Raw genomic sequence first — 55758 nt, forward strand, 5'->3', positions numbered from 1 at the left:
GGCGCGTGGCGGCGCCGCCACGCGCCTCCCGGCCGGTCCGGGGCGCGTCGGTCAGCCGGCCGCGTCGATGATGCGCGTCACCGTGTCGGCGTCGTGGTGGAACGCGAGCGGGTCGGCGTCGGGTCGCGGCACGCGTACGGGCGTGGACCACACGGAGCCGTCCGCCGCGAGGTCGACCACGAGGTAGCCCGCGTCGATGTGCGCCGACTCCTCGTCGTACGCCCCGACGACGTCGGTGTCGTTCGCGACGCCCGGCGCGACGAGCACCGGCACCCCGGCCCAGGTGCCGGCGGCGTGGTGGTGGTAGTGGCCGCCCAGGACCAGTCGGACGTCAGTCCCGCGCACGACCTCGGCGAGGGTGTCGGCGTTCCGGAGCTGCAGTGCGGCGTGGAGCGCGGTCGGTGCGGGCAGGGGGGTGTGGTGCAGGACGACCACCGTGCCGCGGTCCGACGGCTCGGACAGCATGGTGCGGAGGCGGTCGAGTGCCTCGTCCGCGACCAGCCCGTACCCCGCGCCGGGGACGCTCGTGTCCACGGTCACGATCCGACGCCCTTCGACGACCGACTGCCCGGCCACCGGCACCGTCGGCGGCAGGTACTCGAGGGTGTGCATCAGCGGCTGACCGCCCGCACCGAGCACGTGTCCGTTCGCGAGCACCTGCCGGAACCCCGCGCGCTGGTCGTGGTTGCCGGGGACAGTGACGAGTGCCGCGCCGTGGCGCTCGGCCCATCCGCCGACGCGCTCGCGGAGGACCGCGTAGGACTGGGGCGACCCGTCCTCGGACACGTCGCCGGACACGACGACGAGCCCCACGTCGGGGATCCGCTCCGCCGAGGCGAGCACGGCGTCGAGTGCGGTCGCCGTGTCGGTCGATCCCTGGTGCAGGGCGCCGTCGCCGGTGAGGTGGGTGTCGGACAGGTGCAGGATGCGGAGCGATCCGGGAGCGAGCGGCTGCATGGTCGTCACGCTAGTCGCGGCGCCGATCACGCTCCTGCACGGGAGCAACGACGGCATCCGTGTTCGTCAAGCGCCGTCACGGAGGGCGCGTTCCCGCGTCGCACGACGTCATCACCGGTCACGGCACGACACGTTCCTTCCCGCGCGGCCCGCGGAGTGCCACGGTCGTCGCCATGGCGTTCATCTGCTTGATCCTCTCCGGAGCGGCACTGCTCATCAACGGACTCACGATGCTCGGCCGTGTACCGGCTCGGGACAGCGGCGTGTTCAACGTCCTGATCGGTGCCGTGCAGCTCGTGCTCTGCGTCGCCGTCGCGGTGTCGGCGGACGGATCGTTGCCGGCCCTCCTCTCGATCTCGGGCACCTTCCTCTTCGGACTGACCTACCTCTCGGTGGGTCTCGACGCACTCCTGGGACTGGGGTCCGCGAGCCTCGGCTGGTTCTGCGGACTCGTCGCCGCGATCGCCGTCGTGTTCGCGGTGTCCAACGTGATCGTGGACCCGTTCCTCGCGGTGCTCTGGGCGACGTGGGCCGGGCTCTGGACGTTGTTCTTCCTCCTGCTCGCACTCGGACGTCGCATCGGTGCGTACACCGCATGGGCCCTCGTCATCTCGAGCCAGACCACGACCACCATCCCCGCGCTGTTCGGTCTGTCCGGGCACTGGCCGTCCGGGCCCGGTGCGACGGCGGCCGCGCTCGTCGTCCTGGTCGCCGTGTTCGTCGGCCCGCTGTGGCTGATCGCGGCCGGCGGCCGTCGGCGCTCGTCGTCCCCGTTCCTCACCGAACCGCGCAGCCCCACGGCCGCTTGACCGTGCGCACGTCCCCCACCCTTCCGCCCCGTCCGTCCGTCCGTCCGCACACGACCTCCGAGGAGTCCACATGACCATCACCGAGCACCCCAGCACCGTCGACTACGAGACCCTGGCCGCACGGTTCCGGCCGATCTTCGACCGCATCGCCGCCGGCGCGAGCGCTCGCGAACAGGAACACCACCTGCCGTACGAGGAGATCCGCGAACTCGCAGCCGCCGGGTTCGGCGCGGTCCGGGTGCCCGTGGAGTTCGGCGGCGCGGGCGCGTCGCTGCCGCAGCTGTTCCGACTGTTGACCGAGCTCGCTGCCGCGGACAGCAACATCCCGCAGGCGCTGCGGGGACACTTCGCCCTGGTCGAGGACCGTCTCGTCGGCCGCTCCGGCGAACGCGACGCCTGGCTCGAGCGCTTCGGTCGTGGCGAGATCGCGGGCAACTCCTGGACCGAGGTCGGGGCCGTCCAGATCGGCGACGTCATCACCAAGGTCACGCCGCAGGACGACGGCACCTTCCGCATCACCGGACAGAAGTACTACTCCACGGGCAGCATCTTCGCGGACTGGATCGACACGTACGCCGAGCGGACCGACACGGGCGAGCGGGTCATCGCGATCGTCGACGCACACCAGCCCGGGGTCACGCACGGGGACGACTGGGACGCCTTCGGACAGCGCACGACCGGCTCCGGGACGAGCACCTTCACCGACGCGGTCGTCGCCGCCGATGCGGTCATCCCCTTCGACGACCGGTTCAAGTACCAGACCGCGTACTACCAGGCGGTGCTCCTGACGGTGCTCGCTGGGTCGGTCCTCGCCGCCGAGCGCGAGATCGCACTGCAGGTCCGGAACCGCAACCGGGTGTTCTCGCACGGCAACGCCGACACCTTCGCCGCGGACCCGCAGATCCTGCAGGTCGTCGGCGAGGTCTCCGCAGCCGGGTTCGCAGCGGCGGCGATCGTGGACCGGGCAGCCGAGGCGCTGCAGTCCGCGTACGAGGGGGCGGCCCTCGACGAGGCCGAGGACGAGCGCCGGAACGACCGCGCTGAACTCGCGACCGCGCAGGCGCAGGTCGCACTCACGTCGCTCGCGACGTCGGCGACCTCGCACCTCTTCGACGCACTCGCCGCATCCGGGGTGAGCACGGCGAAGAACCTCGACCGGCACTGGCGGAACGCCCGCACCGCGGCCAGCCACAACCCGTGGGTGTTCAAGGCGCGGATCGTCGGCGACCACGCGGTGAACGGCGCCGAGCCGCCTCGGGTCTGGGCGATCGGCGCCACCAGGGCTCGGTGATCCCGGACGGCGGCGATCCCAGGGTTCCGGTCAGACATCGGACATCTGGCCCATGATGGTGTCGTGATCATCGACGCTCATCACCACCTGTGGGACCCCGCCGACCGTCCCTACCCCTGGATGGACGACTCCGTGGCCGCGATCGACCGGCGGTTCGACGTCGACGACCTCCGCGCGGCGACCGGCGGCACGGACGTGACGGCGACGATCGCCGTGCAGGCCGTCCACGACGAGGGTGAGACCGCCTTCCTCCTGGAGCAGCCGGCACCGGTGGTCGGCGTCGTCGGCTGGGTCGACCTGACGGCGCCCGACGTCGCCGACCGGCTGGCGATGCTGCTGGCGGGCCCGCCGACCCAGCCGGCAGCGGGTCCGGGGCCGGTGACGCGACCACCGACGCCGACCGCGCCGACCTTGGTCGGCATCCGGCACCAGGCGCAGGACGAACCCGACCCGGACTGGCTCGCTCGTCCCGACGTCTCGCGCGGTGTCCGAGCGGTGGCAGCTGCTGGTCTCGCGTACGACCTGCTGGTCCGGGCTCGGGAGCACACCGCGGCGCTCGCCCTCGTCGACGCCGTCCCCGAGGCACGCTTCGTCCTCGACCACGCCGGCAAGCCCGACATCGCGGCCGGGGACCCCGCGTGGCGACAGCGGGTGCGGGACTTCGCCGCGCGGCCGAACGTCGTCTGCAAGGTCTCCGGCCTGCTCACCGAGGCTGGGCCGGACTGGCGGTCGCGTCCGGTCGCGCGGTACGCCCGCGAGGTGGTCGAGGCCTTCGGTCCCGACCGGACGGCGTTCGGATCGGACTGGCCGGTGTCGACGCTCGCCGCCGGGTACCCGGCGGTGCTCGGGACGACTCGGGACGCGCTCGCGGACCTGACCGACGACGAGCGCGACGCCGTGTTCCGTGGCACGGCCGAGGCGACGTACCTGGCACCCCGAGGCGTTCAGACATAGGATGTCTGCGGGCGCAGCGCAGCGCCGTTCGACGAGAGCGAGGAACGATGCAGTTCGCACGACTTGGCCCAGCCGGTTCGGAGATCCCGGTCGTCATCGACCCCGACGGCACCGCGGTCGATCTCCGCCCCCTCACCTCGGACATCACGGGGGCGTTCCTCGCGTCGGAGCCCGGCCCGGGCGAGCTCGTCGAGCGGGCGCGCGCAGCCGGGGACCTCCCGACGATCCCGGCCGACGAGGTCGCCGCCCTCCGGCGTGGCGCTCCGGTCGCCCGCCCGGGGAAGGTCGTCTGCATCGGCCTGAACTACCGTGACCACGCGGCCGAGACGGGCGCCGAGATCCCGACCGAGCCGATCGTCTTCATGAAGGACCCGTCGACCGTCATCGGGCCGGACGACGAGGTGCTCATCCCCCGCGGCAGCACGAAGACGGACTGGGAGATCGAACTCGCCGTCGTGATCGGCCGGACCGCGCGCTACTGCGCCTCCGAGGACGAGGCTGCAGCGTGCATCGCCGGCTACACGATCGCCCACGACGTCTCGGAGCGCGAGTTCCAGCTCGAACGCGGCGGGCAGTGGGACAAGGGCAAGTCGTGCGAGACCTTCAACCCGCTCGGTCCCTGGCTCGTCACGCCGGCCGGTCTGGCCGACGTCGGCCTCGACGCGGAGCGCCTGGGGCTGCGCCTGTCCGTCAACGGCGAGGTCCGCCAGGACGGGACGACCGCGGACATGATCTTCCGTCCGGCCGAGGTCGTCCGGTACCTGTCGCAGTTCATGGTGCTGCACCCCGGCGACGTCATCAACACCGGTACCCCGGCCGGGGTCGCCCTCGGCAGCGGTGCGCCCTACCTCAGGGCCGGCGACGTCGTCGAGCTGAGCGCGGACGGACTCGGCAGCCAGCGCCAGACGGTCGGTGCGGCATGAGCGCCCCGGCCAGCCACGACGGTGTCCGGGCGATCGTGACCGGCGGAGCGTCCGGCATCGGTGCCGCGATCGCCGAGGCCCTGCGCGAGCGCGGTGCGACCGTCGCAGTGCTCGACCTCCGGCCCGACGACGCCGAGCTGTCGTTCGTCTGCGACGTGTCATCGGACGAGAGCGTGCGGGCGGCGGTCGGCGCCGCGGTCGAGCGGCTCGGCGGGCTCGAGGTCGTCGTGAACAACGCGGGCATCGGCGCGCAGGGCACCGTCGAGGACAACACCGACGACGAGTGGCGACGCGTGTACGAGGTGAACGTCCTCGGCGCGGTCCGGGTGTCCCGCGCCGCGCTCCCCCACCTCCGGGCCTCCGGCAACGCGAGCATCGTCAACACCTGCTCCATCGCCGCGACGGCCGGGCTGCCGCAACGCGCCCTGTACTCCGCGACCAAGGGCGCGATCGCCGCGCTCACCCGCGCGATGGCGGCGGACCACCTGCGCGAGGGCGTCCGGGTCAACGCCGTCAACCCCGGCACCGCGGACACCCCGTGGGTCGGCCGCCTGCTGTCGTCGGCGCCGGACCCCGCCGCCGAGCGTGCGGCGCTCGAGGCGCGCCAGCCGCACGGCAGACTCGTCGCGGCCGAGGAGGTCGCCGAGGCCGTCTGCTACCTCACGAGTCCGGCGGCTCGGTCGACGACGGGTGTCGACCTCGCGGTCGACGGCGGGATGCAGGCGCTCCGGCTCCGGCCGACGTGAGGAACCCGGGAGGCGCGGCTATCGTCGTGCTGTCCGGTCGCGTCCGCGAGCGGGTCGAGCAGGAGGTGGTGACGTGGCGTCGCTGACCGACGATGCGATCGCACGCATCCAGCAGATGATCGTGAGCGGCGAGCTCCAACCGGGCCAGCGCCTCCCTCCCGAGAAGGAGCTCAGCGAGTCGCTCGGTCTCTCGCGGAACAGCCTGCGCGAGGCGGTGAAGGCCCTCGAGCTCATCCGTGTGCTCGACGTCCGGCGCGGAGACGGCACCTACGTCACGTCCCTCGAACCGACGGTCCTGCTGGAGGCGGTGTCGTTCGTCGTCGACATGCACCACGACCGGTCCCTCGTCGACCTGCTCGAGGTGCGACGGATCCTGGAACCCGCGTCCGCGGTGCTCGCCACTGCCCGGGCGTCGGAGCAGCAGATCGACGAGCTCGCCACGCTCATGGTCGCCGTGGACGACAGCACCGGTGTCGAGGACCTCGTCGCCCACGACCTGCAGTTCCACTCCACGATCGCGGCGATCGGCGGCAACCAGTACCTGTCCGGGCTGCTCGACGCGCTCTCGAGCAAGACCGTCCGGGTGCGGGTCTGGCGTGGTCTCACCCAGAACGGCTCCGTGCAGCGCACCCTCGACGAGCACGCCGCGATCGTGGACGCGATCCGCCGCCGTGACCCGCAACTCGTGCAGTCGCTCGTCGTCGCCCACGTCGAGGGCGTCGAGCGCTGGCTCCGCCGGTCGCTCGACTGAGCGGGGCGGGGCCCCGCGAGGAGGCCGGCGCGCGGGGAGGCCGGCGCGCGAGGGCACAAACACGTCTCAGGCGCTGAGCAGCCCCGCCGCGCGCAGGTCGTCCCAGAGCTCCTCCGGCACGGTCACCGATGCTCGTTCGGCGTTCTGCCGTACCTGCGACGCCGACTGCGCCCCGAGCGCGATCGCCCGGACGGCGGGAGCCCGGAGCGGGAAGGCGACCGCGGCCTCGGGGAGCGTGACTCCGTGCCGTTCGCAGACGTCCGCGATCGCGTCCGCGCGCTCGACGAGGCGCACCGGTGCCGTGGCGTAGTCGTACGTCGCGCCGGGCTGCGGTCGCGGCGAGCTGAGCAGGCCGGAGTTGTAGACACCGACCGCGACCACGTCGACGCCGAGCTCGGCACACCGGTCGACCAGTGTGGCGGCGGGTTGCTCGAGCAGCGTGTACCGCCCGGCGAGCATCACCACGTCGCAGGACCCGGTCTCGACGGCGGCCGCCAGGGCATCGACCGAGTTGGACCCCACACCGACCGCCCGCACGACGCCCTCACCGCGGAGGTCGGCGAGCGTCGGCAGCGCCTGGGTCAGCCCGTCCGCGAGCGAGTACACGTCCGGGTCGTGCAGGTACGCGACGTCGACGTGGTCGAGGCCGAGTCTGCCGAGCGACTCGTCGAGGGACCGCCGCACGCCGGACGGCGACGGGTCCCACTGCCGCACCGTGTCGTCCGGCACCGCGAACCCACCGGAGGCCAGGTCGTCCCCGGCCCCACGACCAGGGACGAGGAGCCGCCCCACCTTGGTCGACACGAGGTACTCGTCGCGGGGACGACCGGCGAGCGCGGCGCCGAGCCGGCGTTCGGACAGCCCGAGCCCGTAGTGCGGCGCGGTGTCGAACCCGCGGACACCGACGTCCCACGCGGCATCGACGGCAGCACGGGCATCGGCGTCGGACACCTCGCGCAGCAGGTTGCCGATGCCGGCACCGCCGAACCAGAAGGGCCCACGGTCCAGCTCCACGTCGCTCATCGATCCACCTCGGCGACCCCGTCCACCTGCGCGGCGAGGGACCACACCCGAGGGACCCCGTCGTCGCTGCCGGAGTAGTCGTCGGCAGCCTCGAGGAGCGGGTTGACGACCGCCTGCCACTCGGCGTTCACCGGGTCGTCCGCGAGCGATCGGCGCATCGCCCGGTAGTCCTCCACCTCGATGAGGTGCACGAGGTCGAGGCCGTCGCGCCAGATCGTCCAGTCGTGCACGCCCGCCTCGCGGAGCCGGGCGGCCAGCGCGGGCGGGACCGTGGCGTGCACGCTGTCGTACGCCGCCTCGTTCCCCGCCCGCAGCCGCGTGCGCGAGAGGATCCGCTGCACTAGTCCTCCTGCAGGAACAGCTCGACGACGGGCACCGCGACGTCCGGACGCACGATCGGGAGCGTGAGCGTCAGGGTGCCGGCGGGCTGTCCGCCGAGACCGGTGTTCTGCGCACGCGTGCCCGGCGGGATCTCGCGGTAGCGCACCTCGGACGCGTCGTTCAGGAGCTGCGCGTAGACGACCTTGCCGGCGAGGTCGGGCAGGTGCACGTGTTCGAACGGCCAGGTGAAGAGGTGCAGGTAGAGCCGGTCGCCGCGCTGCGTGTAGACCGTGCCCGCCGGTGCCCGGAAGGACGACGGCCCGGCGCCGTACACTGACCGTGCGTGCTGGTGCATCCACTCCCCGATGCCGGCGAGCGACCGCCGCGCGACCGGGTCGAACTCACCACGACCGGTCGGTCCGACGTTGAGCAGCATGTTCCCGTTGTTCGAGACCCCGTCGACGAGCATCCGGACGAGCAGGTCGACGCTCTTGACGTCCTGGTTGTCGCGGTCGTAGCCCCACGATCCGTTGAACGTCTGGCACGCCTCCCACGGCACCGGGACGCCGTCGACCTCCATGGGCTTGTCCGGCTGGTACTGCTCCGGCGTGACGATGTCACCGGGGATGTCGAGGCGGTCGTTGACGATGATGCCCGGCTGCAGCCGCTTCGTCAGGGCCATGAGCTCCTCGGACCCCCAGTCGTCGCGCCCCTTGCCACCCCAGCGGTCCTCGTGGTCGTTGTCCCGGTACGAGAAGTCGTAGAAGAGGTAGTCGATCCGTCCGTACCCGGTCAGGAGTTCCTCGACCTGTCCGTGGAGGTACTCCCGGTACCGGGCCATGTCGCGCCCGTCCTGGAGTCGAGCGATCTCCTCGGGGCTGTCGTCCCGGCGCGGGTGCACGCCGTCGATCGTGAAGTCCGGGTGGTGCCAGTCGATGAGCGAGTGGTAGAACCCGATCCGGATGCCCTCGGCACGGAACGCGTCGACGAACTCGCGGACGATGTCCCGGCCGAAGCGGGTGTTCGTCGCCTTGTAGTCCGTGAGCTGCGAGTCCCAGAGCGCGAACCCCTCGTGGTGCTTCGTGGTGAGGACGGCGTACTTCATGCCGGCCTCGCGTGCCCGGCGCGCCCAGTCGGTGGGGTCGAAGAGGTCCGGGTCGAAGTGGTCGAAGTACTTCCGGTAGTCCTCGTCGGTGATGCGCTCGTGGTTCTTCACCCACTCGTGCCGGGCCGGGAGCGCGTAGAGCCCCCAGTGGATGAACATGCCGAACCGGTCGTGGGTGAACCACGCGGGCAGACCGCTCGCGTCGGTCTCGGTCTGCGGTGCAGCGGGTGCGGTGATGGTCATGTGGGCCGGTTTCCTTCCGGGGAGACGAACGAGGGACGAACGGGAGGCGCGGTGCGCCTGGACTTGATCGGCTACCGGCCACCGAGACCGGAGGTCACGATCCCCTTGACCAGGTGCTTCTGCAACAGGATCAGCAGGATCACGGTGGGCAGCATCGAGATCACCGAAGCGGCCATCACGAGGTTCCACTCGGACCCCTGCTGGCCGAAGAACTGCTGCAGACCGAGCGGGATGGTGCCGTGTGCCTCGACGTCGTTGACGACGACGAGCGGCCAGAGGAACGAGTTCCAGTAGGAGATGAACGAGAACACCGCGAGGACCGCCATCGTGGGTCGAGCGAGCGGCAGCATCACGGAGAAGAACGTCCGGATCGCACCGGCGCCGTCGACACGGGCCGCGTCGTCGAGCTCCTGCGGCACCGTCAGGAAGAACTGCCGGATGAGGAACGCGCCGAGCGCGGTGAACGCCCACGGGATGATGAGCGCCTGGAACGTGTCGACCCAGCCGAAGCCCTGCATCATCACGTACATCGGGATGACGAGCACGTCCTGGGGGATCATCAGGGTGACGAGGAAGAGCATGAAGACGGTGTTGCGTCCCCGCCAGCGGAGCCGGGAGAACGCGTACCCGGACAGCACGGCGACGGCGACGTTGATCGCCGTTCCGGCCGCCGCGACGAGCACGCCGTTGAGGATGAACCGGGCGAACGGCAGGTACGTGAACGCCTGGACGTAGTTGTCCCACTCGAGCGAGCGGCCCCAGAGCGTCGGCGGGGTGGTGAACACCTGGTCGGCCGGCTTGAGGCTCGTCGCCACCATGTACACGAGCGGCGAGACGAACAGCAGGGCGACGAGGCAGAGCAGCGCGTAGCCGATCGCGTGGCGGACCCGACCGGGTCGGGGTGCGGACGCCGTCCTGGGCACCGCTCGCGGGTTGACGGTCCGGTTCGACGTGGTGAAGCCGCGTGTGCGTGCCCGGGTCAGTTCACTCATAGTGCACCCACCGCTTCTGTCCGAGGAACTGGACGGCCGTGATCCCGAGGATGATGACGAACAGCACCCAGGCCCCGGCGGACGCCAGGCCGAGTTGCTGGTTCTGGAAGCCCGTGTTGTAGATGTACTGCACGAGGGTCTCGGTGGCCGTCCCGGGTCCGCCCTTGGTGAGGACGAACGGCTGGACGAACACCTGGAACGAGGTGATGAGCGTCATCATCGTGGCGAAGAACACGGACGGTGAGATGAGCGGGAACTTGATGGCCCAGAAGGTCTGCCACGCGTTCGCACCGTCGAGTTGCGACGCCTCGATCTGGTTCTCCGGCACGGCGTCGAGCGCGGCCGAGAAGATCAGCATGTTGTAGCCGAAGCCCTGCCAGACGCTCATCGCGACGATCGCGAGCATCGCCCAGTGTTCGTCGGCGAGGAAGTTCGGCGCGTGCACGCCCACCGTGGACTGCAGCGACGCATCGATCGCACCCCCGGGCTGGTAGAGCATCCGCCAGACGACCACGTTCGCGACGATGGGCGTGATCGTCGGGATGAAGAACAGCACGCGGAACACGTGCCGTCCGGCGATCCGCGGCGTCAGCCACGCCGCGAGCCCGAGGGACACGACGAGGTTCAGCGGGACGTACAGCACCACGAAGAGCGCGGTGTTGAGCGTCACGGTGCGGAACACCGGGTCGGCGAACAGCCGAGCGTAGTTCTCGATGCCGGTCCAGCTGCGTTCGCCGAGCATCGGCCAGTTCATGAAGCTCACGACGAGCGAGGCGACGATCGGGAACGCCGTGAACACGACGAGTCCGATCGAGTGCGGTGCGGCGAACGCGGCGCCCCACCACGAGCGCCGCCCGACGGCGCCGGCCGCGTCGCCCCCGCGGCGGGGCGTCGCCGCACCGGTCGCGACGGCGGTCGCGACGGCCGGGACGGCCGCCTCGGCCGGTGGGTCCTGGATGGTGGTCATGCGACGACCTCCTCGTCGTTGAGTCGGGTGGTGTGGACGGCCGGGAGGCGCGTGGCGGGGTCGCGCCGCGCCTCCCGTCCGTCAGGCGGGAACACCGGTCACTGCGTTCCGAGCTGGCCCGCGATGGACGACATCGTCTCCTTGCCCGACGTCTGGCCGTTCACGGCCTGGAGGGCGTACTGCGTGAAGAGCTGCGAGAGCTGGTCGCTCTGCTTGTTCCCGAGGAGCGGCGAGGACTTCGCGAGAGCGGCCTTCAGCGCGGGCTCCGCTCCGTCGATGTCGGCACTCGAGTACCAGGCACCCTGCGCGGCGGTCCGCCCCGGGAACGCGCGTCCTTCCTCCGCGAGCTCGGTGAGGACCTTCTCGCTCGTCATCGTCTGGACGGCCTTGAACGCCTGCTCCGGGTACTTGCACTGCTTCGAGACACCGAAGCCGGAACCGGCCGCGAAGGTCGACGGGCCGGACGTCCCGGACGGGAGCGTCGTCACACCGAGGTCGAACTTGACCTTCGCCTTCTGGCTGATGAGCGACCACGGACCGTCGGTGTACATCGCGACCTTGCCCGCGGCGAAGTCGTTGCTCGACTGCGATCCGTCGGACGACGCCTGCGACGCGTATCCCTTCTCCACCAGGCTCGCGAGCCAGTCGAGGCCGTCCGCGAACTTGCTGTCGGTGGCGTCGATCTTCCCGGAGTTCGTGATCACGCGGCCTCCGTTGTAGCCGTAGATCATCGACTCGAGGTTGAGGTCGGTGACGGTCGAGCCGAACATGGTGACGCCCTTGGCCTTGAGCGCGGCACCGGCCCGCTCGAACTCGTCGACCGTCCAGCCCGGCTCCGGCTCGGCGACCCCGGCCTTCTTGAACACGTCCTTGTTGTAGAACATCATGATGGGCCCGGTGTCGTACGGCAGACCGTAGAGCTTGCCGTCGACCTTCATGCCGTCGAGTGCCGTCTGGTCGAAGGCGGAGAGGTCGAGTCCGTCCTGCTTGGCCAGGTCGTCGAGCGGCAGGAGCGACGAGGTGTAGTTCGCGGTGCGGAGCGACTGCATGCTCACGACGCACTGGGCGCTCCCCGCGCTGAGCTGCGTGCTGAGCTTCGTGAAGTAGTTCTCGAAGGGCGCGCCCTGGATCGTGAGGGTGATGCCGTCCTCGGACTTCACGGTGTCGGCGACCTTCTGCCAGGCGGCCTTGTCCTCCTTGCCGGCGATCCACATGGACCAGGTCATGGCGTCCTTCGACTGGCTGCCGCCGGCACTGCTGCCGGCGGAACACCCGGTCAGGACGAGGGCTGCCGCGGCCGCGGCCGCCACCCCCGCGATGAGTCGTCGTCGTTGCATCGGTCTCTCCACTCCGTCGTGGTGATCGTGTTCGGTGGTGTGGTGTCGGTCAGGCGACCCGGGCGGCGTCGCGGACCGGCGGTGCCGGCGCTTCCGTCGCCCAGACCGGGCCGTCGGGGTAGGTGTACGTGTCCAGGGACCCGGCGAGCATCTCGGTGCCCGCGCCCGGGGCGGACGGCGGCCAGTACCGTCCGTCGTGGACGTCGACCGGGGTCACGAAGTGCTCGTGCAGGTGGTCGACGAACTCGATGCAGCGTGTGTCCAGGTCACCGGTGAGGGCGACCGCGTCGAACATCGACAGGTGCTGGACGGCTTCGCAGAGCCCGACCCCGCCGGCGTGGGGGCACACCCGGACGCCGTACTTCGCCGCGAGGAGGAGGATCGCGATGTTCTCGTTGACGCCGGCGACCCGCGTCGCGTCGATCTGGAGGACCGACATCGCGCCGGCCTGGATGAGCTGCTTCGCGATGACCCGGTTCGCCATGTGCTCTCCCGTCGCGACCGGGATCGGGGCGATCCGACGGGCGATGGCAGCGTGCGCCAGGACGTCGTCGGGGCTCGTCGGCTCCTCGACCCAGGCGACGTCGAACGGTCGGAGCCGTTCGATCCACGCGACCGCCTCGTCGACGTCCCACCGCTGGTTCGCGTCGATCGCGATGCGGATGTCCGGACCGACGACCTCGCGGGCGATCCGCATGCGTCGGACGTCCTCGTCGACGTCTGCGCCGACCTTGAGCTTCACCTGCGTGAACCCCTCGTCGACGGCTTCGCGGCAGAGGCGAGCGAGCTTGTCGTCGTCGTAGCCGAGCCAGCCCGGCGTGGTCGTGTAGGCCGGGTAGCCCTCGCGCTCGAGCCGGCGCTTCCGCTCGGCACGGAGCGGCTGGGCACGACGCAGCAGCGCGAGGGCTTCGTCCGGGGTGATCGCGTCGGTGAGGTACCGGAAGTCGACGAGGGCGACGAGTTCCTCGGGGCTCATGTCGGCGAGCAGCGCCCAGAGCGGCTGCCCCGCGCGCTTGGCCTTGAGGTCCCACAGCGCGTTCACGACGGCGCCGATGGCCATGTGCATGACGCCCTTCTCCGGGCCGAGCCAGCGGAGCTGCGAGTCGTGGACGAGGGCCCGCCACGTCGCCCCCATGTCCGCGAGGAGCGCCTCCGCATCGCTGCCGACGACGTGCTCGCGGAGGGCAGCGATCGCGGCCTCCTGCACCTCGTTGCCGCGGCCGATCGTGAAGACGAAACCGGTGCCGACGTGTCCGTCGGGCTCGTCGGTGCTGAGTTCCACGTAGGCGGCGGAGTAGTCGGGCGCTGGGTTCATCGCGTCCGAACCGTCGTGCTCCCGCGAGGTCGGGAACCGGACGTCCCGGACGCGCAACCCGGTGATGCGACTCATCGTGTCTCCTGCCCGTCCGGTCCTCGATGACCGAACGCGCTCATCAAAACATCCGACCTCTTCCACGTCAAGCATCGTTTTGCGGCGGTTCTTGATCGCGCGTTGCAATATTCGTAGGATGACTAGTGGACGCGCGGTGCAGCGCGGACGAACGGAGACGAGCATGAGCCGAACGCGCCCGCAGATCGAACGTCAGCTGCCGAAGGTGCGGGACCTGGCGCCGCTGCTGCAGTTCAGGAAGCCCGCGTTGCCGGGGCGGCGGCAGCGGCTCGAGTCCGCGTTGACGGTCTGGGACCTCCGGGCCATCGCGGCGCGGCGGACTCCGAGGGCGGCGTTCGACTACACCGAGGGCGCAGCCGAGGCCGAGATCTCGTTGGCGCGGGCGCGGCAGGCGTTCGAGGACATCGAGTTCACCCCCGCGATCCTGCGCGACGTGTCGCAGGTCGACACGTCCCGCCAGGTGCTGGGGGCGCCGACGGCGTTGCCGTTTGGGATCGCCCCGACCGGCTTCACCCGGATGATGCAGACCGAGGGCGAACGCGCCGGCGCCCGCGCCGCGGGCCGCGCTGGCATCCCGTTCAGCCTGTCGACGATGGGCACGACCGCGATCGAGGACGTCCGCGACGCCAACCCGCACGGGCGGAACTGGTTCCAGCTGTACATGTGGAAGGACCGCGACAAGAGCATGGCGCTGGTCGACCGGGCCGCGAAGGCCGGGTTCGACACGCTGCTCGTCACCGTCGACGTCCCCGTCGCCGGAGCGCGCCTGCGGGACAAGCGCAACGGGTTCTCGATCCCGCCGCAGCTGGGCGTGAAGACCATCGTCAACGCGATCCCGCGGCCGTGGTGGTGGTTCGACTTCCTCACCACCGAACCCCTCGCGTTCGCGTCCCTGGACCGCTGGTCGGGCACCGTCGGGGAGCTCCTGGACCACATGTTCGACCCGACCGTCACCTACGAGGACCTCGCGTGGATCCGGGACCAGTGGCCCGGCAAGGTCGTCGTCAAGGGCGTCCAGTCCCTCGCCGACGCGAAACGGTTGGCGTCGATGGGGGTGGACGGGATCACCCTGTCGAACCACGGTGGTCGGCAACTCGACCGCGCCCCCGTCCCGTTCCACCTCCTGCCCGCAGTGGTGAAGGAGGTCGGCAAGGACACGGAGGTGCACCTGGACACGGGCATCATGTCCGGCGCCGACATCGTCGCCGCCGTCGCCCTCGGCGCGACGTTCACGATGGTCGGCCGCGCCTACCTCTACGGGCTCATGGCGGGCGGTGAAGCCGGCGTCGACCGGATGATCCAGATCCTGACCGACCAGATCGAGCGCACCGTGCGCCTGCTCGGCGTCGCCACCCTCGACGAACTCGAACCGAGCCACGTCACCCAACTGCAGCGGTTGGCACCGATCAGCCGCTGAACGGGACGTTCGTCAGAGGCGCTCGGGGTGTCCTGACCGATCCCGCCGGCGGAACACGAGCGTGCCGACGCCCTGGACGATGAAGAACATGGCGCTGGCGGCGAGCAGGGCAGCGACGGCGAACCCGCCCACGGTGTCAGTACCGATCGTGGCGAGGACCGTGAACCCGAGGAAGATCACGCCCATCACGATCACGACGACCGGGTTCTGCGCGACGAAGAACCGTCGTCCGTGGTTCGCTTCGGCCGTGGCACGGGACCGGGCCTTCGCCACCTCGTCCGGGTCGCGGCCGGCACGGCGGTCGGCTGCTCGTCGGCGTGCACGGAGGACGAGGAAGACCGCGAGCCCGACCACGATCGCGACCGGGTAGGCGATCTGCCGCTCGACCTGCGCCAGACCCGACACGAACAGGACCACGACGGCGCTGACGACACCGGCGACCATCGCGGTCGTCCAGATGTCGGTCCGGCCGTCCGCTCCCGTCGCGTAGTTCGGCCGTCTCGCGTACGGATCGTGCTCCGACTCGCGCTGCTGCGACTCGGGCTGTTCCGGCGCCGCCCTGTCCTCGTCGTTCCCCACGGATGGAACCTACCGGACGACGCTCACCAGCGACTGACGCGTCAGCGGTACACGTCGCGCCGGTGCCCGAGCGTGAGGACGAGCACCACCAGGCGATCGTCGAGGACTTCGTAGACGATCCGGTGGCCCCCCACGCGGACGCGGAGTTCACCGGGACGACCGACGAGTGCGGTCATGCCGGGTGGCCGTGGGTTCGACTGCAGGAGGACGAGCGCCGCGAGGATCCGGCGCTGCGTCGAGCGATCGAGCTTCCCGAGGGTCTTCGCAGCACGCTTCGTCAGCTCGACCGCGTACCGGGGTGGAACAGGGTCAGTCAAGCGTGATCCCGAGCTCACGGGCGACGTCCGCGAGCGGCAGGGTCTCCGGGTCGGCCGCGAGGTCGGCGCGGACGACGTCGACCGCGGCGCGATCGCTCGCGTCCTCCAGCGCGGCCAGGGCCCGGTGGGCGAGCTCGGCATCGAGCACGACGACCTGTTCACGACCGCGGACCGTGATGACGACCGGCTCTCGGTGCGCGTGATCGAGGAGGTCGGACCAGCGCTGTCGTGCCTCGCTTGCGGGAAGGGAGTACATGCACGAATCGTACGACTCGTGCGATCTGTACGTCGAGCTCGTCAGCGCTCGAGGAGCTCCGCACGCGCGACGACCTTCGCGAAGCTCCCGTCGAGGGCGGCGAGGAACGCCGCGTGCACGGACGCCCCCGGGACGGTCACCTCGCCGAGTGCGAGGTCCGGCGCCGCGCAGGCATCGGCCACCACGGTGCACGCGAACCCGAGGTCGGACGCTGCTCGGACGGTCGAGTCGATGCACATGCTCGTCATCATCCCGAGGACGACCAGGTCGGTGACGCCGCGGTCGCGGAGCAGCGCCTCGAGACCGGTGTCGATGAAGGCGTTCGGCTCGTGCTTCTCGAGGACGGTCTCCCCCGCTCGCGGTTCGACCGCCGGGTGGAACGCGGTCCCCGGTGCGCCCGGCACGAAGAAGCCGGCGTCGGGCTCGGTGGCGGTGCGGAAGACGTGCACGACCTCCTCGCCGCTCCCACGGAAGTGCCGCAGCACGGCGCCGGCGGCATCGGCAGCCGCCTCGGGTTCGACGAGCGGGAACGCCCCACCAGGGAAGTAGTCGAGTTGGACGTCGATGAGGAGCAGTGCGCGGGTCATCTCCCGATCATGCCCGTCGGGCACCCGGTGCGTACCGGGTGCCCGACAGGCCAGCGGACCGCGATCAGCCGACCGAGAACGGTGCGCGACGCCCCTCGCCCCACGCCCAGTGCAGGAGCGCGACGCCGGAGTCGTTCGTCACCGCGAGCGAGAGGTGCTTCCCGGACCCCTGGATCGAGGTCAGGCTGTAGGTGTCGTCGGTGCGGAGGCCCGGCCAGTAGACCGCGCCGAGGTGCCGCTCACGGACGGTCGTCGACACGGTCTGCAGGAACGCCACCGAGTTGTCGGAGTCCGCGTCGCCGGTCGTGGCGGATCCGCGGTAGTCGATGCCGGTCGTCATCGGGACGCCGAACTCGTCGAGCACGGTGCGCGCCGAGCATGCCTGGTCGCCCAGTCGCGACTCGAAGTCAGCTGCCCACCCAGCGGGGTCGTGCGTGCCCCAGAAGCCGTAGTAGTGCTGCGAGACGTAGGTGCCGGCGAGCGCAGGAGCTGCGCAGACCGCGTCGACGTGGTCGTTGTAGCCGACCCCGCTGACGAACACCCGGTCGCGCGGGATGCCCCGGGCGGTGTACCGGTCGACCCAGTCGGTGGCCACCTGGATCCACTGGTCGGCCGTGTAGCCGAACGGCTCGTTCATCGGCTCGAAGTACACCCCGCGGTCGTGCGCGTAGGTACGGGTCAGCGTGTCCCACATCGTGGTCCAGGCCGCCGGGTCGTCGACCTTGCCGTCCTTGCTGGTGCCGTCACCCTCCCAGTACCCGAGCACGACACGGAAGCCCGCGTGCCGGGCGGCGTCGATCGCGCCCTTGTACGAGTTCCACCAGGCGGTGCCGACCGAGTACGGGTTGACGGGCATCCGGACCGTGTTCGCCCCGAGGTCCTTCCGGAACCCCCGGAGGATGCGCTCGGACGTTCGGTGGACGGTGCGGTGGTCGTCGCTCGTCGAGAGGCCGGAGAGGACGACCGGGCCGTTCGCGTAGTTGTCGCGGGGGTCGGCCCAGTTGACTCCGCGGAACTGGGTCGGGTCGAGTGCGGGCTTCGTGTGCGCCGCCGGCGCCGGCGCCGGCGTCGCGTCCGCGACGACGGGGCTCGCGAGAGCGAGGGCGGTGGCGCCGGCGAGTGCGGCGATGGTGGCGGCGAGGAGTCGTCCCCGCCGGGTGGTCGGTGCGTGCATGTCTGCGTGATCCCTGTCTGCTCCGTTGCAGCGGCACGGCGTCGTCGCGGTGCCGGCGTGGACGATCACCGCGGCGGGTCCCTTCCGCCGTGGCAACGTCAACATCCAGCAGGGTTCCACTCGGAGAGCGGGGTGTCAACGCCGCTGCGTGACCGTTCGGTCGCCAGCGGGACCCCGACGGCGCCGGGCCGTCACGGAGCGCGGCGGCACGGTGCGCAGGTGGTCGCGCACGACGCCGAGCACGCGGCCGAGGTCTTCCACGTCGCGCGGACCGATCGCGTCGAAGACGAGTTCACGCAGGAGCGCGACGTGCCCGGGGAAGACGGCGCCCAGCTTCCCCCGCCCGGCTCCGGTGAGGGTGACCGTGACGCCACGATCGTCATCAGCTGCCTGCCCCCGCACGACGAGGCCGTCACGTTCGAGCAGGCCCACCTGGTAGGTCAGACCACTGCGGCTGATGACCACCCCGTCGGCGAGCTCGGTCATCCGCCGACTCCCGCCGGGTGCGTCGCCCAGGGTGGCGAGCAACTGGAACTGCACGTAGCTGAGGTCGCCAGCGTCGCGGAGCTGCTGCTCGACCGCGTGCCGGACGAGGTTCCCGACCTCGATCAGGGCGAAGTACGCCCCGAGTTCGGCGGCGTCGAGGGACGGGTGCGGCTCGGATCCGGGCATGGACTCATCCTACCTGTTGCTTCGAATTCGAAGCAGTGGTAGCGTCCTCCGCAGGTACTTCAAATTCGAAGCACACGAGGCTCAACCAACGAAGGACAAGACCATGCGAGCAGTGCGTTTCCACGAGGTCGGCGGACCGGAGGTCCTGCGGATCGAAGAGATCGACCGACCGACGCCGGGAGCCGGACAGGTCCTGGTGCGGGTCGCCGCGTCGGCCTACAACGCCGCGGACAACGGCATGCGGGGCGGGTTCCTCCCGATCCCGGTCGTCCTGCCGCACATCCCGGGCTACGACGTGTCCGGCACGGTCGAGGAACTCGGCGCCGACGTGACGGATCTGCGGGTCGGCGACGCGGTGATCGCGTTCCTCCCGATGGAGCGGGACGGCGGGGCCGCGGAGTTCGTGGTCGCCCCGGCGGAGTCGCTCGTCGCCGCACCGTCGAGCATCCGGCTCGCGGACGCGGCGGCACTGCCCTCCGTGGCGCTCACGGCGTGGCAGGCGGTGTTCGACGAGGGCCGACTGACCGCGGGGCAGCGCCTGCTGATCGTCGGCGCCGGCGGGGTCGTCGGGAAGTACGCCGTCCGGCTGGCGAAGCGCGCCGGCATCGAGGTCGTCGCGACGGCGAGCCCGCGGAGCGCGGAAGCCGTGCGGGCCGCGGGCGCGGACGTCGTCGTCGACCACACCACCGACGACCTCCTCACGGCGGTGGACGGGCAGGTCGACGTGCTGCTCAACCTCGCCCCGCTCGACCCGGAGCGCTTCGCCGACCTGGTCGCCCTCGTCCGCGACGGTGGCACCGTCGTGAGCACGACGGCGTTCATCGCCACCCCGGGCGACGACGACCGTGACGTCCGGGCCGCCACGGTGTTCGTGCAGCCGAACCGGGGGCGCCTGGTCGAACTCGTCCGCCTGGTCGACGCCGGAGAGCTGCACGTCGAGGTGACGCGACGCATCCCGCTCGCGGACCTGCCGGCACTGCACGCCGAGGGTGCCGCCGGTCGGATCGTCGGCAAGGTCGTCGTGCTGGCCGAGCCGGACGCCACCGCTGCACCGTCCGCCTAGGGTGGGGGCGTGGGCGACGAGCAGGCACGGGCAGCGCTGGCGGCGGTCGGCCGGGACACCACCGCACCACTCGTGCCGACGCTCCCGGCCCTGCCGTCACCACGACGGGCCGCCGTCCTCTTGCTCTTCGGAGTCCTCGACGACCGTCCGAGTGACCGTGCCGCGTCGGTACCGAGGGTCTCCGACGACCTCGACGTCCTGCTCCTCCGACGCGCGGACACGCTCCGAGCCCATCCGAGCCAGGTCGCCTTCCCCGGCGGACGCATCGACGCAGGGGACGCAGACGCCGCCGACGCCGCCCTCCGCGAAGCGCACGAGGAGACCGGGCTCGACCCCGAGGGGGTCGACGTCCTCGGGGTGCTCCCCGCCGTACCGCTCGCGTTCTCGAACCACCTCGTCGAACCGGTCCTCGCGTGGTGGCGGTCGCCCTCGCCCGTGCGGGTCGTCGACGAGCGGGAGTCCGCGACCGTCTTCCGGGCACCGGTCGCCGACCTGCTCGATCCCGACCACCGCGGCGTGACCGTGATCCGGCGGGACGGTCAGGAATGGCGTGGACCGGCGTTCACCCTCGCCGCGGAGCACGGGACGGAGACGGTGTGGGGCTTCACGGCGATGCTCCTCGACGCGCTGTTCGACCGGCTGGGGTGGACGGAACCGTGGAACGACCGGAAGGTCATCCCACTGCCAGGGGAGCGCTGAGCGAGGCGGCGACCGGGAGCGCCAGCGCGAGCGGGTCCGTCCGGACCTCGTCGAGCGCCCGGGCGACGGCGCCGAGCACGACGACGTCGGCGCCGAGCCTCGAGGCGACGAGCTCCGGGACCGGGTCGTAGTCCCAGTCGGCGAGGTGCACCCGAGCCCGGTCGAGCACGGGACCGACCGCGTCCGCGATCGCCCCGGCGACGACCACCCGGTCGATGTCGAGCAGGCTCGCGAGGAGCACGCCCACGCGGGCCAGCCGGTCCCCGAGGCGGTCGACGACCTCGACCGCGACGGGGTCGCCGAGCGCCGCGGCCTCGAACAGGCGCTCCGAACCGTTCCGGCCGGCGAGGAGTGACCCCGGCGGGATCCGGTCGGCGGCCTCGGCGACGAGCAGGCGAGCCGTCGCGCCGATGCCCTCCGGGGAGCCGACGCCGTCGACGAGGTCGAGCACACGCATCTCACCTGCTCCGCCACGTGCGCCCCGGAGCAGCACGCCGTCGACGACGATCCCGGCGCCGAACCGCTCACCCGAGAGCAGCGCGGCGAAGGAGGCGTCGCCGGAGGACGGGCGTTCCGCGAGGGCGGCGAGGTTCGCGTCGTTCTCGACCACGAGGCGTCCGTACCCGAGGAGCGCCCCGAACCCCGGGTTCATCCGGTCCCAGTACCCGTCGTCGCGCGGCGAGGCACCGCGCACGTCGACCGGCGCCGGGATCCCCACGACGACCACGAGCACCCGGTCCGCGCCGACCCGTGCGTCGGCGAGCGCCTCCGCCACCGCGTCCCGTACCGCGCCGAGTCGCGTCGCGACGTCGAGACCGGTGTCCCCGAGCGACGCGGCCGCGCGGCCACGGACGACACCGCGGAGGTCGGCGACCGCGACGGACACCCGGTGCTGACCGGCGTCGACGCCGACGAGCACCCCTGCGTCGTCGTCGAGCGCGTACCGGCGCGCTGGCCGGCCCTTGCGGTACTCCCCCGCTGCACGGGCGTCGTCGAGCGCGCGCAGCCAGCCGAGCTGGACGAGTTCGTCGCACGCGGCGAGCACGGTCGAGCGGGTCAACCCCGTCCCCGCGATCGCCTCCGTCGCCGTGAACGCACCGGAGCCGAAGGCGTACGCGAGGACGACCTCGGCACTCGATCCTCGCGGCGGCGGCATGGTCGGAACACTACCGCGGAACGAGTTGCTTGCGCGATTAGATTTTCTCGCTACATTTACTCCTGCGGGGCGACACCAAAGCCGCCCCGCGACACGGAACGGCAGGGCTGCCGGGTCCGTGCGGACGGAGACGACGTGCAACCACACGCCACGAAGGGCACGGCCGCCGCGGTGAGCCGGAGGTCCTTCCTGCTCGGCGCCGGCGGCATCGGTGCGGGCCTCGCCCTCGCCGGGTGCGCACCGCTCGGAGGGTCGAGCGCACGCCCCGAGACGATCACGTTCTACGTGTCGAAGCCCGAGGTCATCGGCTACTTCGACGACGTCATCGCGAAGTTCCACGAGAGCCAGTCGAAGATCCGGGTCATCCGCGACTCGACGTCGAACATGTCCGCGAACTTCGTCCGGAACCGGCCGCCGGACCTCGGCTGCCTGAACTACAACTACGCGATGGTCTCGTTCGTCGAGCACGGCGCGCTCACCGACCTGTCGGACCTGCCGGAGAAGGACACAATCAACCCGGACCTGTGGCCGCTCATGCGGCAGACCGCGGACTACCCGGGCCGCACGAGCGTCCTGCCGTACTCGGTGACCGCCGCGTCGGTGATCTACAACAAGCGGATCTTCGCCGACCAGGGCATCGAGGTCCCCACGACGTGGAGCGAGTTCCGCGACGTGTGCGAACGCCTCACGAAGGCCGGCATCACCCCGATGTACGGCACGTACAAGGACAACTGGACCATCGCGCAGGGCATGTTCGACTACTCCGTCGGCGGCATGCTCGACCTGCAGGAGACCTTCGCGGCGCTCGACCGCGAGGGCACGAAGGTCGGGAAGGGCTCGCGAGTCTCCTTCGAGAAGGACTTCGCCGCCCCCGTCGACCGCATGGTGGACCTGCTGCAGTGGCACCAGAAGGGTGCGGCCAGCCGCGGCTACGGGGACGGCAACCTCGCGTTCGCGCAGGGCAAGGCCGCGATGTACCTGCAGGGCCCGTGGGCGCTCGGCGAGATCGCGAAGTCCAGCAAGGACATCGACCTCGGTACCTTCCCCTTCCCGGCCACCGACGACGCCGCAGACAACAAGGTGCGCGTGAACGTCGACCTCGGACTCTGGATCCCGGAGGCCTCGCGCAAGCAGGAGGCCGCCCGCGAGTTCCTGTCGTTCCTCATGAGCCCGGCGGTGAACGACAAGTACAACGCCGACAACAACGGCTTCGGCGTCCGGAAGGACTCCCCGCCGGCGTCGAACCCCGCGCTCCGCGGCATGCAGGACTCGTACGACCAGGCCGACTTCTACCTGGGAGCCTCGCAGCTCATCCCCGCGGAGATCCCGGTGGCGAACTACCTGCAGTCCATCGCCTTCGGCGGTGCCCCCGCTCCGCAACTCCGCACCCTCGACGGCGACTGGGCGCGTCTCGCGCTCCGCACGGCCGCGTAAGGAGACACGACCTTGGCCACCACCACGACAGAATCCGTCACGACGGCGGGCAGCCGCCGACGGGGCGGAGCCGCACCGCGCCTCCAGTCCGGACGACGCGCCGGCCGGACCGGACTGCGCACGAAGCGCAACCGGGTCGACCCGCTCTTCCTCGTCTTCCTGATCCCCACCCTCCTGCTCTTCACGCTGGCGATCACCCTCCCCGCAGTGATGGGCATCGTCCTGAGCTTCACCGACTCCGTGGGGTTCGGGGACTTCCGGTTCATCGGCCTGACGAACTACGTCGCCGTGTTCAGCGACCCGGCGATCCTGCAGGCGTACCTGTTCACGATCGGGTTCTCGCTCGTCACCGTGCTCGTCGTGAACGCGCTCGCGTTCCTCCTCGCGATCGCCCTGACGTCGAAGGTCCGCGGCAAGATCGCCCTCCGAGCGGTCTTCGTGCTGCCGATGGTGATCTCCGGGATCGTGATCGCCTACGTGTTCTCGTTCCTGTTCGCGAACAGCCTGCCGGCCCTCGCGACCGCACTCGGCTTCGCGCCGCTCGAACAGAGCATCCTGGCGAACCCCGACCTCGCGTGGGTCGCGGTCGTCGTCGTGACCGCGTGGCAGGCCATCCCGTCGACGCTCCTCATCTACATCGCCGGCGTCCTGTCGATCCCGGGTGAGGTCTACGAGGCGTCGGCCCTCGACGGTGCGAGCGCCTGGCGACAGCTCGTGTCGATCACGGCGCCGCTCACCGCGGGCTACATCCTCATCAACCTCATCATCGGGTTCAAGAACTTCCTGAACTCGTACGACATCATCGTCGGCCTCACCGACGGCGGCCCCGGCACCTCGACGACCAGCGTCGCGATGTCGATCTTCAAGGGCTTCAACGGCGGCGACTACGCCTACCAGATGGCGAACGCCACCATCTTCTTCGTGATCGCGGTCGTGATCGCCGTGATCCAGCTGCGGGCGACCCGCGGGAAGGCAGCGCTCTGATGACCATCCAGGCACCCCTGCAGCCGGGGACCACCGCGACGGGCACGCTCCGCTCCGTCGACGCCGACCGCAACGCGGGACGTCGCGGCGAGCGCGTCAACTGGCCCGTGACGATCGTCCTCGTCCTCTGCGCCCTGTCCGTGCTCGTGCCGCTGTACGTGACGGTCACGATGGCGTTCAAGACGTCCTCGCAGGCGGTCGACGGCAACGCGTTCTCGCTGCCGGCACCGTTCAGCGTCGACGGCTTCGTGCAGGCCTGGGAGCTCACGGACTTCCCGCGCGCGTTCGGGGTCTCCGTGCTCGTCGCCGCGATCACGGTCGTCGGGACGATCCTCCTCGCCTCGTTCACGGCGTACGCGATCGCCCGCAACTGGGAGCGCCGGCTGTTCCGCTGGTCGTTCTTCTACCTGCTCGCCGCGATGTTCCTGCCGTTCCCGGTGCTCGCGCTGTCGCAGGTGAAGCTGACCGGACTGGCTGGCCTCGACAACCCGTTCGGGGTCGCGATCCTGCACGTCATGTTCCAGCTCTCCTTCAGCGTGCTGCTCTTCACGGCGTTCCTGCGGTCGATCCCGGCGGAGCTCGAGGAGAGCGCCCGCATCGACGGCGCGACCACCGGTCAGGTGTTCTGGCGGCTGGTGTTCCCGCTCCTCGCGCCGATGAGCGCCACCGTCGGGATCTTCGCGTTCCTCGCGTCGTGGAACGACTTCGTGATGCCGTCGCTCATCACGTCCGATCCGGCCCTGCAGACCCTGCCCGTGCTGCAGCAGATGTTCCAGACGCAGTTCAGCAACAACTACAACGTGTCGTTCGCCTCGTACCTGATGGCGATGGCGCCGGCGATCATCGTCTACCTGTTCACGCAGCGCTGGGTGATGGCCGGGGTCACGCAGGGCGCGATCAAGTGAGCGACGCGATGACCACCACCCGTACGGACAACGAAAGGCCCGACGTGACCGACACGCTCGTGCAGCCCGCAGCCCCCACCGACGCCGAGACCTGGTGGCGTCAGGCCAGCGTCTACCAGATCTACCCCCGCTCGTTCGCGGACGCGAACGGCGACGGCATCGGCGACCTCCCCGGCGTGACGTCGCGCGTGCCGTACCTGGCGTCGCTCGGCATCGAGGCGGTCTGGCTCAGCCCGTTCTACCCGTCCGCCCTCGCCGACGGGGGCTACGACGTCGACGACTACCGCGACGTCGACCCGCGCCTCGGCACCCTCGACGACTTCGACGAGATGGTGTCGGCGCTGCACGCTGCCGGCATCCGCGTCATCGTCGACGTCGTGCCGAACCACACGAGTGACCGGCACGAGTGGTTCCGCGAGGCGCTCGCGTCGCCGAAGGGCAGCGCGGCTCGTGACCGGTACGTCTTCCGGGACGGCACCGGCTCCTCCGGCGAGGAAGCCCCCGCCGACTGGGTGTCGATCTTCGGCGGTCCGGCCTGGACCGCGGTCGGTGACGGCCAGTGGTACCTGCACAACTTCGCGAAGGAGCAGCCCGACCTGAACTGGGCGAACCGCGAGGTCCGCGACGACTTCCTGCACACCCTCCGCTTCTGGTCGGACCGCGGTGTCGACGGCTTCCGCATCGATGTGGCGCACGGTCTGGCGAAGGACCTGCCCGCGGGCGAACTGCCGAGCTGGGCCGAGGTGCTCGCGAGCCCGAAGGACGGGCAGCACATCCTCTGGGACCGCGACGACGTGCACGAGATCTACGCCGAGTGGCGGCAGGTCTTCGAGGAGTACACCCCCGCCCGCACCGCGGTCGCCGAGGCGTGGGTCGCCGCGGACCGTCGTGCCCGCTACGCCAGCGCCGAGGGGCTCGGGCAGGCGTTCAACTTCGACCTGCTCGAGGCCGACTTCGACGCCGGGTCGTTCAAGCAGATCATCGAGTTCAACCTCGGTCTCGCGGAGCAGTCCGGGTCGTCGACCACGTGGGTGTTCTCGAACCACGACGTCGTCCGGCACGCCACCCGCTACGCGCTCCCGGCCCGGAACGGCGCCGAGGAGAAGCAGGGCTCGGCGTGGCTGCTCGCCGGCGGCTCGCGGGACGCCCTCGACCGCGAGCTCGGTCTGCGTCGCGCCCGCGCGGCGACGCTGCTCGAACTCGCCCTCCCCGGCTCCGCGTACCTGTACCAGGGCGAGGAGCTCGGGCTGCACGAGGTCGGCGACATCCCCGATGCCGAGCGCCAGGACCCGGCGTTCTTCCGGAACCCGGGCGTCGACGTCGGCCGCGACGGCTGCCGCGTGCCGATCCCGTGGACGACCTCCGGCGAGAGCTTCGGGTTCGGCCCCGGCGGCTCGCACCTGCCGCAGCCGGCGTGGTTCGCCGAGGTGTCGGTCGAGGCGGAGGACGCCGACCCGCACTCCACGCTGAACCTCTACCGGAAGGCCCTCGGGCTCCGTGGGCAGCTGCAGTCCGAGGAGCACCTCGAGTGGCTCGAGACCGGGCGCGACGACGTGCTCGCGTTCCGTCGCCCCAACGGCTGGACGAGCGTCACCGTCTTCGGCGACGAGCCGTACGACCTCCCCTCCGGCGAGCTCCTGCTCGCCTCCGCGCCGGTGGCAGACGGCGCACTGTCGGGTGTGGGGACGGCCTGGTTGCGTTCCTGACGGAACCAGGAGACGGACTGGAGGCACGGTGCAGGCAGGCACCGTGCCTCCAGTCCGTCAAGGGGTCGCGCCCGTCGCCGGAGGCGGAACCGGGCGTGCCCGGCGGAACCAGGCGTGCCCGGCGGAACCGGGCGTGCCCGGCGGAACCGGGCGTGCCTGGCGCGTTGTTCGGACCCGGCATGCCCGTTCCGACCATGCATCGCAACCGTTCTGGGAAAGAAAGCGTGCCGCATGCGACACCGCCCGAGCGCGGGCGCGAGCGGCACTGCGTCGGCGAGCGCCGGTAGGGTCGGCGGCATGAGTGGGGCGAGCATCGGCGTGCGGGACTTCGTGATGCGGTTCGGGGACCGCACCGTGGTGGACGGGCTGTCGTTCGACATCGCGCCGGGAGAGACGTTCGGCCTGCTCGGCAGCAACGGCTCCGGCAAGACCACCACCATCCGGGCGCTGCTCGGCATCACGACCCCGACCGCCGGCACGCTCACGATCGACGGGCACCCCTACCGGCCGGCGACCGGCGGGATCGGGTACCTCCCCGAGGAGCGCGGGCTCTACCGCAAGGAGTCCGTGATCGACGTGATGACGTACTTCGGGCAGCTCCGCGGACTCGGCCGCCACGAGGCCACGGCGTGGAGCCACGAGTACCTCGAGCGCGTCGGCCTCGCGGACCGCGCGAAGCTCCGCGTCGACAAGCTCTCCGGCGGGCAGCAGCAGAAGGTGCAGCTCGGCATCACGATCATGGACCGGCCGCGCCTGCTCATCCTCGACGAGCCGACCAAGGGCCTCGACCCGGTCAACCGCCGGCTGCTGCTGGACCTGGTCGACGAGCGGAAGGCCGACGGTGCGACGGTGATCCTCGTCACGCACCACATGGACGAGGTCGAGCGGCTCTGCGACCGGATCCTCCTGCTGAAGGACGGTGCCGCCGCCGCCTACGGGACGATCCCCGACGTGCAGGACGCCTTCGGCGGTGCGGTCGCCAAGGTCGGACTCGACGGGTCGGTCCCGCCGTCGCCGCTGTACCGCTTCGCCCGGCACGAGGGGCACGTGGCGTACCTCGTCCCGACCCGCGCGGCCGCGGCGGACGGCTCGGACATCCTGGCCTCGCTCGTCGGGGCGGGCGCCCACGTGACGGGGTTCGAGATGCGCCGCATCCCCCTCGACGAGATCTTCGTGCAGGTGTACGGGCACGACGCCGGCGCGGACCTCGTCGCCGAGGAACCCACGGCAGGAGCAGCAGCATGAGTCGGCTCGGCACGGTCGTCCGCTTCGAGTTCGTCCGCGCGGTGAAGAAGCCCGCGTTCTGGATCGGCACCCTCGCGCTGCCGATCGTCATCGTGCTCGTCACGCTGCTCGTCGGACTCGGCCAGTCCGCGGGTGCCGACTCCGTCGTGTCGAGCAGCTCCGCCACGAAGACGCCGTTCCGCTACGTCGATCGCTCGGGCCTCGTGTCCGAGCAGGTCGCCGAGAAGTGGGGTGGGACGCCGTCGACCGACGCCGCCGCCGACCGTGCAGCGGTGCGCGAGGGGCGGCTCGACGCGTTCATCGAGTTCCCGGAGGCACCGGCGACGTCCCCGATCCGGGTCGACGCGGCCGACCGTGGGCTGTTCGGCAACGGGCGGTACTCGTCCTTGGCGGAGCGGGTGGTCGAGCAGAGCGTCGCCGCGTCGGTCGACGACCCGCAGGCCGTGCAGCTCCTCCGGAACCCGCCGTCCACCGACGTCACCACCTACGCCGAGGGAGCAGTCGCACCGGGGTGGCTGTCGGTCCTGCCACCGGCGCTCTACGCGGCCGCGTTCTTCGGCCTGGTGATCCTGCTCGCCGCCCGGATGGTGACCGTGGTCGTCGAGGAGAAGGAGAACCGGATCTCCGAGATGATCCTGACGACGGTGACGGCGGGTGACCTCATCCGCGGCAAGGTCGTCGCGATGCTGCTCGTCGGCCTCGTGCAGATCGGGGTGTTCCTGCTCCCCGGGCTCGTGACGTTCGCCGTCGCCCTGCCCCTGTTCGCGTCGCGACTCGGAGCGATCGTGGTCGACCCGTGGCGGATGCTCGTGGGGGCGCTCCTGCTGGTCGGCGGGGTCTTGCTCGCCTCCGGGCTCTTCGTGGCCGTCGGCGCCGCCGTCCCGTCGATCAAGGACGCCTCGTCCCTGCAGTCGGCCGCGATCTTCGCCCTGATCATCCCCGTCTACGCGGTGTTCTTCGTGGTGACGAACCCGACCTCCCCGGTCGCCGCGTTCTTCACGTACTTCCCGACGTTCACCCCCGTGACCGCCATGGTGCGCAACGCGGTCGGGTCGCTCAGCGTCATCGAGTCGATCGTCTGCATCGTCATCGTCTGGGTCGTCGCGGCGGTGCTGCTGTGGTTCGCGCAGTACCTGTTCCGGCACTCGGTCGCGCAGTACGGGTCGAAGGTGACCCTCAGGCAGATCGCGTCGTGGCGTCGGGGACGGCCGACCGCCCGCTGACCCCTGGCGACGAGATCGGCGAGGCCGGCGCCGAACCCGGGCCCGACGCCGCGGAGCGGTCGGCCGGGGCGACGCCCGACGGTGCATCGAGGTCCCAGGCCGGCACCTCGCGCTCACGCCATCCCTGACGGAGCGTCCGGACGGCTCGGTCGTACTCGACGAGGACGTCGATGTGCGGGCGGACCAGCATCTGGATCTGGAGGCCCTCGTAGAGCGCGAGCAGCTGGGTCGCTGCGACGTCGGCCGACACGACCGACCGCTCGGTCTCGGCGTCGAAGTCGCGCTGCAGCCCGGCGGTCAGCTCCCCCACGTACTCCTCGAACCGCTTCCGGAACAGCTCGGCGAAGCCGGACTCGGCGGCGGCGATGTTGATCACGCCCGCGAGCACCCGGACGAGGCCGGGGTCGGCGACGTCCTCGGCGAGGGTCATCCGCACGTGCTCGATCGTGCACGTCGGCTGCACGCTCCGCCGGGTCCCGCGGAGCTGCGTCCAGCGGTCGTAGGTGACGAGCAGGAGCGCGTCCCACGTGGGGAAGACGCGGGCGACGGCTTCCGTGGTGACGCCGGTCACCTCGGCGACCACGCTGGCGTCGACCTGGTCGAAGGGGTGCAGCCGGTAGGCGCGGATGGCGCCCCGGACGATCCGCTCCGCGAGCGACTGTTCGTCCTCGAGTGCGGCCGCGTGCTGGTCGGTCATCCGACCATCTCACCCGAAGCGTGAGCAGATGTCTGCAACCCGAGCGGGGGTGTCGCGATCATCGCGGGTCGGTCGCGCTCCGTGGCGGAGGCGAGCCGTGCCTCCCGGCCGTCAGCCCACCGTCACCGGCGCCGCCGGGGGCTTCGTCCGCTGGCGCATCCAGACGAAGAACCCGGTGAGGGTGAACACCCCGTAGAAGACGTACATCAGCCCGGACGCGTAGTAACCGGCAGAGAACAGCAGGGGGACGCCGACCAGGTCGACGGCCACCCAGATGAGCCAGAACTCGACCCATCCCTTGGCCATGCCGTAGGTGGCGAGCAGGGAACCGACGAAGATCCACGCGTCGCTCCACACCGGCTCGTAGGAGCCGAGGGCGCGGAAGATCGGGGTCAGGACAGCGGTGCCGCCCACCATCCCGAGGACCAACAGTGCGCGGGTCCGCCAGGAGGCCCAGTGCGGGTCGATCACGGTCGTCGCCTCCGCGGGGCGGTGCGTCCAGCGGTACCAGCCGTAGACGCTCACGATGATGAACATGACCTGGCGGCCGGCCTGACCGAGCAGGTTCACCGGGTTGGGGGTGTCGAAGAGCGCCCCCATGAAGACGGTGAAGAGCAGGGCGTTGCCGAGGATGCCGACGGGCCAGGCCCAGACCTTCCGGCGCATGCCGCCGAGGGCGCTGAGCAGACCGAAGACGTTGCCGATCACCTCACGCCAGAGCACCGTCTGGTCACCGATGACGATCTGCGCGTCGAACAGCCAGCGCACGATGCCCATGGGCCCCTCCTCGTTTCCGGTCGGTGCAACGGTAGGGCGTCCGGCGGCATTCCAGCGGCCGTGCTGCGTGGTGTGACGTGCCCCGCACGGCGCGTGCCGGTCGGCGGGGCTACGCTCGGGAGCCGTGACGGACGGTGTTGCTCGGGCGAAGGCACTCCTCGACGCCGCCGCACGGGCACTCGACGCTGCCGATGCCCGCGACGAGGCGCTCGGCGAGTACGTCGAGCCGAAGGCGCTCCTCGGCATCCGGCGTGACCCGACGATCCGTTCCCTCGGCCGTGTGTGGCGGGTCGGCGCACTGCTGCTCGGCTCCTCGCCCGAGACGGCCGGCCAGGTGTGGGCCACGGGACGGATCACACGCGTGACCGAGCCCGGACGGTCGCAGTTCGTGTCGGTGTCTGCCGAGGTTCGCCGGGCCTACCGGGCGGCGGCGCAGAAGGGGCACTTCGCCCCCGGGGACACCGTGAACCACAGCGCGACACCGATCCCGCTCGACGAGACGCTGGTCGGGTCGGACGGGGTGCTCTTCGTCGAGGGCGATGAGCCGTTCGTCCGGTGGTCCCCCACGGCGGGCGACGCGGTCCCGCTCGCGGGGTACCTCGCCGACCGGGTGGCGCTGCTCGTCGACCCGCCGAAGGGCGCGACCGACTGACGGCCCGGCCGGGAGCGAGACCGTGGCCGGGACGCCGCGGGCGGGGCACTGTGACCGCTACAGCGAGAACCCGCCGTCGGACGTGAGGACCTGCCCCACCACCCAGCTGCCGGACGACGTCGCCAACCACCCGATCAGCTCAGCCGGGTCCTGCGGTGTCCCGACCCGGCCGAACGGCGTGCTCGCGAGGTACTCCTGCAGCCCGTCGAGCGACCGGTCGGTGGTCTCCGGGTCCATGTAGCCCGTGTTCACCGGCCCGGGGTTGACCGTGTTCAGCACGATGCCGAGCTCCAGCAGCTCCTTGGCGACGGTGGCGGTCACCCCGGCGAGCGCGGCCTTGCTCGCGGCGTACGCGACCTCGCCGATCATCGCTCCGTGGATCTGGCCGGAGGTCATCCAGAAGACGTGTCCTTGCGCCTCGTCGTACGGGCCGCTGCCCGTGATCCGGTCCCCCGGCCGCCGGGCCTCGTCCGTCCGGGGCGCTCGTCGGCGGGCGAACTCGGCGGTGAGCAGGAGCGTCGCGCGGGTGTTGACCTCCCAGAACGCGCTGAGCCGCTCGGGCGTCATGTCGAGGATGCTGCCGTCGTCGCCGCTCTTGGCGTGGTTGCAGACGAGGACGTCGAGCCGCCCGGTGAGCGCCGTCGCGGTGTCGATCAGCCCGGGGATCGTCGACGGGTCGGACAGGTCGCCGGGGACGTCCGTGAACCCGGCGCCCTCGGTGAGGTGGGCGCGCAACTCGTCACGGACGGCGTCGAGGTCGTCGCCGCCCCACGGCAGGTCGAGGTCGTGCGGGCGGTGGTGGTGGACGACGATGCTCGCGCCGAGGTCGGCGAGCTTCGACGCGACGGAGAAGCCGATGCCGCGGCGGCGGGAGACACCGGTGACGAGGGCGGTCTTGCCGGCCAGCGGCAGCGAGCGGTGCAGGGGCAGTTCGGAGGAGGGCATGCTGAACCTTTCGACGGCGCCGAGCGGCGCACGGGTGGGAGTCGAAGAACGGTTCAGCGGCACTGCATGTCCGTCACCCTACACAGACCGGGCCACCCGCGGAACCGCCGTGGAGTCGGGGGACGTCGCGAGCCGCCGGTCGCGCCCTCGCGTACCGTCCGCGGCATGACCGACCAGCGCCGCCGACTGATCCTGCCCGGCCAGTACGGCCCGGACTTCGACGACGGCGGACCGCTCCTCGTGGTCGAGGCGCGAGAGTTCTTCACCGCGAGGCCGATGCACCGGGCCAAGGCCCACCTCTGGCTGAGCGCGCTCCGGCACCGCGTGCAGGCGCTCCGGGACGCCGGCGAGGGCGACCGCGTCGAGCACGTGCAGGTCGACGCGCTGAAGGACGCGCTCGTCGGTCGCGACGACCTCGAGGTGGTGGACCCGCCCTCCCGCACGCTCCGGGCCCAGGTCCGGCACTGGGGCAAGGGCACCGAGGTACTGCCGAGCCGCGGGTTCGTGACCGACGAGGACGAGTTCGCCGAGTGGGCCGCGCAGGGCACCGGACGCTTCCGGATGGAGGCGTTCTACGAGCGGGTCCGGAAGCGTGAGGGCTGGCTCATGCGCTCGGACGAGCCGGTCGGCGGGAAGTTCAGCCTCGACGACCAGAACCGCGAGTCCCCGCCGAAGGGCGCCACGACGCTCGGGCTCCCCGAGCCGTGGTGGCCCGAGGAGGACGACGTCGACGGCGAGGTCCGGCGTGACCTCGACCGCTGGGAGCGGGACGGGACCGCGCGGTTCGTCGGCGCCGACGACCGACGCCGCTTCGCCGTGACCCCGGACGAGGCCCACCGTGCACTCGACGACTTCGTCCGCACCCGGCTGAACGACTTCGGCCCGTACGAGGACGCGACGCTCACGAACGACTGGACGATGGCGCACTCGCTGCTCAGCGTGCCGATGAACCTCGGCGTGCTCGACCCGCGGGACGCGATCGAGGCAGCGCTCTCGGCCCACCGTGACGACGACGCCCCGCTCGCGAGTGTCGAGGGCTTCGTCCGGCAGATCGCCGGCTGGCGCGACTACGTCTGGCACCTCTACTGGTGGTTCGGCGACGACTACGGCGCGTCCGAGAACGCCCTCGACGCGCACGAGCGGCTCCCCCGGTGGTGGCGCGAGCTCGACGCGTCGGACATCGACGCCGCCTGCCTGCACACTGCGATCGAGGGGCTGCACGACCACGGCTGGCTGCACCACATCCAGCGGCTCATGGTGCTCGGGAACTTCGCCCTGCAGCGCGGCTACGACCCGGTGCACCTGACCGAGTGGTTCACCGATGTCTTCGTCGACGGCACCGACTGGGTCATGCCGGCGAACATCATCGGGATGTCCCAGCACGCGGACGGCGGGATGGTCGCCACGAAGCCGTACGCCTCCGGCGGGCGCTACATCGACCGGATGTCGGACCACTGCGGCGGTTGCCGGTACGACCCGACGAAACGGGTCGGCGAGGACGCCTGCCCGTTCACCGCGGGCTACTGGGCGTTCCTCGCGCGCACGGAGCCCGCCCTGCGGAACAACAACCGGATGGCGCGTCCGCTGCAGCAGATGCGGAAGCTGTCGGACCTCGACGAGGTGATCGCCCAGGAGGCGCGACGCGGCACACCCTGACGGCCCACGTCCGCAGGGTGGGCCGACGCGGCGGGGCCGACCCGCGCGTCCAGTCCGCTGCCCTGCCGCGCCGCGGCGGCACGGTCGCAGCGTGGCGGCGCTGTCGCGCGCCGAGCCGCTCCCGATAGTGTCGAGGACGTGAGCAACGAGGCATTCGACGAACGGTACGAGCTGCGCACGATCGCGCCGGCACTCGACGCGCAGGGGGCGCCCACCGCGGAGACCGACGCATGGATGCGCGCGGTCAACATGGGCTTCCACGAGACCGACGCGAAGCCGGAGCACGCGGCGCGCGCCGTCCAGGAGTTCATCGCGGACGACCAGACCTGGCTCGGTGCCCACGTCCGGAACCCGCTCCCCGGCTCGGTCGACGAGACCTGGCCCGCCGGCACCTTCGCCTGGTTCCGCAAGGCCCTGAGCTGGGGCGACGGCTCGACCGTCGACACGCAGGCGATCTCCGCCGTGACCGTCCGGCCCACCGAGCGCCGGCGCGGGATCCTCCGCGGGATGATGACGCACGCGCTCGCGCGGGGCGTCGCCGAGGGGTACCCGATGGCGTCCCTCACCGCCTCGGAGGGCACGATCTACCGGCGGTTCGGCTTCGGCAGCGCCATCCGGGAGCGCGCCGTCCGCGTCCGTCGAGCCCGGGCGCTGCCGCTGCTCGCACCGACCTCGGGCAGCGTGACGGTCGTGACGCCCGAGTGGCTCGAGGCCGGTCCCGCACGCGAGGTCTTCGCGCGGTTCGACGCCCGCACCCCGGGATCGATGGTGCGGAACACCGGGACGTGGCCCGTCGCGCTCGGCCTGCGCGGGTACGACGGCGAGCCCGCGAAGGACGTGCGTGCCGCCGTGCACCGGCCGTCTGGGACCGACGAGATCGACGGGTACGTGACGTGGCGGGTCAAGGAGGGCCACGGCCGCGAGGACGAGACCGTCCTCGAGGTCGTCGACCTCGTCTACGCCACGGACGAGGCGTACCTGTCGCTCTGGGAGTTCCTGCTCTCGATCGACCTCAACGACGTCGTGCGGTACTCCCGCTCGCGGCTGGACGACCCGATCGTCGCGGCGCTCGGCGACAACCGGGCGTACGACGTCGAGCACGAGGAGGACCACGTCTGGTTGCGCGTCCTCGACGTCGCCGCCGTGCTGGAGTCGCGCCCCTACGCCGTCGACGGGTCGCTCACCCTGGCGGTCTCCGACGCCCTCGGGTACGCGGCCGGCACCTACCGGCTCGACGTCGTCGACGGACGCGGAGCCGTCACGCGAACCGCCGAGGCGCCCGACGGCGCGGCCGACGTGCGTCTCGACGTCGCCGACCTCGGTGCGGTGCTCATCGGTTCGGTGTCCCCCGTGACGCTCGCGGCCGCCGGGCTCGTCCGGGCCGACGACCCGGCTGCGATCACCCGGCTGCGCGCGATGCTGCTGCCGGAGCGGACGCCGCACGGGATCACGTACTTCTGATGGGCACGGGTACGGGGGCGGCGTCGGGCGCGGACGCGTCGCCCGGGGTCGGGTCGTCGTCGGGTGCGGGGCCGTCCGACGTCGCGCGGGCGGTGGCACGTGCTCGGCAGGCCGTCGCGGTGCTCGCCAGCCCCACGCTCCGGACCGCGCTGGTCGGCGGCGGCGAGCTCGACGACCGGACCCGCGCGGCCGTCGACGCGTTCGACTGGGTGGACGAGCACGGTCCCGACCGCGCACTGCTCGGTGCGACCGCGCGGGCGCTGCAGCTGCTCCAGGCGCCGGCAGCAGCCCTCGAGTTCGAGCGGATCGCGCGGATGCCGCACGCCGAGGCCGAGCGGGTCCCGCTGTCGCTGCGCATCGTCGGGATCGTGGGCGACCGCCTCGGGCGTGCGCGGCCGGTGACCGAGCCGGTGCTCAACGCGGCGATCGCGATGTTCGCCGAGGACGTCGCCATCGTCCGGCGGGACGCCGTCGACCAGGGGCTGCTCGTGCGGACCGAGGACGGTGCGTCCTACCGGTTCGCCGGCTGAAGGACCGCGCGGTCGAGGCTCATGACGGGCACGACGACCGGCCAGGGTTCGCCGTCGAGGAGCACGGACCGGAGGCCCAGCGGCAGATCGGGGGCGTCGTCCTCGGTGACGACCGAGCCCTCGAGGCCGACCAGGTGCCCGGAGCCGCGGCTGTAGCGCACGCGGTCGCCGACGACCGGCAGGATGACGGTGTCGGACACGGACTCGAAGTCGTCCTCGTGCGCGAGCGTGAGGACGAGAGCGAGCTCGTGGCGGTCGAACCCGCCGAGTTCGTCGAGCGCGTCTGGCTCGTCGAGCTCGTCGACGGCGTTCAGCGGGATGGCGAGCAGCACAGCGCACGTCCCTTCGCCTCGTCGCGGGGATGGTGCTTCGCGTGGTGGTCCATCAGGTCGCCTTCGGGTCGGCTCCTCGCGGCCTCGGATCGGGCCGTGCCGGGACCGTACGTCCGTAAAGGTCCCTGCCGCGAGGGATGCTCGACGACTTTGCGGGAACCTGCACCGACGCGGCATCGCGGCGTCGCGGCCTCGCGGTGGTGTGTGGTGCGATGCGCTGGGAGCGCGGTAGCCTGCGCGCCATGGACGACGTCGTCGACTGGCTGCTCGATTCCGACCCCGCGATCCGCTGGCAGGTCGAACGGGACCTCCTCGGCGCGCCGGTCGACATCTGGCAGGCCACCCGCGCCCGCGTCGCGTCCGAAGGGTTCGGCGCTGCCTTGCTCGCCCATCAAGATGTGGACGGACAGTGGGGCGGCGGCGCCTACTTCCCCGCCGACTTCGACCCGGAGGGCCCGGAGGCGTCAGCGCCCGGACAGCCCTACACGGCGACCACGTGGGCGCTCAAGGACCTGCGCGAGTGGGGGCTCGACGCCGCGGTGCTCGGTGACACCGCCGCACGGCTCGACGCGAACAGCCGGTGGGAGTACGACGACCTGCCGTACTGGGGCGGCGAGGTCGACTGCTGCATCAACGCCTTCACGCTCGCGAACGGGGCCTGGCTCGGGGCCGACGTCGACGGGATCGCGCAGTGGCTCCTCGACCACCAGATGGACGACGGCGGGTGGAACTGCGACTGGGTCGACGGCTCCACCGTGTCGTCGTTCCACTCGACCCTCAACGTGATCGAGGGCCTCCTGCAGCACGAGGTCCTGACCGACGGACGGCACCCACTCGCTACTGCCCTGCGGGCTGCCCGACAGCGGGGTGCCGAGTACCTGCTCGAGCGGGGGCTCCTACGCCGGAAGTCGGACGGAGCGCTCGTCGGCTCGTGGGCGACCCAGTTCGCGTACCCGTTCCGCTGGAAGTACAGCGTCCTCCGCGCGACCGATCACCTCCGGGCGGTATCGCTCCGGGACGGCACAGCGCCGGACCCTCGTGCGGCGGGCGCGGTCGAGGTCGTCCGCGCCGCCCGCGGTGCCGACGGACGGTGGGTGCAGGGTGACCGACCGCCGGGCCGGCAGTGGTTCGAGGTCGACGTCCCCGCCGGTGAGCCGTCCCGCTGGCTCACCCTCGTCGGGACACGGGTGCTGCGGTGGTGGGACGGTACGGACGCTGCGTGAGCAGGGGCGTCTGCCTGGCGTCCGTATGACCGCCCCTTGTCGAGAGTAGATCCGGACGAGCCATGTGAGACGCGAGGAGGCGGGCGGGCTCCCTGCACGGCGCTGTGGCCGCCGGAGGACCGACTAGCGGACGCGCGCCATCATCTTCGACGGGTCAGCCAGGGGTGCGAAGCCGTACTGGGCGTAGAGCCCGTGCGCATCTCCTGTCGACAAGAGTGTGCGCTTCAAGCCGAGGGGTTCAAGATCCTCAATCACAGCAGCAATGAGCATCTTGCCCACGCCTCGCCCACGTACTTCCGGCGCGACAAAGACGTCGCAGAGCCACGCGAAGGTCACGCCGTCGGTCACCACTCGGGCGTAAGCGACCTGGCCGCCCGTGTCCTCGTCATAGACGCCGTAGTTCCGTGACCCATCGATGGCGGCGTCCTGCGTCTCGCGGGAACGGCCTTGTGCCCAGTACGACTGCTGACTCAGCCAGGCGTGCACCCGCACTCGATCCACGCGCGCCGTCTGGGCAGATGTCCCGTACCGCTCGTTCATGTCCTCACCGTAGTGATACGTCCGCTCGTCGATCCGTCAGTGAAACGGTGGGGTTAGGTTCGCTACATGTCCGATGACAGCTTGTCGCTCACAGTGACGTCAGAAGCCTCCATCGCAGCGGTCTGGTTCGCACTCACCGACGGTCGCAACAGCTGGTGGCCGGAACTCTCACTGAGGCCGGAAGTCGGCGCCGCAGTGCGCGAGACGTGGACTGAGGGCGGGCAAGAGCGGTACGCCGACGGTCACGTAACGGAGGCAGCCCCACCGAACACGCTCGGCTTCGTGTGGCAGCAGGCGGCCTGGCCTGCGTCGCTGCACGTTCGGTTCGACATCAAGCAGGCCGGTCGAGGCAGTCTCGTTACCCTGAGCGAGGCTGGCTTCGCGCAGCTACCTGACGGATCGGTCGTCCGATCGGCACACAAGGACGGCTGGGCGTTCCACCTCACGAACCTGCTGGCAGCAGCGTCTCGTTAGCCGATCGGCCATCAGGACGCGGACTGTGGCGTGGGTACCGTTGCTAGATGACTGACGAAGATTCTCGCGCACAGCGCTTGGCTACGCTTGACGCGCTGGTTCAGGCGAGCAGGGATATGCCACGTCTGGTTGAGGTAGTCACTAAGGCTCCGTCGCACGATGCACTTGCGCAACTGGCCGAGCTGTTGCAGTGCGGCGAGGCCGAGGCGCGCGTCGTCTACTCGACACCCCTTCGATGGTTCTCCCCGGAGAGCCGTGCTCGCATCGAGCGTGAGTCGGAGGAGCTTCACGCAGCTATTGACCCACCCGCGGCTCGCTAGCCGATCGGTCAGCGAGACGGCAACGAGACGCCGACAGGGATAAATCAGTAGCCGCGGCGGTAGAGCGTTCGGAACACAAACACCCAGACGACGAGGCCAGCCAACCCGACCCCACCGATCCACTTCGCGGTCGTACCACCGGTGCAAAGCAGCCAGAAGCACAGCGCGATCAAGAACCCGGAGCCAATTGCTAGTGGCACCCGATATCTCGTCGTCCATGTCCGTGGAGTGGGGTCGCCAAGATCGTCGATACGCTCACGACGCGAGAGTGCTTCCCGCGACGACAGGCAGGGCGGCCTCGACTACCTCGTACGGCTTCACGCCTCGGCGAGAGCCATTGGTCGATCCACAAACGAGGCACGCTCCCCTCAACAAGCGGCGCCTGAAGTCCGGACCATGATGAGCGTTGGACCGGACCAATCGAGGCCGTCGTGTTCCTCCAACGGCGTGAACCCGACGCTGCGGTAGAAGGCGCGCGTTTGCGCGTACGGCTCGTGCTCGAACGACGGACCGACCGTGTGCACCGAGAGCAACGTGCAGCCGTCAATCCGCAGCGTATCGACGATGTGTTCGACCAGGGCTCGGCCAACACCGGACCCGCGCTGCGCCGGGTCGACTGCGATGAGGTGGAGTTCCGCAGCCTCCCGGAAGTGACGCCGCGTCAGCGCGATCCCGACCACACCCGCAGTCCCCACAGCGAGCAGACTCCCGAACGCCGCATCCTCGGTCGCAGACACGTAGTTGTCGATCGCGACAGGATCGCCGAACCAGTCAGGCAACGCCTCGAGGATCCGCCGCGTGTCCCCAGGGCTCCGACGCTCAACCACCTCGATGGAACTCACACAGACACCCTGTCACAGCGTCCGGAGCTGGACCGGTCATCGGGACGCGTCAGCGTTGATGCTTCTAAGCTGACCGAATGACCCCGAACGCGCGAACCGATCGTCTCGCGGGGCATCATGTGGTGCTGCCCCGACTCCTGTGGGGCGACTCTTCTGAGGGCCGGATCCGGTATGCGGTCCGGCAGGTCATCCGGGTGCCCGGGCACGCGACCTCAGCGGCCCGCGTCGGATCCGAGTTCCGTGGGTTCGGCGGCCCCACGGACATCATCGCGGAGACCCTGGCATGGCTCGCCGAGAACGCCTCTCGACAGGACGCGTGAGGGGCAGCGCTCCATGGTGAGGAACACAGGGCCCCGCCCGACCGTGACAGTCCGAGACGCGCGGCAGGCCGACGCCCGACCGATTGCAGAGCTCATCAAGCAGGCAAAGGCGGACGCCATGCCGTGGCTGCCGGTCGTCCACTCGCTCGAGGAGGACGTCGCCTGGGTCAGTGCGGTGCTCCTGCCGGAACACCGGGTCCGAGTAGCGGCGGTGCGGTCCGACCACATCGTGGGTGTCGTCGCCGCTCGCCCGGGCTGGATCGACCAGCTCTACGTTGCGACCCCACACCGCCGGAGCGGGCTCGGCTCCGTGCTCCTCGCCGACGCGCTCGACGAGCAGCGCGGCGCTGTGCGGCTCTGGGTGTTCGCGCGGAACGCCGCCGCTCGCCACTTCTACGAATCGCGGGGCTTCCACGCCGTGCGCACCACCGACGGGCACGACAACGAAGAGCAGGAACCCGATGTCCTCTACGTTTCAGACTGATCCAGCCATCAGCAAGCACCTTGCTGGTGCGGGGCCTCAGACTCGATTCTGACTTCGCTGGCAGAACGGATCCGTCCGTTCAACGATCCGCCTTCGGATCCCATCTGGGACTGCTGCAGGTTCGGTTGACTCGTTCGTTTAGGCCGCGAGTGCGACCTGTGAGTTGATGATCGTCTCGTACTCGATCGGGGTCAACTTCCCCAGACCACGTTGGCGCCGTTTCCGGTGATAGGTCGCCTCGATCCAGGTGATGATCGCGAGCCGGAGCTCTTGCCTGTTCGCCCACCGTTTCCGGTTCAGGGCGTTCTTCTGCAGGAGCGCGAAGAACGATTCCATCGCCGCGTTGTCCGCGCACGCACCGACCCGCCCCATCGATCCAAGCAGCCCGGCATCGGCCAAGGCGCGGATGAACTTCTTCGACCGGAACTGACTGCCCCGGTCCGAGTGCACGACCGTCCCGACAGGGCTCCGTCGGTGCACTGCCATCTGCACGGCCGCGACGGCGAGCGAGGACCGCATCCGATCACCGATCGAGTACCCGACGATCCGACGCGAGCAGGCGTCCTTCACCGCGCAGAGGTAGAGCTTGCCCGCACCAGTCGGATGCTCGGTGATGTCCGTCAGCCACAGCCGGTCCAGATCCGGTGCCGTGAACGCGCGTCGGACCCGGTCGTCATGCACCGGCGGCCCCGCCTTCCGGTTCAGGCCCCGCTTCTTTGCATGCAGCGACCAGATCCGCTGCTGTGAGCACAACCGACACACCCGCCGTTCCGATGCTCGGTGGCCGGCCGCATGAAGGTCGTCCGCGATGAACCGGTATCCGAACGTCGGGTCGTCGCGGTGCACGTCGATTGCAGCGTCGGTCAGGTGCGCATCGTCCCAGTCGCGCTGCGAGATCGGGTCGGCTCGCCACCGATAGAACGCTTGCTTCGAAAAGCCCAACACCCGGCAGGCCACCGCGACCGGGATCCGGTCGGCGGCGAGTTCGAGGACCAGCGGGTACATCATTTTGGGAGATGCGCCTACGACAGATACGCGGTCGCCCGGCGGAGGATCTCGTTCTCCTGCTCGAGCAGTCGGATCCGTTTCTGCGCTTCCCGAAGCTCGGCTTGCTCGACCGCTGTCGCGGACGGCACCGCTGCAGCGCTGATGCCGTCGTCGCGGTCGGCCAGCCGCAGCCAGCGGGCCAGACAGGACTCGGACACACCGAAGTCCTTCGCGACCTGCCGCACCGACGCCTCGCCCTTCCGGGCGACCGGGATCACATCACGGCGGAACTCTTCCGGATACGCCTTCACCATGGCGCACATCCTTCCAGCAGGAGCCAATGCCCCTACCTGTCAGGAGTCAACCAAACCTGCAGCAGTCCCATCTTCAACTGACGGATCGTGCGACGAGCTGGTGTCGGTGTACCTGGAGCTGTCGCTCGCAGCGTTCGGCTACTCGGTCACTGTGCGTGACGATCACGAGTTTGCATCCTCCGTGTTGCAGCTGGTCGAAGAGCCTGAGGACTTCGCTCTCAGTGGTCTCGTCGAGAGCACCAGTGGGTTCGTCGGCGAGGAGGACGGTGGGATGTTTCGCGATGGCGCGGGCGATCGCGACACGTTGCGCTTCGCCCCCCGAGAGTCGTCGAGGCCGCTTGCTGGCGAGGTGGCTGATACCGACCGCTTCGAGGGCGTGAAGTGCTCCGCAGGTTGCCCGCGCGCGGTCAGGGACACCCAACCGCACGTTGTCGAGCACGCTGCGGTCGTTCAACAGACTGTAATCCTGGGTCACGAGGCCGACGTGTCGCAGTCGATGCGCAGCCATCTCGGGCGCCGTTCTCTGGAGGATCCGGCCGTCGTGCATGTACGTCCCGGTGAAGTCGGTGTCGAGGCCAGCAAGGATGCGGAGCAGCGTCGACTTGCCGGCGCCGCTCCGCCCGGTGACAGCGACCGAGTGGTCCTGGTCGGACAGCTCGAAGTCCAGGCGATCGAACAGCACTCGCGCGGAGCCGTCGGGCTCGATGACGGACTTGGAGACATCGCGCAGAGCGATCATCGAACGGTTCCTCTTCGTTCGTGGACGGTCACACCAGTACGGAGGTTGTGTCCCTGCAAGAGGGCGTCAGCCGCGCACCAGAGCAGGAGGACCACGCTGGTACTGAGGCGTGCCGTGTCGCTGTTGTTGGGGAGGAGCGCGCTGATGGCGAGGAAGGCTCCGAGCACAGCGGTGTACTCGGTGAAGCGTGATGCGCCGAAGAGTCGATTCGTGTGGCTCGGGCTCTTCCCGAGGATGTAGTGCGCGTGCGCTACCGGCAGTCTGCGGTGTTGCAGGAGCTGGTTCAGGAACGCCGCGATCATGCCCATGCTGATGGTCAGACCTCCGAGCAGTGTGATCACGAGCGTCAGGTTCTCTTCGATGAGTTGACGCACGAGCGAGAGTTGCACGAGGTAGGTCGGTACTCCGAGCACGGTGTACGAGGTGTAGCCGGTTTCGTTGCTGATCTTGTCCAGCCGGGCGAGAACGTCTCCGGAATCGAGGCTCCGGTCCACGGCGACGTCCGCGTTGAGCACCTAGAAGACGAGTCGGCCGAACAGTTCCGGATCCTGCCGATCGAGCGCTGCTCGATCAAGACCAGTCAGCGATGGGGGATACGGGACGAGGATGGTGTCATCGACGTAGTGATTTGTTTCGCCACGGAAGTACATGGCTGTGTCGGGTTCGAGAAAGCCGACGACCTCGAGTTCCTGCTCGTGCAGGATGACCGTTCCGGTGATGACATCGCCGAGTGCGTAGACGCCCCGGTAGCCGGCACCAAGGAGCACCGGGATTCGCCCGGATCCCCAGTCGACCTCACTCCAAGGGATCGGACTGCCGTCTCCCACGGAAAGACCTGCGAATGAGAAGGCGCTTTCGGAGAGCTGCAAGGACTTGACGTCCTGGACCGTCCGTCCGGACTCATCCTGGTAGGAGCCCTTGAGCGTGTACTCGGTGCCGTAGCCCACGTCGAAACGTTCGTCGCCGCGGAAGTCGGTGACAGTGACGGGCTGGTCGTACGAGGAGATGAAGTCGAATCCAGGGGCGCCGTCGATGCGGTCGGTGAATGCGGCGGCCTTGTCGAGAGCCTGCGGGTCGCGCCGCATCGCTTCGAAAGCGTTGGGCTCGAGGTCGTCGATCACCGTGTACAGCTCTGCGTCTGAACTGCCCGACAGTCCCTGTCCGATTGCTTGCGACGTGGACTGGGTGAAGGACGTGACGTTGTACCAACACAGGGCCAGCAGCACGACCAGGACGACCTTGGCAACCAGGACGCCCCAATTCGACCGAATGTCGTTCAACAGCTCCATTGTCGGCTTCCGTACAGGAGCACGGCAGCCGCGCTCGTGAACGAGACCGCTGCCATGGCGACGGCCGCCGGAGCGATGTGCATCTCGATCCCGGAGAGAGCCTGCGTCGCAGTCTCCGCCGCCAACGCCGCCGCGCAGGTGACAGCACTGATGCGACCCACCTTGCCCACGGCAGCGCGAAGGCAGGACAAGCGGCGAATCCCGATCCTGAAACGCACCGTAGCGGCGCGCAGCTCCCACCATCCGGCCAGCACGCCGGCGATCACCGTGACCAGCATGACCACCAGGACGCTCAGCGCGACCAAGGCCGGCGAAACGGTGTCAACGTTCGTTCTCCGATCGGTGCCCTGACTGATCACTTCCACGCTGCGGCCAGGGAATGCCGTCGTGTAGCGGCGGACACTGCCGGGGCCGTCGAGAAGGAGCCGTTGCGGCGCATCTGAGAACTGCGACGGATCGACGATGACCACATCGTCCGAGAGCAGACTGCCTGCCCGCAGGCCGAGGCGTCCCACCACCGTGTACGCCGTGCCATCGACACTGATCGCATCATTCGAGACCTCGATGTCGGCCCCCACGAGTGCTTCGCCCGTCGTACCGGCTGGCGCATGCCCATCATGCAGCGGAACGTCCGTCCAATGTCCCGCGAGAACGGCGACGGCACGAACGCCGTCATCCACGTTGACGAACACCTTGGTTCCCGGCGCGAACGCGCTGCGCTCTCGCGTGAGTTCATGCAGGCTCGCGGTCACCCACGCGCTTTCGCCGGTGCGGAGATCGTTGCCCTCAGCGGCAACCAATCGTCGCCGTCCATCGAAGATGCCCGTCAGCACCGTCAGCACCGTTGCGAGCACGAGGAGGCCGGCCACCACCGCGAGCTGTCCTCTGGTCATGTCATCTCCGACGCCGCAGCGGGTGGGAGCTGCTGCTCACACCCGCTGCGCTGTGTCACTTCCCGTAGTAGGTCTTCGCGGTGCCGACACCGTTGCCGGGCTGGTTCGGCCGGTACGGCTTCCATGCCGTCACTGCTTCGGTGCCGGACTTGCCCCATTTACGGCCAGAGTCCGCCACGACGGTGCTGCCACGCTCCAAGCGGGCTCGCGTGTAGTGCTGGACCCCCACCCACGTGGTCCAGCCGTGTGAACGCTTGTGCGTGGTCCCACTGATGGTCTTCTGCTCAGCCTTCCCCCGGTGACTCACCGCACGCGGGGCTGCTTCCGACGATGCGATCCGGAACGCCCCGGCCGATTCGGACCACCCGCCGATGACGCCGCTGCCGTCTGCGCTGTCGTGCGCCTGCGCGGGAAGTGCGCCGAGCAGCACAGCTCCGCCGACAGCGAGCGCGGCACAGCCAGAAGCCGCGCGCCGGATTGAGCGACCGAATGTTTCCATCAATACCCCTTGATCACCATTTGACGTTCCACCGTACACATCTGACACTGGCACAACACGTACACGTCTGTCTACTCGACATCCCTGACCGCAACCGCTGTTGACGATGTGGGGTGGCACGACGCGGATCGACGAAGCCTCGCTCTCCACAGGGTTCGCCCCGGCCGTTGCCGTGGCGTTCGACCGACTCGGGTGTGTCATGACACGAGATGGACCGAACGCCGTATTGACGATCGGGCAGAGCCGAGTGCGCTTCGTCGGGCGCGACGTCGAGGGCTCACACCATCTCGCGTTCACCATCCCGACCATCGGGGACGCCGGGGGCCTGCTCATCCTGGTCAGGCCCGGCCGCGTGTGGTTCCCGACGACCACGCGCCCCGGCGCGGACAGACACCCCGGTGGCGGTCCGCTCCTCCGTGCAGCACGGGACGACTCTGGGTCCCGTAAAGCGCCTCGAACCCCGCGGCGCGGCACGACCGGATGCTCAGCATCGGCGCGTGGCGGACACCGACCAGGCTGCCGACCGTGCAGACGATGATCGTGCGCTGTGAGCGGATCCGCGCCCGGAGACGTCGTCGGGCCGGTTGGCTGGGATCATGAGAGCACTGGTGCTGGGCGGGACCGGGTGGTTGGGCCGCGCGGTCGTGCGTGATCTCCTCATCGCGGGGGCGGAGGTGACGTGCCTCGCACGCGGTGCGTCGGGGCCGGTGCCGGACGGGGCCCGCCTCGTCCGCGCTGACCGGCGAGACGCAGATGCCCACCTCCGCGTACGGGGCGAGTGGGACGAGGTGATCGAGCTGTCCTCGGAACCCGCCTTCGTCGGTCCGGCTCTCGACGCGCTCGCTGACGGTGCAGCGCACTGGACGCTGGTCTCGACGGCCTCCGTGTACGCCCGGAACGACGAGCCGGATGCGGACGAGTCGGCAGCACTGGTGGAACCGACGGACCCGACGCGGTACGCGGACGCGAACGTCGCCGCCGAGCGGGACAGCGCTGCTCGGCTCGGGACCCGGCTCCTCGTCGCCCGACCCGGGCTGATCGTCGGCCCCGGCGACCCGAGCGACCGGTTCGGGTACTGGCCCGCGCGGCTGAGCAGGGGCGGCCGCGCACTCGCCCCGACGACTGCGGGGCGCTTCGCGCAGGTCATCGACGTCTCCGACCTCTCGGCCTGGTTGAGCAGCGCCGCGCGGGAAGGACGCGTCGGTTTCGCGAACACGGTCGGGGAGCCCCTCCCGATGGCGGACTTCTTCGAGCAGGTCTCGGCCGTCGCCGGGTTCGACGGTTCCGTCGAGGAGGTCGATGACGAGGTGCTGCTCGCGCACGACGTCCGGTACTGGGCGGGACCTCGGTCGTTGCCGCTGTGGTTGCCGATGTCCGACGTGGCCATGGCACAGCGCTCCACCCACGCGTTCCGACAGATGGGCGGGCGTGTCCGTCCGCTCGCGTCGACCGTCGCCGACGTCCTGGAGGACGAGCGGTCCCGAGGCCTGGACCGACCGCGGCGGTCGGGACTCACCGCGGCCGAGGAGCGCGCCGTCCTGCACAGCGCTCGATGAGACATGGCCGCGCTAGTCTGCCGCGATGCAGTGGATCCTCTACGACGTCGGCGGCGTCCTCGAGCTCGTGGACGACGATCGATGGCCCGATGTGCTGCGCGAGACCTGGGCCGCCCGGTTCGGTGTGACGGCGGACGAGGTGCGCGCTCGGATGCATGCCGCCGACCTGCCCGACATGTCGCTGCGGACCGGCGTCGCCGAGGAGTACTGGCGGAAGACCGGGATCGCGCTCGACGCGGACCCGGACCAGGTCGCCACGATGGCCGCCGAGTTCTGGGACGCGTACTGCGGGACCGCGAACACGGAGCTCCTGGAGCACGCTCGGTCGCTGCGGGGCCGCGCTCACCTGGCGATCCTCTCGAACTCGGGCGACGGTGCGCGCGAGGAGGAAGAACGCCGCTTCGGGTTCTCGAGCCTCTTCGACCCCATCTGCTACAGCCACGAGCAGGGCGTGGCCAAGCCGGACCCGGGCGCGTACCTGATGGCCCTGGAGCGGATGCACGCGTCACCTGACGAGGTCCTCTTCATCGACGACAACGAAGCCCCGGTGCTCGGCGCACAGCAGTGCGGCATCCGAGCCGAACGGCACGTGCGGAACGAGACCACCATCGCCGCGATCGAGCGCTTCCTCGACTCCTGAGACGGCTCCGTCGACCGCGGCGTGGTCCCCGCGAGATGATGCGCGACGAGCACGTCGTAGGGTGAGGTGTGCACTGGGGGACGAGCGGACTGCGGGAGGCACAGGTCGCGTTCCTGCGGTCGTTCCTCGACGATCCCGAGCTCGTCGCCGACGACTCGTGGGGGCTGCTCGACACTCGGGTGCTCCACGTGCGGGACGCCGCCGGTGAGTACGTCGTCAAGGCCTCCGGCCCGGACAACGCGCACTTCCCCCGTGAACTCGCCGCGCACCGCGACGGCTGGACGGAGGTCCTCGGTGCGCAGACCTCCCGCTTGATCGCGGCGGACGCGGACGCACGGGTCCTCGTCCTCGAACGGCTCCCGGGCCGGCTCGCGCTCGGCACACCCCACGAGGACGACGCCGACCTCCATCGCCAGGCCGGCGCCGTCCTGCGACGGTTCCACGACCAGTCCGCGCAGGAGGACCGGCGGTACCTGCACCGCGAGCGGGACAAGGTGCTCCGACTCCTCGGCCAGCCCCACCGGATCGACGCGGCCACGGCCGAGCGGACCCGTGCGCTGTTCGAGGACTACGCGCCCGGTCCGGCGATGGTCGTCCCGACGCACGGCGACTGGCACCCCCGGAACTGGCTCGTGCACCGGGGCCGACTCCTCGCCATCGACTACGGTCGGTTCGCGATCCGCCCGGCCGCCACGGACTGCACCCGGCTCGCCGTCCTGTACTGGGAGCACCACCCCGAGCTCGAGCGGGCGTTCCTCGACGGCTACGGTTCGGATCCGCGTCACCCCGAGGACTGGCGTTGGCTGCAGCTCCGGGAGGCCGTCGGCACGGCGGTGTGGGCGTACGCGGTGCACGACGAGACGTTCGAGGCGCAGGGACACCGGATGCTCCGGGACGCACTGACCGCGTTCTGACCCCGCCGCTCCCGATGGTCTCGGAGCAGGATGGGCCGGTGGCGTTCATCAGGGACAAGTGGGTGGAGCGCCTCCGCGACGGCACCGCGGCACCGTCGTGGCCGGTCCACCTGGTCGCCGTGGTCCTGGTGCTCGGCGCCCCGGCGCTCATCGTCGCCGAGTTCCGTTCGCCGGCGTTCGTCGCCGAGATGGCCCGCAGCAGTCGGGTCGGGAGTGTCGTCCTGGTCGAGCTGTTGCTGGTCGTCGTCGGGTTCGCCATGTCGATAGGCACGTGGTGGAGCGGTCGCCGTGGTCGACGGGTCCTCGCCCGGATCCGTGCGAGCGGACACCGGCCCGCGTTCTTCCTGCCGGTGCTGACGAAGGGCATCCGCAGGAGCGAGGACCTCCCCCGTCCGCGTCCGGAGGTCTGGACGATCGACCCGGACGGACTGCACGGGTGGACGCCCGACCGGGACGCACCGGTGTTCGACGTCCCGTGGGCTCGGATCGGGCGGATCAGCCTCGCCAGCAAGGACTCCCGCGGCGCTCGGGTCGACTACGCGATCTGGTTCGGTCTCGACGCGGACTCCTCGCTCGTCCTCACACCGCGGACCTCCCTGGGACGCCCGTTCGAGGCCGGGCCGGGCGGCCTCGAGACCCTCCTCCCCGTGGTGCGCGCGCTCCGGCGAGAGCTGGACCACCGTCCACGGCCCCGCAGCCCAGCTCGCTAGGGTGACGACCGTGGCGACCGACGAGCTGAGCACTCCGCACGCGGACGACCCCCGTGGCGGTGCGACCCGCCGGACGCTGCTCTCGGTCCTGCCGCTGACGACGGCATGGGCAGGTGCCGCCGCCGCCGTCGCGGTTCCCGTCGTCTGGACGATCGCGGGAGCGGTCGTCGAAGGGTCTCCGGACGGGCTGAGCTTCATCGTCCTCCTCGTCCCCGTGCTGCTCTTCGCGGCCATCACCGCCCTCCTGTACGGGTTCGTGGCAGGGGCCCTCGCGGCGCTGCCCGACTGGTTCCTGCGACGGCGGGCGCCGAGTCCCCTCGGCGATGCCAGCTCGGTCGTCGTCCTGACCGTGGTGGTCACGGCGACGTTCGGAGGCCTCTCGCTGTCCCCGGGGGTGTCCGCAGTGCTGCCGCTGTCCGGGTGGGGGTGGCTGGCGCTCGTGGGCGCCGCGACGGCGGCCGCCACGAGCGCGGTCGTCGCGCGCCACCGGCGGCGGGAGCGACGCGCAGCGGTGACCGGCCTGGAGGCGCGACCCGCCTGACGGAGGCAGGTCGCGCCTCCCGATCGGTCGCCTCCCCACCGTCGGTCGGACCCGTCGGCCACTCGCGGACCGCACCGGACCGCACGGCTCACGGTCCGGCAGCCCACCCGCGGACCGCACCGGACGGATCCGCTCCCGGTCCGGCAGCCGCCCGGGGTAGCGTGGGGCCATGGGGAACGACGACGATCCACGCCGCAGCGGCTTCCCGTTCGTCCCCGTCGCCGCCTTCGCCCTCGGAGCACTCGTCGTCGTCGCAGCCGCGATCGGCGCCCGACCCGTCCTGACCGGTGCGCGCTGGTCCCCCAGCGTCGCTCCGGCCCGTCCGCCCGCAGTCGTGTCGACCGTGTCGCCACCACCTGCGACGAACGAACCGCAGCCGCTCGGAGCCCGAGCGTCACAGCACGTCGATGCGACCTGGGTCCTCGTCGTCCTCGCTGTGGTCGTCGCCGCACTGCTGACGCTCGTGGTCCTGCACCTCTGGCGGAAGCGCCGGCCGCGCCAGCGCCCGGATGAGATGAACGTCGCCGGTCTCACGGTCGAGGCCCCGGTCGATCCCTCCGCCGATGTCGGCCGGCAGCACCTCCGCCGTGGCATCGGGCGTGCGCTCGAGGTGCTGTCCGCGCGCCGCGACCCGTCCGACGCCGTCACCGCGGCGTGGCTCGGCCTGCAGGAGTCCGCGGAGGACGCCGGGTTCCGTCGCGGAGCTTCGGAGACGCCGACCGAGTTCACGACCCGCATCCTCCGGCAGCTCGACGTCGACGAGCGTGCCCTCGGCACCCTCCGCCGCTGCTACCTCGCGGTGCGCTTCGGCGGGACCTCCGCGACGGACGACGACGTCACCGCGGTCCGCGCAGCGCTGCGCACCCTCGACGCACAGTGGACTGACGCCCCGACGGGCCGCTCGTGACCCGCGGTCGCGTCGCCGGCGTGCTGGTGCTCGCCGTCGTCGCGGCAGCGATCACGTGGTTCTTCGGTGTCGGCGTCCTGCAGGCGCTGGCCGTCGGCGGTGTCGTCGCCGCGGTCGGGCTGACGTGGACCGCGATCCGTGAGGACGTCCCGCTGAACTGGCCCGTGCCTCCCGTCCGGTCCGAGCCCGGCGCCCGACGCGAGTTGTCCGAGACGGCATGGGCGCTGCGCGCTCGCGGCGGCGTCCCGGAACGGACGCTCGCCCGCGCCCGCGCGGTGGCCCGCCACCGTCTCCGGATGCTGCACCGACTCGACCTGGACGACCCGGCCGACCGGACGGCGATCGAGGCGATCCTGCCGCCGGGGGTGGTCGCCGTCCTGGTGCGCGAGCGGCGGTCCGAGATCGACCTCGGCACCTTCGCGAGCGTGCTCACCGCGCTCGAGACCCTGCAACCCACGACCGAGAGGCACCCGTGACCGACACCACGACGCAGAGCGCACAACCGTTGCCCATCGCCGACGTCGCCGCCCGCAGCCGCGAGGTCCTCGACACGGTCGGCGCGGTCGTCGTCGGGATGCGGGAGTCGCTCGAGCTGGCGTTCGCGAGCATCCTCGCGGGCGGTCACGTCCTGTTCGAGGACGTCCCCGGGCTCGGCAAGACGCTCGCGGCGCGGAGCCTCGCCGCCGCCTGCGGCCTCGACTTCCGCCGGCTCCAGTGCACCCCGGACCTGCTGCCCGCGGACATCACCGGGTCGTTCGTCTACGCCCCGGCGACGGCCGAGTTCGTCTTCCGGCCCGGCCCGGTCTTCACAGAGATGTTCCTCGCCGACGAGATCAACCGGACGTCGCCGAAGACCCAGTCGGCGCTCCTCGAGGCGATGGCCGAGGGGCAGGTCACGGTCGAGGGCGAGGGCTTCCCGCTCCCGCGCCCGTTCCACGTCGTCGCGACGTCGAACCCGATCGAGTACGAGGGCACGTACGCCCTACCGGAGGCGCAGCTCGACCGCTTCATGGTGCGCCTCTCGGTCGGCTACCCCACCCGCGAGGGCGAACAGCAGGTGCTCCTCAACCGGATCGGACGGAGGCAGGAGGTCGCCGTGGTCCCCGCGGTGGTCGATGCGGCGGACATGCTGCGGATGCAGGCGACGGTCGAGGGCGTGCACGTCGACGAGGACATCGCGCTGTACTGCGTCGACCTCGCGGCCGCGACGCGCACCCACCGGGACGTGCAGGTCGGGTCGTCGCCGCGCGGTGCGCAGGCGCTCATGCTCGTCGGTCGTGCGCGGGCCGTCATGGACGGGCGGGACTTCGTCACGCCGGAGGACGTCAAGACCGCTGCCGTCGCGGTCCTCGCGCACCGGATCTCGTTGACGCCGCAGGCGTGGGCGAACGGGGTCGACCCGGCGCTGATCGTCCGCGGCATCGTGGCGCAGGTGGCGGGGCCGCCGGTGGTCGGGGCGGGGGCGTCCAGCGGGCAGGCTGCGTCCGCGGCGTCCGGTGCGTCCGGCCTGGAGGCGCGGTGAGCGTCCCCGACGGACCGTCAGCCCGCCCCGTGGCCGGGTCCGCGCCGGTCTGGGTGCGGAACCCGGCGCTGGTCTTCGGACTCGCGGCCGGGGTGTTGCTCGCCGGGCTCGGTCTCGTCACCGGACGCCCCGAGCTCGTCCTGGTCGCGCTGCCGGCCCTGGTGACCGCTGCCTTCGGGGCCCGACCGCGGCTCGGCGCTGCCCCGGCCCGGACGACGATCACCCTCGCGCCGGCCGACTCCGGTCGCGGCGTCGGGTACCGGGCCGAGGTCGTCCTGCCACCCACGGTCGAGGCGGTCGCCGTCGAGCTCCGGGTCGCCGGCGACCGACGACACGTCGTCGTGGTCGAACCACGTCGCGCGGCACGCCTCACCGGCACCGTCCCGGTCACGCACTCGGGCCCCCAGGAGATCGTGCGGACGCACCTGTCCCTCCTCGGCCCGGGCGGCACGGCGGTCTCCGTGCCGGCCGAGGGGCCGGCGCGGTCCGCGGTCGTCCCGCCCCCGCACCTGCGCATGCAGCACCTCCCGATGCCGAGCCGGGTCACGGGGATCACGGGTGCGCACGACTCGGCGCGCCCCGGCGACGGCGGCGAGTTCCGCGACGTCGCCCTCTTCGCCCCGGGCGACCGGCTCCGGCGGATCGACTGGCGACGGACGGCACGGCGTGCCGAGCGACCAGGCGACCTCTACGTGCGCCGGACGTTCGCGACGGCGGACGCCCTGGTCGTCCTCGTCCTCGACGGCCGGGACGACCTCGGCGCGGACGTCACCGAGTGGAGCGGCGCCCGGCACGGCAGCCACGAGGCGACGTCGCTCGACCTCGCACGCGAGGCCGCGGTCTCCCTGGCCACTGCGTACATCGGGGCCGGTGACCGGGTCGGCTTCCGCGACGTCGCGGGGACCGCGCGATCGGTCGAACCCGGCGGCGGTACCCGGCACCTCGAGCGGCTCCGCTCGACGATCGCCGCGGTGACCCCGACCGGTGACGCGACGGCGACGGCGCGGATGCCGCTCGTCCCGGCGGCGTCGCTCGTGGTGGTCCTCTCGACGTTCCTCGACGATCAGGCCTCGACGATGGCGATGGCCTGGGCAGCCACCGGACACCGGGTCGTCGCCGTCGACGTGCTCCCGACGCCCGACCACCGACGGGCGAGCCGGCACGAGCGCGCGGCGGCCCGGCTCCTCGCCCTCGAGCGCGCCGACCGCCTCACGGAGATGACCGCCTCCGGCGTCGAACTGATCCGGTGGCGGACGGGCGACGGGGAGTCCCCCGCCGTGCAACTCCGTCTGCTCAGCCGCGCTCGGCGGGCCGGATGACGGTCCGGTCGCGGGCGGAACGGACCGGAGCACCGTCGATCGGTCCGGCGGTCCCCGCGTGGTCGATCGGCGCGCTCGGCCTCGTGGCAGGTGTCGTCGGGTCGGTCGTCGTGGTCGGGGCGAGCGGCTGGCTCGTCGTCGCGATCGTCCTCGCCGTGGCCGCGGCGGTGGTGCCCCGCGGCCCGTTCGCGGCGCTGCTCGTCGTGCAGCTCGCCCTCGCCGGGATCGACGGGACGGACCTCCCGGTGCTCCTCCTCACGACGCACCTCGTGCTCGCGACGAGCCTGGTGTGGGCGTGGACGCCCCGGACCGCCCGGGTGCAGCTCCGGGCGCTCGTGCCGTCGGCGCTGCGGTTCGTCGCCCTGCAGGTCGGGGCCCAGGCGGTCGCGTTCGTGGTCAACGCACTGCTGGGCGGCACCGGCCCCGTCGGCGGCGTGTGGTTGGCCGTGGCGGGGACGGTCGCGCTCCTGGCGCTCGCCCTCGGCGTGTTCGTGCCGGTGCTGCTGCGCGCCGGCGACGACCCCGAGGGCTGACCCGGGCCGGGGTGCCGGTGCCTCGCCCGCGGTCGGGCCGCAGTCGGGACCGGACCGGCGCCTACGCCCGGCGCCGCACCCGCGGGTCGACGAACGCGTACACGATGTCGACGATCATGTTCGCGACGACGATGAGCAGCGCCGAGAACAGGGTGAACCCGACGACCACCTGCAGGTCGAGCGTGTGCACCGCGTCGATGAGCAGCGCCCCGAGGCCTTGCATCGAGAACACCTTCTCGGTGATGACCGCGCCGCCGAGGAGCGAACCGAGGTCGAGCCCGAACAGCGTCACCACGGGCAGGATCGCGGTCCGCAAGCCGTGCCGCACGACGACCTGGCGTTCGCGGAGACCCTTCGCGCGAGCGGTCCGGACGAAGTCCTGCGACATCGACTCGAGCATCTCGCCCCGGGTGAGACGGGCGTAGATCGCGGCACTGATGAACGCGAGGACGCACCACGGCAGGATCAGGTGGGTGAACCAGCCCACGGGGTCGTCGGTGAAGGCCACGTACCCGCTCGTCGGCAGGATCCCGAGCACGAAACCGAACAGCAGGATCGCCAGCAGCCCGATCAGGTACGACGGCGAGGAGACCCCGGCGACCGCGACGGTCATGACCGCACGGTCCACGAAGGTCCCGCGGCGCAGTGCCGAGACCGCCCCGCCGACGACACCGGCGACGAGCCAGAGCAGCGCGGCCCCGACGGCGATCGACGCGGTGACGGGCAGGCGCGACAGGATCAGGTCGGTGACGTTCTCGTGCAGCTGGAACGAGTACCCGAAGCACGGCGCGGCACAGTGGATGACGGACGCCCCGGAGCCGAAGGTCCGGCCGGCGAAGATCCCGGCGAGGTACGCCCCGAACTGTGCGATCCACGGCTTGTCGGTGCCGAGGAACGCCTGCACCTCGCGGAGTCGGTCCGGCGTGCAGGGCTTGTCGCAGATCGCGCGCGCGGGGTTCGTCGGCAGGAGCAGGAACAGCGCGTAGGTGATCGCGGCGACGACGAGCAGCACGACGACGGCGCCGAGGACCCGGACCGCGATGAAGCGCAGGGTGTTCACCGGGCACCTCCACGGGGATCGAGGGCGTCGCGGAGGGCGTCACCGAGCACGTTGAACGCGAGGGTGACGAGGAACAGCGCGGCGCCGGGGAACACGAGGTACATCGGGTCGGTCTGCACCCACCCGATCGCGTCGCCGATGCTCCGACCCCAGGAGGGCGTCGGCGGGGTGACCCCGACGGCGAGGAAGGACAGCGCGGCCTCGGCACCGATCATCGACGGGATCGAGATCGTCGCGTAGACCGTGATGGTCGCGGCGAGGTTCGGCAGCAGCTGGGTCCGGATGACGTGCCAGCGTCCGGCGCCCATCGCCGTGGAGGCCACGACGTAGTTGCGGGTCACGAGCGACAGCGTCTGCCCACGGACGACGCGGGCGACCGCCGGCCAGCCGAAGAACCCGATGACGAGGACCACGAGCACCGGCTTCGGGAACGACGTCGGGACGATCGCGGTCAGCGCGATCATGAACACCAGCGACGGGAAGCCGAAGATGACGTCGACGATGCGGGAGAGCACCCGGTCGTACCAGCCCCCGAAGAACCCGGTGGTGACGCCGACGAGCACGCCGATGACGATCGACAGCGCGGTGGCGGCGAGGCCGATCCCGAGTGAGGTCCGTGCGCCGTAGGTGACGATCGCGAAGAGGTCGCGACCGGTCAACGGCTCGACGCCGAACCAGTGCGTGCCGCTGACGCCGCCGAGGGCACCTCGGGGCGCACCGAAGTCGTTGAGGGCGTCCACGTGGTACTCGTACGGGTCCTGCCCGCTGATCGCGGCGATGAGCGGTGCGGCGATCGCGACCACCACGAACACGGCGATGACGGCGGCGGACGCGACGGCCCAGCGGTCCTGCCGGA

The 55758-nt window shown here is 70.8% G+C and carries 62 protein-coding genes (1 of these 62 only partly in view); 33 read left to right on the forward strand and 29 right to left on the reverse strand.

The genetic code is table 11. From position 1 onward, the window contains the following. Positions 1–51: 51 nt before the first annotated feature. The gene (locus tag NS184_RS02495) at positions 52–957 is read right to left on the reverse strand and encodes a metallophosphoesterase (RefSeq protein WP_058724622.1); all 906 of its coding nucleotides are present in this window, start codon (positions 955–957) and stop codon (positions 52–54) included. Positions 958–1130: 173 nt separating this feature from the next. On the opposite strand from NS184_RS02495, the gene NS184_RS02500 reads away from it, so the two are divergent. From NS184_RS02500 to NS184_RS02525, 6 genes are all read left to right on the forward strand, one after another. Continuing rightward, entirely contained in the window at positions 1131–1766 is a 636-nt protein-coding gene (locus NS184_RS02500) for an AmiS/UreI family transporter (protein ID WP_083513395.1), read from the forward strand. A 70-nt stretch (positions 1767–1836) separates the two neighbouring features. After that, positions 1837–3057, forward strand: a complete 1221-nt coding sequence (locus NS184_RS02505) for an acyl-CoA dehydrogenase family protein (RefSeq protein WP_058724567.1) — start codon at positions 1837–1839, stop codon at positions 3055–3057. Between the two features lie 63 nt (positions 3058–3120). Further along, positions 3121–4011: an amidohydrolase family protein gene (locus NS184_RS02510; RefSeq protein WP_206556247.1), complete on the forward strand. Its 891-nt coding sequence runs from the start codon at positions 3121–3123 to the stop codon at positions 4009–4011. A 47-nt stretch (positions 4012–4058) separates the two neighbouring features. Continuing rightward, positions 4059–4934, forward strand: a complete 876-nt coding sequence (locus NS184_RS02515) for a fumarylacetoacetate hydrolase family protein (RefSeq protein ID WP_058724568.1) — start codon at positions 4059–4061, stop codon at positions 4932–4934. After that, positions 4931–5680 (forward strand): SDR family NAD(P)-dependent oxidoreductase, encoded by a 750-nt coding sequence (locus NS184_RS02520; protein ID WP_058724569.1) that lies wholly within the window; start codon positions 4931–4933, stop codon positions 5678–5680. Before NS184_RS02515 ends, NS184_RS02520 begins: the two co-directional genes overlap by 4 nt. 73 nt (positions 5681–5753) lie before the next feature. Continuing rightward, positions 5754–6431, forward strand: coding sequence for a FadR/GntR family transcriptional regulator (locus tag NS184_RS02525; RefSeq protein WP_083513389.1), 678 nt, complete (start codon positions 5754–5756; stop codon positions 6429–6431). Positions 6432–6497: 66 nt separating this feature from the next. Here the strand turns inward: NS184_RS02525 and NS184_RS02530 are convergent, their stop codons facing one another. The 7 genes from NS184_RS02530 to NS184_RS02560 form a co-directional block, all read right to left on the reverse strand. After that, positions 6498–7454 carry an aldo/keto reductase gene (locus NS184_RS02530; protein ID WP_058724570.1) on the reverse strand — a complete coding sequence of 319 codons (957 nt, stop codon included), beginning with the start codon at positions 7452–7454 and terminating at the stop codon, positions 6498–6500. Further along, positions 7451–7795 carry an L-rhamnose mutarotase gene (locus NS184_RS02535; protein WP_058724571.1) on the reverse strand — a complete coding sequence of 115 codons (345 nt, stop codon included), beginning with the start codon at positions 7793–7795 and terminating at the stop codon, positions 7451–7453. The genes NS184_RS02530 and NS184_RS02535 overlap by 4 nt, the downstream gene beginning before the upstream one ends. Beyond that, entirely contained in the window at positions 7795–9123 is a 1329-nt protein-coding gene (locus NS184_RS02540; RefSeq protein ID WP_058724572.1) for an alpha-L-fucosidase, read from the reverse strand. The genes NS184_RS02535 and NS184_RS02540 overlap by 1 nt, the downstream gene beginning before the upstream one ends. A gap of 71 nt (positions 9124–9194) precedes the next feature. Continuing rightward, the gene (locus tag NS184_RS02545) at positions 9195–10115 is read right to left on the reverse strand and encodes a carbohydrate ABC transporter permease (RefSeq protein WP_058724573.1); all 921 of its coding nucleotides are present in this window, start codon (positions 10113–10115) and stop codon (positions 9195–9197) included. Then, positions 10108–11082 carry a carbohydrate ABC transporter permease gene (locus NS184_RS02550; RefSeq protein WP_058724574.1) on the reverse strand — a complete coding sequence of 325 codons (975 nt, stop codon included), beginning with the start codon at positions 11080–11082 and terminating at the stop codon, positions 10108–10110. The genes NS184_RS02545 and NS184_RS02550 overlap by 8 nt, the downstream gene beginning before the upstream one ends. A 98-nt stretch (positions 11083–11180) precedes the next feature. Further along, complete coding sequence (locus NS184_RS02555) at positions 11181–12419, reverse strand: ABC transporter substrate-binding protein (RefSeq protein ID WP_242862950.1); 1239 nt, start codon at positions 12417–12419, stop codon at positions 11181–11183. A gap of 49 nt (positions 12420–12468) precedes the next feature. Then, positions 12469–13809 carry an enolase C-terminal domain-like protein gene (locus NS184_RS02560; RefSeq protein ID WP_058724576.1) on the reverse strand — a complete coding sequence of 447 codons (1341 nt, stop codon included), beginning with the start codon at positions 13807–13809 and terminating at the stop codon, positions 12469–12471. Between the two features lie 163 nt (positions 13810–13972). On the opposite strand from NS184_RS02560, the gene NS184_RS02565 reads away from it, so the two are divergent. Then, positions 13973–15226 (forward strand): alpha-hydroxy acid oxidase, encoded by a 1254-nt coding sequence (locus NS184_RS02565; protein WP_058724577.1) that lies wholly within the window; start codon positions 13973–13975, stop codon positions 15224–15226. A gap of 12 nt (positions 15227–15238) precedes the next feature. Here NS184_RS02565 and NS184_RS02570 read toward each other — a convergent pair whose 3' ends face one another. The 6 genes from NS184_RS02570 to NS184_RS02595 form a co-directional block, all read right to left on the reverse strand. Continuing rightward, positions 15239–15805 (reverse strand): hypothetical protein, encoded by a 567-nt coding sequence (locus NS184_RS02570; protein ID WP_058724578.1) that lies wholly within the window; start codon positions 15803–15805, stop codon positions 15239–15241. Between the two features lie 41 nt (positions 15806–15846). Further along, complete coding sequence (locus tag NS184_RS02575; RefSeq protein ID WP_058724579.1) at positions 15847–16122, reverse strand: type II toxin-antitoxin system RelE family toxin; 276 nt, start codon at positions 16120–16122, stop codon at positions 15847–15849. After that, complete coding sequence (locus NS184_RS18640; protein ID WP_058724580.1) at positions 16115–16378, reverse strand: type II toxin-antitoxin system prevent-host-death family antitoxin; 264 nt, start codon at positions 16376–16378, stop codon at positions 16115–16117. Before NS184_RS18640 ends, NS184_RS02575 begins: the two co-directional genes overlap by 8 nt. A gap of 41 nt (positions 16379–16419) precedes the next feature. After that, positions 16420–16965, reverse strand: a complete 546-nt coding sequence (locus NS184_RS02585; protein WP_058724581.1) for a cysteine hydrolase family protein — start codon at positions 16963–16965, stop codon at positions 16420–16422. A 64-nt stretch (positions 16966–17029) separates the two neighbouring features. Then, positions 17030–18139, reverse strand: a complete 1110-nt coding sequence (locus NS184_RS02590; RefSeq protein ID WP_083513391.1) for a glycoside hydrolase family 5 protein — start codon at positions 18137–18139, stop codon at positions 17030–17032. Between the two features lie 135 nt (positions 18140–18274). Further along, positions 18275–18811, reverse strand: a complete 537-nt coding sequence (locus tag NS184_RS02595) for a MarR family winged helix-turn-helix transcriptional regulator (RefSeq protein ID WP_058724582.1) — start codon at positions 18809–18811, stop codon at positions 18275–18277. A gap of 103 nt (positions 18812–18914) precedes the next feature. On the opposite strand from NS184_RS02595, the gene NS184_RS02600 reads away from it, so the two are divergent. Next, entirely contained in the window at positions 18915–19874 is a 960-nt protein-coding gene (locus NS184_RS02600; RefSeq protein ID WP_058724583.1) for an NADP-dependent oxidoreductase, read from the forward strand. A 9-nt stretch (positions 19875–19883) separates the two neighbouring features. After that, a complete protein-coding gene (locus NS184_RS02605; RefSeq protein ID WP_058724584.1) occupies positions 19884–20573 on the forward strand; it encodes an NUDIX hydrolase in 690 nt (229 codons plus the stop codon). Here the strand turns inward: NS184_RS02605 and NS184_RS02610 are convergent. Beyond that, the gene (locus tag NS184_RS02610; RefSeq protein WP_058724585.1) at positions 20548–21729 is read right to left on the reverse strand and encodes an ROK family protein; all 1182 of its coding nucleotides are present in this window, start codon (positions 21727–21729) and stop codon (positions 20548–20550) included. The genes NS184_RS02605 and NS184_RS02610 overlap by 26 nt on opposite strands. Positions 21730–21864: 135 nt before the next feature. Here NS184_RS02610 and NS184_RS02615 point away from each other — a divergent pair, with 135 nt between their 5' ends. The 6 genes from NS184_RS02615 (at position 21865) to NS184_RS02640 (ending at position 29226) form a co-directional block, all read left to right on the forward strand. After that, the gene (locus NS184_RS02615) at positions 21865–23163 is read left to right on the forward strand and encodes an ABC transporter substrate-binding protein (RefSeq protein ID WP_083513392.1); all 1299 of its coding nucleotides are present in this window, start codon (positions 21865–21867) and stop codon (positions 23161–23163) included. Between the two features lie 12 nt (positions 23164–23175). Then, a complete protein-coding gene (locus NS184_RS02620; RefSeq protein WP_058724586.1) occupies positions 23176–24147 on the forward strand; it encodes a carbohydrate ABC transporter permease in 972 nt (323 codons plus the stop codon). Then, positions 24147–25052, forward strand: a complete 906-nt coding sequence (locus NS184_RS02625; RefSeq protein WP_058724587.1) for a carbohydrate ABC transporter permease — start codon at positions 24147–24149, stop codon at positions 25050–25052. The genes NS184_RS02620 and NS184_RS02625 overlap by 1 nt, the downstream gene beginning before the upstream one ends. Positions 25053–25060: 8 nt before the next feature. After that, positions 25061–26758 carry a glycoside hydrolase family 13 protein gene (locus NS184_RS02630; RefSeq protein WP_083513396.1) on the forward strand — a complete coding sequence of 566 codons (1698 nt, stop codon included), beginning with the start codon at positions 25061–25063 and terminating at the stop codon, positions 26756–26758. A 297-nt stretch (positions 26759–27055) separates the two neighbouring features. Then, positions 27056–28003, forward strand: coding sequence for an ABC transporter ATP-binding protein (locus tag NS184_RS02635; RefSeq protein WP_058724589.1), 948 nt, complete (start codon positions 27056–27058; stop codon positions 28001–28003). After that, on the forward strand, positions 28000–29226 hold the full coding sequence (locus tag NS184_RS02640) for an ABC transporter permease (protein ID WP_058724590.1): 1227 nt from the start codon (positions 28000–28002) through the stop codon (positions 29224–29226). The genes NS184_RS02635 and NS184_RS02640 overlap by 4 nt, the downstream gene beginning before the upstream one ends. Here the strand turns inward: NS184_RS02640 and NS184_RS02645 are convergent. Further along, on the reverse strand, positions 29180–29923 hold the full coding sequence (locus tag NS184_RS02645) for a TetR/AcrR family transcriptional regulator (RefSeq protein WP_058724591.1): 744 nt from the start codon (positions 29921–29923) through the stop codon (positions 29180–29182). The genes NS184_RS02640 and NS184_RS02645 overlap by 47 nt on opposite strands. Before the next feature lie 111 nt (positions 29924–30034). Then, positions 30035–30700: a nicotinamide riboside transporter PnuC gene (gene pnuC / locus NS184_RS02650; protein WP_058724592.1), complete on the reverse strand. Its 666-nt coding sequence runs from the start codon at positions 30698–30700 to the stop codon at positions 30035–30037. A gap of 124 nt (positions 30701–30824) precedes the next feature. Between pnuC and NS184_RS02655 the strand changes: the two genes are divergently transcribed. Then, a complete protein-coding gene (locus NS184_RS02655; protein WP_058724593.1) occupies positions 30825–31352 on the forward strand; it encodes a hypothetical protein in 528 nt (175 codons plus the stop codon). Between the two features lie 57 nt (positions 31353–31409). Here the strand turns inward: NS184_RS02655 and NS184_RS02660 are convergent, their stop codons facing one another. Then, positions 31410–32297, reverse strand: coding sequence for an SDR family oxidoreductase (locus NS184_RS02660; RefSeq protein ID WP_058724594.1), 888 nt, complete (start codon positions 32295–32297; stop codon positions 31410–31412). Positions 32298–32462: 165 nt separating this feature from the next. Between NS184_RS02660 and NS184_RS02665 the strand changes: the two genes are divergently transcribed. The 3 genes from NS184_RS02665 (at position 32463) to NS184_RS02675 (ending at position 35944) form a co-directional block, all read left to right on the forward strand. After that, positions 32463–33953 (forward strand): cryptochrome/photolyase family protein, encoded by a 1491-nt coding sequence (locus NS184_RS02665; protein WP_058724595.1) that lies wholly within the window; start codon positions 32463–32465, stop codon positions 33951–33953. Positions 33954–34091: 138 nt separating this feature from the next. Then, complete coding sequence (locus NS184_RS02670; RefSeq protein WP_058724596.1) at positions 34092–35414, forward strand: GNAT family N-acetyltransferase; 1323 nt, start codon at positions 34092–34094, stop codon at positions 35412–35414. After that, positions 35414–35944 (forward strand): DUF2087 domain-containing protein, encoded by a 531-nt coding sequence (locus NS184_RS02675; protein ID WP_058724597.1) that lies wholly within the window; start codon positions 35414–35416, stop codon positions 35942–35944. Before NS184_RS02670 ends, NS184_RS02675 begins: the two co-directional genes overlap by 1 nt. Here NS184_RS02675 and NS184_RS02680 read toward each other — a convergent pair. Next, a complete protein-coding gene (locus NS184_RS02680) occupies positions 35926–36276 on the reverse strand; it encodes a hypothetical protein (RefSeq protein ID WP_058724598.1) in 351 nt (116 codons plus the stop codon). The genes NS184_RS02675 and NS184_RS02680 overlap by 19 nt on opposite strands. A 242-nt stretch (positions 36277–36518) precedes the next feature. Between NS184_RS02680 and NS184_RS02685 the strand changes: the two genes are divergently transcribed. Beyond that, positions 36519–37499, forward strand: a complete 981-nt coding sequence (locus NS184_RS02685; RefSeq protein ID WP_242862951.1) for a prenyltransferase/squalene oxidase repeat-containing protein — start codon at positions 36519–36521, stop codon at positions 37497–37499. Between the two features lie 123 nt (positions 37500–37622). Here the strand turns inward: NS184_RS02685 and NS184_RS02690 are convergent, their stop codons facing one another. Then, positions 37623–38039: a GNAT family N-acetyltransferase gene (locus NS184_RS02690; RefSeq protein WP_058724599.1), complete on the reverse strand. Its 417-nt coding sequence runs from the start codon at positions 38037–38039 to the stop codon at positions 37623–37625. A gap of 66 nt (positions 38040–38105) precedes the next feature. On the opposite strand from NS184_RS02690, the gene NS184_RS02695 reads away from it, so the two are divergent. Next, positions 38106–38513: an SRPBCC family protein gene (locus NS184_RS02695; RefSeq protein ID WP_083513393.1), complete on the forward strand. Its 408-nt coding sequence runs from the start codon at positions 38106–38108 to the stop codon at positions 38511–38513. A gap of 688 nt (positions 38514–39201) precedes the next feature. On the opposite strand, the gene NS184_RS02700 is transcribed toward NS184_RS02695, so the two are convergent. Continuing rightward, positions 39202–39675 (reverse strand): GNAT family N-acetyltransferase, encoded by a 474-nt coding sequence (locus NS184_RS02700; protein ID WP_058724601.1) that lies wholly within the window; start codon positions 39673–39675, stop codon positions 39202–39204. A gap of 77 nt (positions 39676–39752) precedes the next feature. Here NS184_RS02700 and NS184_RS18160 point away from each other — a divergent pair, with 77 nt between their 5' ends. Further along, positions 39753–39995 carry a hypothetical protein gene (locus tag NS184_RS18160; protein ID WP_193750372.1) on the forward strand — a complete coding sequence of 81 codons (243 nt, stop codon included), beginning with the start codon at positions 39753–39755 and terminating at the stop codon, positions 39993–39995. Between the two features lie 43 nt (positions 39996–40038). Continuing rightward, positions 40039–40479 carry a GNAT family N-acetyltransferase gene (locus tag NS184_RS18165; protein WP_058724603.1) on the forward strand — a complete coding sequence of 147 codons (441 nt, stop codon included), beginning with the start codon at positions 40039–40041 and terminating at the stop codon, positions 40477–40479. Between the two features lie 138 nt (positions 40480–40617). On the opposite strand, the gene NS184_RS02715 is transcribed toward NS184_RS18165, so the two are convergent. From NS184_RS02715 to NS184_RS18845, 6 genes are all read right to left on the reverse strand, one after another. After that, positions 40618–41780 (reverse strand): IS3 family transposase gene (locus tag NS184_RS02715; RefSeq protein WP_152998016.1). Its coding sequence is split into 2 segments (ribosomal slippage): positions 40618–41504 and positions 41504–41780, totalling 1164 coding nucleotides; the frame shifts between segments, so codons are not numbered across the junction. A 73-nt stretch (positions 41781–41853) separates the two neighbouring features. Next, the gene (locus NS184_RS02725) at positions 41854–42519 is read right to left on the reverse strand and encodes an ABC transporter ATP-binding protein (protein ID WP_058724606.1); all 666 of its coding nucleotides are present in this window, start codon (positions 42517–42519) and stop codon (positions 41854–41856) included. Continuing rightward, positions 42516–43034 (reverse strand): hypothetical protein, encoded by a 519-nt coding sequence (locus NS184_RS02730; RefSeq protein WP_058724607.1) that lies wholly within the window; start codon positions 43032–43034, stop codon positions 42516–42518. The genes NS184_RS02725 and NS184_RS02730 overlap by 4 nt, the downstream gene beginning before the upstream one ends. Further along, a complete protein-coding gene (locus NS184_RS02735; RefSeq protein ID WP_058724608.1) occupies positions 43035–43808 on the reverse strand; it encodes a hypothetical protein in 774 nt (257 codons plus the stop codon). After that, complete coding sequence (locus tag NS184_RS02740; RefSeq protein ID WP_058724609.1) at positions 43796–44701, reverse strand: hypothetical protein; 906 nt, start codon at positions 44699–44701, stop codon at positions 43796–43798. Before NS184_RS02740 ends, NS184_RS02735 begins: the two co-directional genes overlap by 13 nt. A 55-nt stretch (positions 44702–44756) precedes the next feature. After that, a complete protein-coding gene (locus NS184_RS18845; protein WP_275935016.1) occupies positions 44757–44879 on the reverse strand; it encodes a hypothetical protein in 123 nt (40 codons plus the stop codon). A gap of 917 nt (positions 44880–45796) precedes the next feature. Here NS184_RS18845 and NS184_RS02750 point away from each other — a divergent pair. From NS184_RS02750 to NS184_RS02795, 10 genes are all read left to right on the forward strand, one after another. Beyond that, positions 45797–46756 (forward strand): NAD-dependent epimerase/dehydratase family protein, encoded by a 960-nt coding sequence (locus tag NS184_RS02750; protein ID WP_058724611.1) that lies wholly within the window; start codon positions 45797–45799, stop codon positions 46754–46756. A gap of 25 nt (positions 46757–46781) precedes the next feature. Continuing rightward, positions 46782–47396, forward strand: coding sequence for an HAD family hydrolase (locus NS184_RS02755; protein ID WP_242862952.1), 615 nt, complete (start codon positions 46782–46784; stop codon positions 47394–47396). Between the two features lie 68 nt (positions 47397–47464). After that, the gene (locus NS184_RS02760; RefSeq protein WP_058724612.1) at positions 47465–48310 is read left to right on the forward strand and encodes a phosphotransferase; all 846 of its coding nucleotides are present in this window, start codon (positions 47465–47467) and stop codon (positions 48308–48310) included. A gap of 38 nt (positions 48311–48348) precedes the next feature. Next, the gene (locus NS184_RS02765; RefSeq protein WP_058724613.1) at positions 48349–49020 is read left to right on the forward strand and encodes a hypothetical protein; all 672 of its coding nucleotides are present in this window, start codon (positions 48349–48351) and stop codon (positions 49018–49020) included. A gap of 10 nt (positions 49021–49030) precedes the next feature. Then, positions 49031–49561 carry a hypothetical protein gene (locus NS184_RS02770; protein ID WP_152998017.1) on the forward strand — a complete coding sequence of 177 codons (531 nt, stop codon included), beginning with the start codon at positions 49031–49033 and terminating at the stop codon, positions 49559–49561. A 169-nt stretch (positions 49562–49730) separates the two neighbouring features. Beyond that, a complete protein-coding gene (locus NS184_RS02775) occupies positions 49731–50468 on the forward strand; it encodes a DUF4129 domain-containing protein (RefSeq protein WP_058724615.1) in 738 nt (245 codons plus the stop codon). After that, positions 50465–50944, forward strand: a complete 480-nt coding sequence (locus NS184_RS18645) for a hypothetical protein (protein ID WP_058724616.1) — start codon at positions 50465–50467, stop codon at positions 50942–50944. The genes NS184_RS02775 and NS184_RS18645 overlap by 4 nt, the downstream gene beginning before the upstream one ends. Further along, positions 50941–51990 (forward strand): AAA family ATPase, encoded by a 1050-nt coding sequence (locus NS184_RS02785; RefSeq protein WP_058724617.1) that lies wholly within the window; start codon positions 50941–50943, stop codon positions 51988–51990. Before NS184_RS18645 ends, NS184_RS02785 begins: the two co-directional genes overlap by 4 nt. Continuing rightward, complete coding sequence (locus tag NS184_RS02790) at positions 51987–53309, forward strand: DUF58 domain-containing protein (protein ID WP_193750373.1); 1323 nt, start codon at positions 51987–51989, stop codon at positions 53307–53309. The genes NS184_RS02785 and NS184_RS02790 overlap by 4 nt, the downstream gene beginning before the upstream one ends. Next, positions 53306–53842: a hypothetical protein gene (locus NS184_RS02795; RefSeq protein WP_058724619.1), complete on the forward strand. Its 537-nt coding sequence runs from the start codon at positions 53306–53308 to the stop codon at positions 53840–53842. Before NS184_RS02790 ends, NS184_RS02795 begins: the two co-directional genes overlap by 4 nt. 61 nt (positions 53843–53903) lie before the next feature. Here NS184_RS02795 and NS184_RS02800 read toward each other — a convergent pair whose 3' ends face one another. Then, positions 53904–54902 (reverse strand): ABC transporter permease, encoded by a 999-nt coding sequence (locus NS184_RS02800; protein ID WP_058724620.1) that lies wholly within the window; start codon positions 54900–54902, stop codon positions 53904–53906. After that, on the reverse strand, positions 54899–55758 hold the 3' portion of the coding sequence (locus NS184_RS02805; protein ID WP_058724621.1) for an ABC transporter permease. It continues 79 nt past the right edge of the window; only the last 860 of its 939 coding nucleotides appear in the window; its start codon lies beyond the right edge, outside the window; the stop codon is at positions 54899–54901. Before NS184_RS02805 ends, NS184_RS02800 begins: the two co-directional genes overlap by 4 nt.

Origin of the sequence: Curtobacterium luteum (assembly GCF_001475545.1) — a bacterium.
GTDB lineage: Bacteria > Actinomycetota > Actinomycetes > Actinomycetales > Microbacteriaceae > Curtobacterium > Curtobacterium luteum_A.

Bases quoted from the DNA above. Each gene is read 5' to 3' on its own strand.
- NS184_RS02495 (WP_058724622.1), bottom strand. From the start codon at position 957: ATGCAGCCGCTCGCTCCCGGATCGCTCCGCATCCTGCACCTGTCCGAC.
- NS184_RS02500 (WP_083513395.1), top strand. From the start codon at position 1,131: ATGGCGTTCATCTGCTTGATCCTCTCCGGAGCGGCACTGCTCATCAAC.
- NS184_RS02505 (WP_058724567.1), top strand. From the start codon at position 1,837: ATGACCATCACCGAGCACCCCAGCACCGTCGACTACGAGACCCTGGCC.
- NS184_RS02515 (WP_058724568.1), top strand. From the start codon at position 4,059: ATGCAGTTCGCACGACTTGGCCCAGCCGGTTCGGAGATCCCGGTCGTC.
- NS184_RS02520 (WP_058724569.1), top strand. From the start codon at position 4,931: ATGAGCGCCCCGGCCAGCCACGACGGTGTCCGGGCGATCGTGACCGGC.
- NS184_RS02530 (WP_058724570.1), bottom strand. From the start codon at position 7,454: ATGAGCGACGTGGAGCTGGACCGTGGGCCCTTCTGGTTCGGCGGTGCC.
- NS184_RS02540 (WP_058724572.1), bottom strand. From the start codon at position 9,123: ATGACCATCACCGCACCCGCTGCACCGCAGACCGAGACCGACGCGAGC.
- NS184_RS02545 (WP_058724573.1), bottom strand. From the start codon at position 10,115: ATGAGTGAACTGACCCGGGCACGCACACGCGGCTTCACCACGTCGAAC.
- NS184_RS02550 (WP_058724574.1), bottom strand. From the start codon at position 11,082: ATGACCACCATCCAGGACCCACCGGCCGAGGCGGCCGTCCCGGCCGTC.
- NS184_RS02555 (WP_242862950.1), bottom strand. From the start codon at position 12,419: ATGCAACGACGACGACTCATCGCGGGGGTGGCGGCCGCGGCCGCGGCA.
- NS184_RS02560 (WP_058724576.1), bottom strand. From the start codon at position 13,809: ATGAGTCGCATCACCGGGTTGCGCGTCCGGGACGTCCGGTTCCCGACC.
- NS184_RS02565 (WP_058724577.1), top strand. From the start codon at position 13,973: ATGAGCCGAACGCGCCCGCAGATCGAACGTCAGCTGCCGAAGGTGCGG.
- NS184_RS18640 (WP_058724580.1), bottom strand. From the start codon at position 16,378: ATGTACTCCCTTCCCGCAAGCGAGGCACGACAGCGCTGGTCCGACCTC.
- NS184_RS02585 (WP_058724581.1), bottom strand. From the start codon at position 16,965: ATGACCCGCGCACTGCTCCTCATCGACGTCCAACTCGACTACTTCCCT.
- NS184_RS02590 (WP_083513391.1), bottom strand. From the start codon at position 18,139: ATGCACGCACCGACCACCCGGCGGGGACGACTCCTCGCCGCCACCATC.
- NS184_RS02595 (WP_058724582.1), bottom strand. From the start codon at position 18,811: ATGCCCGGATCCGAGCCGCACCCGTCCCTCGACGCCGCCGAACTCGGG.
- NS184_RS02600 (WP_058724583.1), top strand. From the start codon at position 18,915: ATGCGAGCAGTGCGTTTCCACGAGGTCGGCGGACCGGAGGTCCTGCGG.
- NS184_RS02610 (WP_058724585.1), bottom strand. From the start codon at position 21,729: ATGCCGCCGCCGCGAGGATCGAGTGCCGAGGTCGTCCTCGCGTACGCC.
- NS184_RS02625 (WP_058724587.1), top strand. From the start codon at position 24,147: ATGACCATCCAGGCACCCCTGCAGCCGGGGACCACCGCGACGGGCACG.
- NS184_RS02630 (WP_083513396.1), top strand. From the start codon at position 25,061: ATGACCACCACCCGTACGGACAACGAAAGGCCCGACGTGACCGACACG.
- NS184_RS02635 (WP_058724589.1), top strand. From the start codon at position 27,056: ATGAGTGGGGCGAGCATCGGCGTGCGGGACTTCGTGATGCGGTTCGGG.
- NS184_RS02640 (WP_058724590.1), top strand. From the start codon at position 28,000: ATGAGTCGGCTCGGCACGGTCGTCCGCTTCGAGTTCGTCCGCGCGGTG.
- NS184_RS02645 (WP_058724591.1), bottom strand. From the start codon at position 29,923: ATGACCGACCAGCACGCGGCCGCACTCGAGGACGAACAGTCGCTCGCG.
- pnuC (WP_058724592.1), bottom strand. From the start codon at position 30,700: ATGGGCATCGTGCGCTGGCTGTTCGACGCGCAGATCGTCATCGGTGAC.
- NS184_RS02660 (WP_058724594.1), bottom strand. From the start codon at position 32,297: ATGCCCTCCTCCGAACTGCCCCTGCACCGCTCGCTGCCGCTGGCCGGC.
- NS184_RS02665 (WP_058724595.1), top strand. From the start codon at position 32,463: ATGACCGACCAGCGCCGCCGACTGATCCTGCCCGGCCAGTACGGCCCG.
- NS184_RS02675 (WP_058724597.1), top strand. From the start codon at position 35,414: ATGGGCACGGGTACGGGGGCGGCGTCGGGCGCGGACGCGTCGCCCGGG.
- NS184_RS02685 (WP_242862951.1), top strand. From the start codon at position 36,519: ATGGACGACGTCGTCGACTGGCTGCTCGATTCCGACCCCGCGATCCGC.
- NS184_RS02690 (WP_058724599.1), bottom strand. From the start codon at position 38,039: ATGAACGAGCGGTACGGGACATCTGCCCAGACGGCGCGCGTGGATCGA.
- NS184_RS02695 (WP_083513393.1), top strand. From the start codon at position 38,106: ATGTCCGATGACAGCTTGTCGCTCACAGTGACGTCAGAAGCCTCCATC.
- NS184_RS18160 (WP_193750372.1), top strand. From the start codon at position 39,753: ATGACCCCGAACGCGCGAACCGATCGTCTCGCGGGGCATCATGTGGTG.
- NS184_RS02725 (WP_058724606.1), bottom strand. From the start codon at position 42,519: ATGATCGCTCTGCGCGATGTCTCCAAGTCCGTCATCGAGCCCGACGGC.
- NS184_RS02735 (WP_058724608.1), bottom strand. From the start codon at position 43,808: ATGGAGCTGTTGAACGACATTCGGTCGAATTGGGGCGTCCTGGTTGCC.
- NS184_RS02740 (WP_058724609.1), bottom strand. From the start codon at position 44,701: ATGACCAGAGGACAGCTCGCGGTGGTGGCCGGCCTCCTCGTGCTCGCA.
- NS184_RS02750 (WP_058724611.1), top strand. From the start codon at position 45,797: ATGAGAGCACTGGTGCTGGGCGGGACCGGGTGGTTGGGCCGCGCGGTC.
- NS184_RS02755 (WP_242862952.1), top strand. From the start codon at position 46,782: ATGCAGTGGATCCTCTACGACGTCGGCGGCGTCCTCGAGCTCGTGGAC.
- NS184_RS02775 (WP_058724615.1), top strand. From the start codon at position 49,731: ATGGGGAACGACGACGATCCACGCCGCAGCGGCTTCCCGTTCGTCCCC.
- NS184_RS02795 (WP_058724619.1), top strand. From the start codon at position 53,306: ATGACGGTCCGGTCGCGGGCGGAACGGACCGGAGCACCGTCGATCGGT.